We start from the raw sequence: 57,671 nt of genomic DNA on the forward strand, positions 1-57,671 counted from the left end.
GCTCCTGGGGGCTCGTTGCCCTGCAGGAAGAACATTAGCAGGCCCCAGAGGCAACAAGGACAACTTGCCAACCATCCCCGAGGGTCGTGCGTCCCAAACGTGAGCGGCAGGACGCGGGCAGACGCAAGCGGGCGTCAAGCCGTCCGCAATCACCGCTCGATATGACATAGGGACGAGGGTCAGGATCCTGACTCCACCATGGAGGTGAGCAGCATGGCCCGTTCGGAGTTCGACGACATCCGCGCGCACATCGACGCGGAGGCCGATCACCCCGAGGACCTCCTCATGGTCGCCAGATCCCTGTTGAGCGACCTTGAGGAGGTGCGAATGCGTGAGGCGTTGCTCCGGTCCCACTACCTGCGTCTGCTGACCGCGGCCCGGGCGACGGTGGCCGCCGAGGCGGCCGGCCACCCGCAACCGCTCACGTTTCTCCGGGACGAGCTCGCCAAGAGGGGTCAGCTTCCCGCCACCGACGAGGAGGTGACTCAGATCCTGGCCGACGCGCACGCGGCGGCCGTGCTGCTGGCGGAGCTGGAGAAGTCCGCGCCGGAGCGGACCGGGAGTGGCGGGCCCCGTCTTCGCGCGTGCATGGGCGTGAGCCGTACCCTCCGCCGCTGAGGCGCTCCCCGGCCGAGAGGACCGGGCGCCGCGCAGACCTCAGTGGCCGCTTCGCAGGGTGCACAGCCGGTCGGCGACCTCCTGGCAGGGCGCTCCCAGGTCGAACCGGCTCAGCAGGAAGATCCCGTCGCCGGTGTCGATCTCAAGGAACTCCGTACGTGAGGTGAGGCGGGTCCGTGTGTCCACCCGGATCCGCTCGACCGCGCTCCACGGCACCCGTTCGGAACCGGCGAACCCCCTCACCACGACGAGTCCGTGGCCGTCGGCGCTGAGCCGTACCGGGGCCAGGACGTCGCGCAGGGCGAGACCCGCGGCCACCAGGGTCGCGACGCCCGCCAGGATCATGCCGCGCGGATCCCCGAGGCTCAGCACGGTGAGCAGCGCGAAGCCGAGGGCCGCGACGGTTTTCAGGACCGCGAGCTCCCTGCGTACCCGCCAGCGCAGGATCGGTCCGGACATGTCATCCACACCGGCACGCTAGCCGCTCATCCCCGAGGTGTGTACGGCGGCGCCACGCCCCACCCCCAGTGGGGCACCGGAGCCTTGGCGACCGGAGTGGCGCCCGGCTGGGAGTTGGCGAACGCCAGACGGGTCCCCCACTCGATGTAGCCGAGGAACGCCGCCCGGAACTCCGGATCCCCGGGAAGACCGACCTCGTCGGCGGCGTCCAGGAGGAGGTTCACCCAGCGGCGGCGTTGCCGCTCGGTGATGCCCTTGCCGATGTGCTGGGAGAGCATGTGGGCATACCCCCCGCGTTCCCGCGTGTAGCGGTCGGGGCCGCCGAAGACCTCGCCCAGCCAGATGGCGACGTACGTGGGGTGCCGCGGGTCCATGCCGGCGAACAGCGGGCCGATGAGCTCGTCCTTCAGCACGTGCCCGTAGAACACCTCGGTGAGCCGCTCGAACGCCTCGGCCCCGCCGGCCCAGTCGTACAGGGTCGGCACCGAGGCCCCCTGCCCGTGGACACCGGTCGGCTCGTAGTGGCGCATCTCCTCGATGTCGGAGACGTACGGCCGGATCTCGGTGAAGAAGGCCGCGAAGTTCGGGCCGTTCCGGAAGCCTTCGAGGTGGTCCTCGGCGGAGGTCCAGGTGATCCGGAGGATGTAGCGGCCGGCTTCCTCCGCGCAACGGGTGAGTTCGTAGTCGACGCACTCGGGAGCGCTGCCGAGGGATGCCGCGGCACGCCGGTAGGCGGCCTCGAAGTCTGCCGACCGCTCCTCGGGGACGCGGTAACGGATGTATTCGACGATCAATGGCCTGCCCTTCATCGAAAACCCTTGATCGCATGTAATCATGTAAGCAACGGGCGCACAACAGAAGTGCGGAAACGCGAAAGGCCCGGATCTCAGTGAGATCCGGGCCCTTGCTCGTGGTAGCGGGGACAGGATTTGAACCTGCGACCTCTGGGTTATGAGCCCAGCGAGCTACCGAACTGCTCCACCCCGCGTCGGTGTGTTGCATCTGAAGATTACCCGGCATCCCGGGGACAAGGCAAATCGGCGGCACGACACCCTGGGGACGCGGCTTCGGAGAGTGGACCCCGGACAACGCGAAAGGCCCGGATCTCAGTGAGATCCGGGCCCTTGCTCGTGGTAGCGGGGACAGGATTTGAACCTGCGACCTCTGGGTTATGAGCCCAGCGAGCTACCGAACTGCTCCACCCCGCGTCGGTGTGTGTCTAAAGACTACCCGGCTTCGGCGGTGGAAGCGAATCGTTCGGCCCGCGGGGCTCCTCCCGGCTAGGGACTCGGTGACGACGTGGGGGTCGGCGACGGTGTGGCCGACCCCGACGGCACCGGCGTCGCCGTCGGTGCGGGGGTCGAGGTCGGCGTGGGAGTCGCCGTCGGCGCCGCGGCCGACTCCAGCTTCTTCAGCGCGTCCGAGAGCGCCTTCTGGGCCGCGCCGTACTCCGTCCAGTTGGGCGGGTTGGCGTTCAGGGCCTTCTGCGCCCTGTCGTACGCCTGCTGGGCCTCGCCGATCGCCTGGTTCAGCGCGGTGTTCGGCTGAACCGGCGTGTTCGGCTTGTTCACCTCCTGCTGGGGCAGCTGGGCGCCGTCCCCGAAGACCTGCTTCAGTGCGGCGTCCAGCGTGTCGGCGAAGCCGACCCTGTCGCCGTAGGAGACGAGCACCCGGCGGAGGATCGGGTACGGCTCCTGCCCGGAGGAGGCGGCGGTCTCCACGTAGACCGGCTCGATGTAGACCAGGCCGCCGGCGAACGGCAGGGTCAGGAGGTTGCCGTAGCGGACCTTCGCCCCTCCGATGCCGAGGAGGTTGAGCTCGCCGGAGAACTTGTTCTGGAAGTTGTTCTGCACCTGTCCCGGGCCGGGGATGGTGGTGTTGGAGGGCATCCGCAGGATGCGGAGCTTGCCGTAGTCGGGCCCGGGGTTGGCGTCCACGGACATGAACGCCGCGAGGTTCGGGCCCTGGCGCGGCACGAACGTGGTGGTCAGGGAGAACGTCGGCTCGTCCGTGTTCGGCATCTTGACCGACAGGTAGTACGGCGGCTGCTTGACGTCACGCTCGCCCGACGACGGGTCGTTGGGGACGTTCCAGAAGTCCTGGCCGCTGTAGAAGGCGTTCGGGTCCTTGATGTGGTAGCGGGACAGCACGTCGCGCTGGACCTTGAACAGCGCCTCGGGGTAGCGCAGGTGCTGCTGGAGACCCGTGGAGATCTCGCTCTTCGGCTTGACGATGCCGGGGAACGCCTTGCGCCAGGTCTGCAGGATCGGGTCCTTCTCGTCCCAGGCGTAGAGCGTGACGGTGCCGTCGTAGGCGTCCACCGTGGCCTTGACCGAGTTGCGCATGTAGTTGATCTGGTCGCGCGGCTGCTGCACCACCAGGCGGGGATCGGTGACGGTGTCCCGCGTCATCGACTCCAGGCTCCGGCTGTCGGAGTAGGGGTAGGCGTTGGACGTGGTGTAGGCGTCGACGATCCAGACCACCCTGCCGTCGACGATGGCGGGGTAGGAGTTGTCGTCCAGGCTCAGGAACGGCGCGACCTTGGCGATGCGCTCCTGCGGGTTGCGCACATAGAGGATCTTGGACTTGTCGTTCACGTCACTCGACAGCAGCAGGTTCATCTCGCCGTACTTGGCGGCGTAGAGGACCCTGTTGATGAACGAGCCGACCGGGACGCCGCCCTTGCCGTCGTAGGTGGTGTCCTTCTGGCCGGTGCCGCTGCTCAGCGGGTAGTCCAGCTCCTGGTTGCGGTCGCCGCCCACGACGACGTACTCGGGCGCGCTCGGGGACTCGCCGAAGTAGACCCGCGCCTCCTTCAGGCCGGTCCGCTCGGCCAGGGGGCCGGTCACCGGCATGTCCTTGGCGTCGAAGGCCGGCAGGCCCTCGGCGTCGACCTTGTTGCCCGGCGCGGCCACGAAGCCGTAGCCGTGGGTGTAGACGAGGTGCCGGTTGATCCAGTTGTCCTGCTCGGCGGGCGGGCCGGTGAGCTCGCGCACCGCCACCACGGTGTCGCGCGGCTTGCCCGACTCGTCCGGGTAGCGGTCGACGTCGAGCGGGTCGTGGAAGTCGTAGAAGCCGCGGATGCGCTGCTTCTGCTGGTAGGTCTTGGACACCAGGTTGGGGTCGAGCAGGCGCACGCCGGAGATCGAGCTGTCGGCGGTGACGTTGACCTTCGAGGCGTCACCCTGCGCGGCGTAGTCGATGACCTCCGTCTGATCGACGCCGTACGCCTTTCTGGTGGCCTCGATGTTGCGTCTGATGAACTCCTGCTCCTTGCCCTGCTGGTTGGGCTTGACCTGGAACTGCTCGACCAGGGCCGGGTAGACCATGCCGATCAGGATGGCCGACAGCACCAGCAGGCCGAAGGCGACGCCGGGCAGCATGGCCCCGGGACGGACCACCCCGGCGAAGAACAGCGCCGCGCAGATCAGGGCGATGATCGCCAGGATCGTCTTGGCGGGGTACACCGCGTTGACGTCGGTGTAGGAGGCGCCGTACACGAAGCCCCGGTCGGAGAAGACGAGTTCGTACCGGTCGACCCAGTAGGCGACCGCCTTGAGCAGCACGAAGACGCCGAGCAGCACCGACAGGTGGACGCGGGCGGCGCGGGTGGCGTGCACTCCGGGCGACTGGAGCCGGAAGCCTCCGTAGAGGTAGTGCACGACGGCCGCCATGACGGCCGACAGCACCACGGCGGTGAACAGGAAGTTCAGCACCATCCGCAGGAACGGGAAGGTGAACATGAAGAACGACACGTCGTAGTGGAACAGCGCGTCGGTCTCACCGAACGGGGTGGCGTTGACGAACTCCAGCCAGGTCTTCCACTGCCCGGCGAACGAGGACCCCGTGAAGAGGGCCAGGACCGCGGCGCCGATGATGAAGATCATCTTTCGGTGCGGGTCGAGGGCCATCCGGTAGCGGTCCGCGCCGCTGGCACCGCCGAACATTCCGGGGCCGAACATCGGCCGCGCCCGGTAGGCGAGGAGCATGTTGCCTCCCACCAGACCGACCATCAGGACGGCGCCCACGACGAACAGCACGATCTGGGTGACGATCACACCGGAGAAGATCGAGGTGTAGCCGACCGAGTCGTACCAGAGGTAGTCGGTGAAGACGCCGACGAACAGGAAGAACAACGCGACGAGCGCGACGATGGCGATCGCCGTGGGAATCAAGAGTCGCGGCCGGCGGGGCAAGCGCATCGCCCTACCGGCTCCGGGGGTCCGGAAGCTCAAGGCCAACCCCTTGTCGTGAGAGCACGGTCCGTGTTTGGAAACCTACACCGGCGGGGGTTCGGCCGTGCTCAGCCCTTGGGCACGGTCCGGCCACAACGCCCGCGGATCCCGGGTTCACCGATGCCAACGTGCGGGGCGGCGGAACAGTGCCCGGAAAATCGGATGGAACCCGGAGAATTCGGACGGTCACCACGCGTCACCGCCGGCCGGTCCGCCTCGCGCGGGCGCGGGACGCCGGCCGTCGCGCCTCGCGCGGGTGCCGGGCGGCCCCTCGCCACCACCCGGCCGGTCCGTCCCACGCGTACGTCCGGCACGGCCGCCACCGTCCCATGCGCGCGCCGGTACGGCCGTCAGCCCGCCGGGCAGCTCTCCGTCGGACCGCCGGTGCGGATCGCGTCGACCGCCTGCACCGCGCCGTGGAGCGTGTCCACCTTGACCAGCTTGAGCCCGTCGGGGACCGCCTTGACGGCCTCGGCGCAGTTGCCGGCCGGGGTGAGGAAGAACACCGCCCCGTCCTCGCGGGCGCCGACCATCTTCTGCTGGATGCCGCCGATGGGGCCGACCTGGCCGTCCGGGGTGATGGTGCCGGTGCCGGCGATGGCCTTGCCCCCGGTCATCTCGCCGGGGGTGAGCTTGTCCACGATGCCGAGGGAGAACATCATCCCGGCGCTCGGCCCGCCGACGTCACCGACGTTGATCTCCACCTTGAACGGGAACTTGTAGCCGATCCGCATGGTGACGCCCACGACGGGCGTGCCGTCCTGGGCGGCGATGGTGGGGGCGGCCACGGTGGTGCTCTGGCCGGCGCGGTTGACGGTGAAGTCGACCCGCTGGCCCGGCTTGTGCTTGCGGACGGCGGCGGCGACGCTCTCACGGTCGGTCACCGTGACGCCGTCCACCGCGGTGATCTCGTCTCCGCGCTTGAACTTCCCGTCGGCCGGCAGGCCCTTCTGGACGGAGGCCACGGTCACGACCGAGGTGAAGGGGATCTTCAGCTCGGTCAGCGCCGCCGCGGTGGCGTCGTCCTGGGAGCTGGTCATCTCCTCGGTGTTCTGCTGATCGACCTGCTCGGCGGTGCTCGTCGGCGGGAAGATCGTCTCCTCCGGCACGACGGCGATGGTCGGGTCGAGCCAGCCCCGCAGCGCGCTGAGCAGGTCGATCCTGCTGCCGGGACCGCCCTGGTAGGCCACGGTGACGAGCCTGAGGGTGCCGGAGGTCGGGTAGGTCTGGCGGCCCTCGATGCTGATCACGGGCTTGCCCTTGACGTCTCCGATGGTGTTCTCGGTCGGTCCGGGGCTCAGCACCACGTACGGCACGGGCAGCAGGGCGCCGACGATGCCCAGCAGGAGTGTGAGGATGCCGGCCACCGTCAGTGTCAGCGCTCGTCGTGACATGACAGGAAGCCTATGCCGTATCACCGGTGGGACGACCGCGCCCCCACCCCCCGGCCCGCCGCGGCGGCGCGGCCGGCGCCGGACGTCAGTCGCAGGCCCCGACCCACTCGGTCGTGCCGTCGGTGAAGAGCTGGTGCTTCCAGATCGGCACGGTGCTCTTGAGGTCGTCGATCAGCCTGCGGGCTGCGGTGAACGCCTCGCCGCGGTGGGGGCAGGCGACCGCCACGATGACCGCGATGTCCCCCAGCGCGAGGTCGCCGGTCCGGTGCACCGCGGCCAGCGCGGTCACCGGGAAGTCCGCGGCGATCTTCTCGGCCACCCTGCGCAGCTCGGCCTCGGCGCTCGGATGGGCCGAGTAGGACAGCCGGGTGACCGGTCTGTCGTGGTCATGGTCACGGACCGTGCCGACGAAGAGCGCCGTGCCGCCGGCCGTGTGGTCGCCGACGGCGGAGAACACCTCGTCGAGGGACAGGGGGGTGTCGCGAATGCCCAGCAACCGGATGACGTCCACGCCGAAAGCCTACATCGCCGGAGCCCGGCGGCCCCGGCTCCGGCTCCGGAGCGATCGACCGGATGCGGCGGGTCTCCGGGATCCCGGGACTCCGGGTGATCCGGCGCCCCGGCGCGGCGATCCCTCGTGCGGCGCGGGCCCCGGTCTCACGGGCGGCGCTTCTTGCGGGCCACGCGGACGATGGCGGCGGTGCCCAGGACCGCGACGGTGGCCCCGGCGGCGGTGAGGGTGGCCTCCTTGCCGGACAGGCGGCGGCCGACGACGGTGTGCCTGCCCTCGCGCAGCTCCAGCAGCTCGGTGAACGCGGCCTCGTTCGTCCACGCCGGCTTCCACCCGGCCTCGCGCAGCGACGCGCAGTCGACGACCCAGGGGTAGACCACGTAATGGAGGTCGGTGGCGGGCGCCGGGGTGACGCCCAGCCGGTGCAGGCGCTGGGCGGTGCCGAAGGTCAGCCCGGCGGGCAGCTCGAACCTGCGCAGCCCGGAGAGCTCCTCGACCTGCTCGTGCTCCAGCCAGCCGTCGCAGCCCACGGCCACCGTCCCGGAGACCGTGCCGAGCGCGGCCAGCTCAAGGGCCGAGACCAGGTCGTCGACGTGACAGAACTGCCAGCGGGGTTCGCAGCCCTTGACGCTGAGCAGCCGGGGCGACTCGAAGTGACGGGTGACGACGCTGTCCACGCCGGGGCCCACCACGGCGGCGGGCCGTACCACGGTGACCTCCAGGCCGGGGTGGCTGCGCAGGGAGCGCCGGACCAGCGCCTCGATCTCCAGGTGGTCGCCGACCATGCCGGTGTCGGGCTCGGCGGCCACGGGGGCGTCCTCCGGCAGCGGGACGGGGTTGTCGGGTGTCGCGCCGTACACCATGGCGCTGGTGACGAGCACGACGCGGCGCACTCGGGCGGCCGCGCTGGCGGTGAGGACCGTCTGCGCGGCGCGCAGGTTGTAGGCCCGGCGCTCGGTGGCGTCGGCGTCGAGGGCGAAGTCTCCCGCCAGGTGGACGAGCACGTCGATGTCGGAGATCCGGTTCGCCAGAAGCGGATCCCTGACGTCGATGACCCGCCAGGTGACGCCGGGGACGTCACCGCGCTGCTCGTCGATGGCCACGACCCTGCGGAAATCCGCAGAAGAGGCGACCTTCGCGAGGAACGCGCGGCCGACTCCGGAGGCGGCGCCGGTGACGGCGACGACCGGGGACCGCGGGCGTTTCGAGGTAGGCACCATGTACTCGCTTTGCACTGACCCGCCGTGCGACGGATAACGTGGCGGATGTGGACTCCTCCATCCTGCACGAGGTAGAGCGGTGACTGACTTGCCAGGTCGGGAAAACGACCCCAACGAGAACCCGTTCGCCATGTTCGGCGACCCTGAGCAGATCGCGGCGGCCATGCGCCAGTTCGCGGACATGCTCTCCGCGCCATCGGGCTCCGGCCCGGTCAACTGGGACATGGCGAAGAACATCGCGCGTCACGTGGTCGTCGCCGAGGGCGATCCGAGCGTCATGGAGGGCGAGCGGCGCCAGATCGTCGACGCCCTCAACCTCGCCGACCTGTGGCTCAACGAGGTCACGGCGCTGCCGGGCGGTACGGGCAGCCCGCAGGCGTGGAGCCGGTCGGAGTGGATCGAGAAGACCGTCCCGGTCTGGCGGCAGCTCTGCGACCCGATCGCCGCGCGCATGGTGGAGACCATGAGCGGCACGCTCGGCGCCGCCGGTCTGCCTCCCGAGGCGCAGGCGATGGCCGGTCCGCTGATGGGCATGATGAAGCAGATGGGCGGCATGATGGTCGGCCAGCAGATCGGCCAGGCCATCGGCTCACTCGCCCGCGAGGTGGTCGGTTCCACCGACATCGGCCTGCCCCTGTCGAGTGACCCGGCGCTGCTGCCCGGCGGCGTCGCCGCGTTCAGCCAGGGTCTGGAGACGCCCGCCGAGGAGATCCGCCTGTACCTCGCGCTCCGCGAGGCGGCGCACCATCGGCTGTTCCAGCACGTCCCGTGGCTGCGCGCCCACCTGCTCGGTGCCGTGGAGGAGTACGCCCGGGGCATCACCGTCGACGTCTCCGCCCTGGAGGAGCAGCTCCGCGGCCTCGACATCAACAACCCCGAGCAGATCCAGCAGGCCCTGTCCGGCGGCAACCTCCTCAAGCCGGAGGAGACCGAGCGGCAGAAGGCCGCCCTGGCCCGGCTGGAGACCGTCCTGGCCCTGGTGGAGGGCTGGGTCGGCGCCGTCGTCGACCGCGCCGCCGAGGGCAAGCTGCCCTCTGCCGCCGCCCTGGCCGAGACCGTACGGCGCCGCCGGGCGACCGGCGGTCCGGCCGAGCAGACCTTCGCCACGCTCGTCGGGCTGGAGCTGCGGCCGCGCCGGCTGCGCGAGGCCGCGGCGCTGTGGCAGGCGCTGGAGGCCGCCCGCGGCGTCGACGGGCGCGACGCGGTCTGGGGCCACCCCGACCTGATGCCCACCGCCGACGACCTCGACAACCCCGGCGGTTTCGTCCACGGCGAGCCGGAGTTCGACCTGTCCGGCCTGGAGGCGTCCCTCAGGGAGGCCTCCGCCGGGGACGAGGGCCGCGCGGAGGGCCGGGAAGGCCGCGAGGGCGGCGGGAGCGACGAGGACGGCACGAACGGCGACGACCGGAAGGACGGCGGCGAGGGCGATCGCGCGTGAGCCGGCCGGGTGAGCGGGCCGGCGGGCTCGGCGAACCGGCCGGCGCTGTCGGCGCGGTCGGCGCTGCCGGCCCGGCGGCTCCGGCGGTTTCGACGGCGCCGGTCGGCGCGGGAGATCCCGGGAGCCTGCGGGCGGACGCGGCGGCCGTGCTGCGGGGCTGGACCGCCCCGACCGCGGAGGAGGAGCTCCTGCGCGAGGAGTTCCTGGAGCACCTGCGCGCCCACGAGGACGCGATGTGGCGCGAGTGCGTGCCGGGCCACCTGACGGCCACGACCGCGGTGCTGTCGCACGACGGCCTCCGGGTGCTGCTCACGCTGCACCCGAAGGCGGGGATGTGGCTGCCCATGGGGGGCCACTGCGAGCGCGGCGACGCGACGCTCGCGGCGGTGGCGCTGCGGGAGGCGACCGAGGAGTCCGGCATCCCGGGCCTGCGGCTGCTTCCCGGCCCGCTCGCCCTCGACCGGCACCGGGTCTGGTGCCACCCGCCCCACAGCCACCACCTGGACGTGGAGTACGGCGCGGTCGCCCCGGCGGACGTCGAGGCGGTGATCAGCGAGGAGTCGCTCGACCTTCGCTGGTTCCCGATCGAGGAGATCCCCGAGTTGTCGGACGAGGCGACCCGGCGGCTGGCGCGCCGGGCCCGCGAGGTTCTCCGCGCCGGATAGCCGGGTGTTTTATGCTCGTCTCACACCCCCCTGACTACCGTCTTGGTCCATTGGCGTGACGAGCGAATCGGGGCAGTGTGAGCGCGAGAACGACGGCCGGCGGAGACGTGGGCGGCGCGATCGTGACGCCCACCCGCCGGCGCCGGCGCGTCCCCGAGGCCCTCGCCTGGGCGGCGGTCGTGCCGTTCACCGCCTGGGCCGTGGCCAGGGTGGCCGGGCTGGAGCGCGGGTCGCTGGCCACGCAGCTCATGACCGGTACGCCGTACGTCGCGGCCGGGTCGCTGGTGCCCCTTCTGCTGACGGCGCTGTCCCGCAGGCGCGCGGCCACGGCGGTGGCGCTGGCCGCCACCGCGGCGCTGGGCCTCAGCGTGCTGCCGCGGGCGGTCGGCTCGGCGCAGGCGGCCTCCGGGCCGGCGCTGCGGGTGCTGACCCTCAACATGCTCTTCGGCAAGGCCGACGCGGGCGCCGTGGTCGACCTGGTCCGGCGGCTGAGACCCGACGTGCTGAGCACCCAGGAGCTGACCCCCGAGCTGGCCGGGAAGCTGGACGCGGCCGGGTTGAAGGAGCTCATGCCGTACCGGGTCCTGGAGACGGAGTGGAGCGCCCGGGGCAGCGGCCTGTACGCCCGGAACCCGATGACCCAGCTGGACGACCTGTTCCGCCCGGTCGGGCACAACATGCCGGCCGCGCTGATCACCGTGCCGGGCGCCAAGCCCGTCGAGTTCGTCGACGTCCACCCCTACCCGCCGCTGGGCGCCCAGGTCCACGAGTGGTCGCAGGCCCTCGCGGGCCTTCCCCCGGCCGTCCCCGACAGGATCCGCGTCCTGGCCGGCGACTTCAACGCCAGCCTCGACCACGCGGCCCTGCGCGGGCTGCTGGGCCGGGGCTACGCGGACGCGGCCGACCGGGCCGGCGCGGGGCTCATCCCCACCTGGCCGGCCAACAAGCGCGTCCCGCCGATCATCACCATCGACCACGTCATGGTGGACGAGCGGGTGGGCGTGAACGCGGTGAGCGTCCACACCGTCCCCGGTACCGACCACCGGGCCGTCTTCGCCGACCTGCGCCTGCCGCCGTCCTGACGGCGTTCCCGTCCGGCGCTCAGGCCGACAGCAGCGCCCGCGTGTTGTCCCAGCCCTCCAGGCCGGGGTCCAGCCGCGCGACGTCGCCCGGGGTGCGCAGACGGTGCCAGCCGGGGCCGGTGGCGACCGTCCGGGGGCCGGGAGCCGAGGCGCGCAACGCCCGGACCGGGTCGGGATCGTCGAAGCCCACGCCGGCCCAGGCGGGATAGGGCAGGTGGGCGGCTATCGCCACGGCGCCGCCGCCCACGGCCGGGCAGACCGCGATCCGGGCACGGCCGAGCCGGCGGAAGAGCTTGCCGACCAGCAGGCCGGGCAGGTCCGGTGCGTCACCGCTCAGCAGCACCGCCTGCTCGCCGTACGGCAGGGCACGCTCGCCGTACGGCGGGGCGCCGGGGGCGGGCGACGGGGCCCGCTCTCCGCGCGGCGAAGCCGCGGAGGCGGACGGCGGGGTCTCGGAAACGGACGACAGGGCCTCGAAGGCGGCGCGGACCAGGGCGGGGCCCGACAGGTCGGGGATCTCCACGACGGGTGTCCCCGGCCAGACGATCTCCTCCATGCCCGGAACACTGGTGATCAGGACGGGCGAGACGAAGTCGAGCGCGGCGGCGAGCTCGTAGGTGTCCTCGGCCGCGGCCCGCAGGAACTCCCCGGCGTCCACCCCGGGCGGCGCCGCGTCCGCGATCGAGGGCGTGACGAGGACCGCCACCGTGCGCCGCGGTGGCTCCGGCTCCCGGGGCGTCTCCTCCCGGGTCTCCTGTGACGTCACCACTCCTCCGTGGGGCTGTTGGCCGCCATGGAGAAACCCTCCAGGAACCCTCTGGCTCGTTCGGCCCTCGGGTAGTGCTCCACCAGCGCCCAGAACCGGGGGCCGTGGCTGGGCACGAGCAGGTGCACGAGCTCATGGATGATCACGTAGTCGACCACCCAGGACGGCATGCCGCGCAGTCGCGTGGAGATCCTGATGGTGCCGTTGTCGGGGGTGCACGAGCCCCAGCGGTGCTGCTGGTTGTCCACCCAGCGCACGCTCGACGGGGTGGCCCGGCCGTCGAGGTAACGGACCGACAGGTCACAGGCCCGTTCCATCAGATCGTCGTCGGAGGGCCGCCGCCGCTGCTCCTTTGCCGCCAGCCGGTCGAGCATCCGCCGTACCCATTGCTCCTCGTCGTTGCTGCTCAATCCGGCGGGCAACAGCACGATCGTTTTCTCGCCGTCACGGTACGCGGAAACCGTCCGCCGACGACGAGAACTTCGACGGACCTCGACTGTCTCGGGGGGCACATATGAACGGTAGCCGAGAAAGATGAATTAACACCAGAGGGCGAGTGACGTTCCTGCTGGTCAATCCGTGTTCGTTGATTGTTCGGCGATGCCGGGAGGTTATGGCGGCGCCTTATCGAATTAACCTGGATAACACCTGTCTCAGGAGTCGCCGAATCGCGCGGGCCGGCGTTCTCGCTGCGCCGCCAGACCTTCGCGCATGTCATCGGAGACCATGGTGACCGGCTGGGCGAGGGATTCCCAGCGCAGCGCCGCGTCGAGGTCGGCGTGCCCGCCGCCCGCGAGCGCGACCTTGGTGAGCCTGGTGGCGGCGGGCGCGTTGGCGGCGGTCCTGCGGGCGATCTCGAACACCTCCCCCAGCAGGGACGTGCCGGGGAAGGCCCTGGTGACCAGCCCGGCCGCGGCCGCCTCGGCACCCGTCATGGTCCGCCCGGTCAGCAGCAGCTCCCGGGCCACGCCCACGCCGGCGACCCGGGGGAGCAGGTAGGTCGCGGCCATCCCGGGGTGCAGGCCGAGCGAGGTGAAGGGGGCGAGCAGCTTGGCCTCCTCGGAGGCGTAGACCAGGTCGCAGGCCAGGGCGAGGCACAGCCCCGCCCCGACGGCGGCGCCGTTGACCGCGGCGATGGTCGGCACCTCCAGGTCGGCGATCGACAGCCAGGTCCGGTAGAAGTCCAGCATCCGGTCGCGCAGGCCGGTCACCCCCTCGGCCGCGCGTTCGGCGAGCCAGGACAGGTCTCCCCCCGAGCAGAAGGCGCTCCCCGCGCCGGTGACCACCACGCACCGCACCTCGCGGTCCCGCCGCAGGGCCGCGACGGCCCGGCGCCACTCCTCGGTCATCCCGTCGGTCATCGGGTTGCGCCGTTCGGGGCGGTTGAGGGTGAGGACCGCGACTCCGCCGTCGCGCCGGTCGATCAGGAGCTCGTTCATGCGGGGAGCGTAGTGCACGCCGTCCGGGCGCCGGGGGCGCCGGGAACCCCGTGGGTGACCGGCGGTGACCGGCGGTGACCAGCGGAGATCGGCGGGTCGGCGGGAGATCGGGAAGGGGTGGAGGGCCGCAGGGGCGACGGGTTTTCCACAGGTCGCCGACCACGGGACCGGTTGTCCACAGGCCGGGGGAAACACGGACGGGATCTTCCGCTCGCGTGGCACGCTTCCGGCACGTCGCCGTGCGGCCGTGAGGACACGGTGACGTCCCTGCCGGTGCGGCGTCCGCGGGCGCGACGTCTTCGGGACGCACACCGCGTCTCCGGAGGCACACCGCCGATACGGCGTCGTTCCACGGGCGGCCCGGGGAGGCGTCGCGGCAGGGTGGCCGTCCCCTCGTGCCGGAAGGAGACCCCGTTGTCCCCGTCGAGATCGCCGGAAGCGCCCATCCCGATGCGACCGCGGCTGAAGCCCGCGTTGCGCCGGGTCGCCCGTGACGAACGCACGCTGCAGTTCGGCCTGCATCCCCGGCACGCCGTGGTGCTGGCCGACCTGGAGCCGGAGGTCCGCCGCTGGCTGGAGGGCCTGGACGGTGTGCGCGACCTCCCCGGGGTGCTGGCGGACGCGGCCGACGCCGGGATCGGCGAGGAGGGCGGCCGGGCACTGCTCGGCATGCTGGCCGGCCGGGGCCTGGTGGACGACGCGGCGGCCGGCCCCGGCCCGCTGCGCGCGCTTCCGCTCGCCGAGCGGGACCGGCTCCAGCCGGACCTGGAGATGCTGTCCCTGTCCCCCGGCGTCACGGACGGCGGCGTGGGCGCGCTGACGCGCAGGCGCGAGGCCCTGGTGCGCGTCCACGGCGCCGGCCGGGTGGGGGTGCAGGTGGCCGCGCTGCTCGCCGCCTCGGGCGTCGGTAACGTCTGCGTCGTCGATCCCGGGCCGGTACGGCCGTGCGACGTCGTGCCCGGCGGGCTGACCTGGGCGCAGGTGGGGATGAGCAGGCAGGACGGCGCGGTCGCCGTGGTCACGGCCCTGGCGCCGGGGGTGAACGCCTGGACCGGCGAGCGCGCGGCCCGGCTCGCCGACGGCGCCAGGCCGCCCGATCTGGTGGTGCTCGCCCCGGTGGGGCCGCTCGATGTCCTGCTGGTGCGGGACCTCCTCGACCGGCGGGTCCCCCACCTGCTGGTGACCGCCTTCGAGGGGTTCGGTTCGGTCGGCCCCATGGTGCTGCCTGGACGAAGCACCTGTCTGCAGTGCCTAGATTTGACGAGACGCGACCGTGATCCCGGCTGGCCGGTCGTCAGTGCCCGCCTGGGTGGCTTCCCCGCGGGCGAGATCGCCTGCGGCACCGTGCTGTCGGCACTGGTGGCGGCCACCGCGGCAGGTCAGGCGCTTGCCCTGCTCGACGACCGTGAGCCTATTGTGACCAACAGCACATTAGATGTATTGCCTGATTGGAGATGGAAGCAGCGATCCTGGAGTGTTCATCCTCAATGTCGTTGCTTCCGAAACGACTTTGGTTCACCAACAATGGTCGCGTCGGCTACCTGCCGCTGATAGACACCACACCGAAGGGAGGGAGCGGCGTCTCGCTGTACGGGGACCGGCCGCGAAGCCAAGGTGAGTGACCTTCCGCGCCGCGCCGTCGCGCGCTCCGCCAAACTGGCGTCCCTTCCGATCGGTTTCGCCGGGCGCACCGCTCTCGGCCTGGGAAAACGGATCGGGGGCAAGCCCGCGGAGATCGTCTCCCAGGAGATCCAGCAACGCACCGCCGAGCAGATCTTCAAGGTTCTGGGAGAGCTCAAGGGCGGGGCGATGAAGCTGGGCCAGGCCCTGTCCATCTTCGAGGCCGCACTGCCCCAGGAGATCGCCGGGCCCTATCGCGCGACCCTGACCAGGCTCCAGGACGCCGCTCCGCCGCTTCCGGCGGCGACCGTGCACAAGGTCCTCGTCGAGCAGCTCGGGGACGACTGGCGGGACAACTTCCTGTCGTTCGAGGACAGGCCGGCCGCGGCCGCCTCGATCGGGCAGGTGCACAAGGCGGTCTGGCACGACGGCCGGACGGTCGCGGTCAAGATCCAGTATCCGGGCGCCGGCAAGGCGCTGCTCTCCGACTTCGCCCAGCTCGCCCGGCTGGGAAAGCTCTTCGGCGCGCTGCTGCCCGGGCTCGACGTCAAGAGCGTGCTCACCGAGCTGCGCGAGCGGGTCGCCGAGGAGCTGGACTACCTCAACGAGGCCCAGGCCCAGCACGCCTTCGCCCTGGAGTTCAGGGACGACCCCGACTTCGTGATCCCAGACGTCATCGCCGCCAACGAACAGGTGCTGGTCTCGGAGTGGGTGGACGGCACGCCCCTGTCGCGGATCATCACCGACGGCACCAAGGAGGAGCGTGACCGCGCCGGGCTCCTGCTGGTCCGGTTCCTGTTCTGCTCCCCCGCGCGGGTGGGCATGCTCCACGCCGACCCGCACCCGGGAAACTTCCGGATCACCGGCGACGGACGGCTGTGCGCCCTCGACTTCGGCGCGGTCAACCGGCTGCCGCAGGGTTACCCGCCCGCCTTCGGGCAGCTCACCCGCATCTTCAACAGCGGCGACATGGACAGCGTGGTGCGGGGACTGCGGGACGAGGGTTTCATCCTCCCCCACATCGAGATCGAGCCCGAGGCCCTGCGGGCGTTCCTCGCCCCCTACGTCGAGCCGACCACGGTCGAGGAGTTCACCTTCAGCCGCGAATGGCTTCAGGAGCAGGCCGCGACGGTCACCGACCTGCGGCCGGGCAACGTCACGCGCCAGCTGAACCTGCCGCCCTCCTACGTGCTCATCCACCGTGTCCACGCGGCCGGGATCGGCGTGCTCTGCCAGCTCGGCACCACCGCCCGTTTCCGTGACGAGGTGGTCCGCTGGGTTCCCGGTTTCGACGAGGACGACCCCTGGGAGCAGGCCGCCGCGGGCTGAGACACCGCGAACGGGAGCAGGCCGCACCGGGTTCTGGGACACCGCGGATCGGAGCACCGGGGGCGGGAACACCAGGACTGCGGCGGCACGGGGAGACACCGCCTACCGCGATGCCGCGGTGAGCCGCCGCAGGAGGGGGCGGGAGACGAGGAAGGGGCCCGCCGTGGCGGGCCCCTGTGGCTCATCTCGTGTGCGGCCGCGTGGCCGTCCGGCCCCCGTGCGTACGGCCGCGTGACCGTCCGGCCCCTGTGTGCCCGACCGGATGGCCGTCCGGTCTCACGGGCCGAGTGTCCTTCACGAAGCCGGGTGGCCGGTCGCCCGTCCGGTGGACGGCCGGCCATCCCGTCTCTTCGATCAGCCCAGGCGTAGCAGCGCCCGATGGAGACGCGAGGTGGCGCGCTCGGCGTCACGGCGCGCGCGCTGGAGGCGCAGGACGCCGATGGCCAGGCGCTGCTCCTCGGCCTCGCGGTGAAGGGTTCGTATTCGGTCCCTGACCAGTTCTTCTTGCATAGAGGAGACGGCCTGGCCCTGGGTGGTGAAGTAGGTCATCGGAAGTGATCCTTTCGGAAGGTTCTGGGTTCTCGGTCGATCAGTTCTCGGTCTACCGGGTCTCGGTCTACCGGGGTTCGGTCTACCGGGGTTCGGTCTACCGGGGTTCGGTCTACCGGGGTTCGGTCTGCCGGGTCTCGGTCAGGCGGCGAGGGGGGTCTTGCGAGGACGCCCGCGAGGACGCTTCCTCGGAACGATGACTCCCCGCAGGATGAGCTCGCCGCCCCACACGCCCCACGGCTCCTCGCGCTCGAGCGCGCGGGCCAGGCAGGCCTGCCGGATGGGGCAGCCTCCGCAGAGCGCCTTGGCGAACTCCACATCCTCAGGAGACTCGGCGAACCAGAGGTCCGGGTCGGTACGACAGGGGATTTCGGCTTCGTCGATCAGGTCCATGATCGTCTGGGCCCCCATCTTGTTCACCTCTCTGTATGGGTGTTGATCTTTGGTTACCTCTGGGTGGGGGTCAGGAATGACGCGGACAAACAAGAAGGCCGCGGATCCTGATTGCGGATCCGCGGCCTGGAGGCTTTTTACCCCGGTCAGGTGATGACCGGAGGTTTCCTCCAGGGATGCGGACCACGCAGTCCACCGATTCGGACGTGCTTGGTCGGGGCGTAGCTGCCGCCCGCGAGAGCCGGAGCGCCCGCGAGAGCCGGAGCGCTCACGAAAGCCGGAGCGCCTGCGACGCCGGCCGCCACCTCGGCGGCGGCAGCGGCGAACAGACGACCGGTCTGGGTCTGGGCAGACTTCTCCTGCCGACGCCGGGAGAACAGATCAGCCGCGAGGATGGCCCGGCCGCCACAAGGCAGGACGGTGTCACCGCAGGCGAAAGCGAGCCCGGTCTGGGGCAGCATCATCATGTTGATCTTCACAGCGGACTCACCTCCGTTAACGGATCGTCGGGCTATGACACCCGACTTGCTTGACCATGACCCTAAACCCGCCCCCGGGGGGCGGGCAACATATTTTCTACCTGCAGTTTCGTAACTAACTGACTCGGATCATGGCCTCCTGGACCACCGACACGGCCAGTTCCCCGGAACGGGTGAACATCTCGCCCCGGGCCAGTCCCCGCGCGCCCCCGGACCACGGGGACTCCTGGGCGTACAGCATCCAGTCGTCGACGCGGAAGGGCCGGTGGAACCACATCGCGTGGTCGAGCGACGCGCCGGAGATGTTGGAGGCCCCCCAGGCCAGCCCGTGGGTCAGCAGGACCGTGTCCACGAGGGTGAAGTCGGAGGTGTAGGCGGCGAGCACGACGTGCAGCAGCGGGTCGTCGGGAAGCTCGGCGTCGTAGCGGAACCACACGTTCGTGTTCGAGCCGCGCAGCTCGGGGTCGCGGTGTGCCTCCCAGGTCAGGGGGGTGACGTAGCGCAGGTCCACCGGGCGCGGCCTGGCCAGCCAGTCCCGGTAGGGGGAGTCCTCCGCGACGAGCTGGCGCATCCGGTCCTGGAACGAGGGCAGCTCCTCCGGCGCCGTCACCGCCGGCATGACGGCGGCCTGGTGCTCGACGCCGGACTCCATGATCTGGAAGGAGGCGGACAGGGTGAAGATCGCCTTGCCGTGCTGGATGGCCACGACCCGGCGGGTGGTGAAGGACCGGCCGTCGCGGACCCGCTCGACGTTGTAGACGATCGGGACCGCCGGGTCGCCCGGCCGGATGAAGTAGGCGTGCAGCGAATGGACGTAGCGGTCCGCCGGGAGCGTCCGTCCCGCGGCCACCAGGGCCTGCGCGGCCACCTGGCCGCCGAACACCCGCTGGATGCGCTCCTCCGGGCTGCGGCCCCGGAAGATGTCGAGCTCGATCTGCTCCAGATCGAGCAGGTCCAGCAGCTCCTTGAGCGCCTCGTTCACAGGTCCTCCGTCTGGTTTCCGGCAGCGCGGCACAGGCGGAGCACCGCCTCGCCGTACCGGTCAAGTTTGACGCGTCCGATTCCCGGTATCGCCATCAGGTCCCGTTCGGACAGGGGTGCCCGTTCCGCGATGGCCTGCAGGGTGACGTCGGTGAAGACCACGTACGTCGGGACCTTGGCCTCCTTGGCGGCGCCCGCGCGCCAGGACCGCAGGGCCTCCAGGAGCCCCTCGTCGTAGTCGGCGGGACAGGTGGCGCACCGGCCGAGCTTCTGCTCGGCCGCGGCCATCAGGGTCTTGGCGCAGACCCGGCAGCTCACCGGCGCGGCGACCGTACGGCGTTCACGGCGTTCGCGGTGCTCCCCGCGTCCGCCGTCCCCGCCGCGCCCGCCGCGTTCCGGTGACGGGACGCGGGCGGCGGCCCGGCCCATGAGACCGTCGAGGAACCGGGACGGCCTGCGCGAGCGGCGTCCCCCGGGCGAGCGCGCCAGCGCCCACGACACGCCCAGGTGGACGCGGGCCCGGGTGATGCCGACGTACAGCAGGCGGCGCTCCTCCTCGATCTGCTCGGGCGTCTCCGCGTAGACGATCGGCAGCATCCCGTCGGTGACGCCGGCCAGGAAGACCGCGTCCCACTCCAGGCCCTTGGCGGCGTGCAGCGAGGCGAGCGTCACCCCCTCGACCGCGGGCGCGTGCTGCTCGGCGGCCCGCCGCTCCAGCTCCGCCACGAAGCCCGGCAGGTCGGCGCCGCCCGTGGCGAGCTCCTCGGCGAGGTCGGCCAGCGCCTTCAGCGACTCCCACTTCTCCCGCGCCCTGCCCCCGCCCGGGGGCTGGGCGGTGAGGCCGATCCCGGACAGGACGCCGTGGGCGGTGGAGACCAGGTCGTCGCCGGCCGAGGCGGAGCGGGCCGCTCCGCGCAGCAGCACGACCGCCTGCCGTACCTCGGGGCGCTCGAAGAACCGGTCGGCGCCGCGCAGCAGGTAGGGGATGCCGGCCTCGGTGAACGCCTGCTCGTAGACCTCCGACTGGGCGTTTACGCGGAACAGCACGGCGATCTCGCGGCTCGGCACGCCGCTCCGGATGAGCCCGGCGGCGGCCCTGGCGACCCCCTGGGCCTCGGCGACCTCGTCGTCGTACTCGGTGAAGACGGGTTCGGGGCCGTCGGGGCGCTGGGCGACCAGGGTCATCTTGTGGGGGGTCCGGGCCCGGTCGAGCACCCGGTTGGCCAGCGAGACGACCTGGGGGGTGGAGCGGTAGTCGCGGACCAGCCTGATCAGGGCGGTGTCGGGGTGCTCCACCGGGAAGTTGGTGAGGTAGCGGGGGGTCGCGCCGGTGAACGAGTAGATCGTCTGGTTGGGGTCGCCCACCACGCACAGGTCGTCGCGCCCGCCGAGCCAGGTGTCGAGCAGCAGCTTCTGCAGGGGGTTGACGTCCTGGTACTCGTCGACGACGAAGTAGCGGTACTGCCGGCGGATCTCGGCGGCCACCTCGCGGTGCTCGGTCATCACCGCGGCCGTGAGCTCCAGGATGGTCTCGAAGTCGACCAGGTGCCGCTCCCGGCGGAGCCGCTCGTAGGCGTCGTAGAGCCGGAAGACCTCCTCGGCCGGGATCGGCGGGGTGCGGCCCGCCTTGGCCGCGGCCTGGGCGTAGTCCTCGGGGCCGATCTGGGTGGCCTTGGCCCACTCGATCTCGGAGGCGACGTCGCGCAGCTCCGAGCGGTCGAGGTTCCTGCGGAGGGAGCGGCCGGCGTCGGCCAGCAGCGGCAGCTTCGACTCGATCACGCTGGGCGGGTCGCCGCCGATGACGCGCGGCCAGAAGTAGGTGAGCTGGCGCAGCGCGGCGGCGTGGAAGGTCCGGGCCTGCACGCCCGGCGTGCCCAGCCGCCGCAGGCGCTGCCGGAGCTCCCCGGCCGCGCGTGTGGTGAACGTCACCGCCAGCACGCTCTGCGCCTCGACCACCCCGCTGCGCACGGCGTACGCGATGCGATGGGTGATGGCCCTCGTCTTGCCGGTCCCGGCCCCCGCCAGCACGCAGACCGGCCCGCGCACGGCCTCGGCCACCGCGCGCTGCTCGGGGTCCAGGCCCGCCAGGACGTCATCGAGGTCCACGTCGAGCTCCACGAACGCCCCCACAGACTGTCGAACGGGTCGGACGAAAACATCTTCCCAGCCGGTGCCCACGACCCGGTAAGCCCGAGTCCGTGCCGCGGCCAACCTATGTCGCCTCCCAAGATGCATAAACCACTGCCTTTCCTCCACAATGTGAGCGAAGTGGACTTCGGGGAAGGACGAGACTCGTGCGAGCAGCGGTGACGGTGAGTGCGCTGGCCCTGGCGGCGTTGGCGTCCGGGCCCGCGATGGCGCACGCCTCCTCCATGTCCCTGGCCGTCCACGTGTCCGCGGCGTCGCCGGCCGCGCCCGTCGCGGCGGGATCCGCGTCCGCCGCGACGGCGAAGGGCGATCCGACCCCGACCCCCACCCCGACCCCGACGCCCTCCTCCACCTCCTCGGCGCCCGCCACCGGCGACTCCGACCCGCTGACCGGAGGCACCGTCGTCGACACGGTCGCGTACGGCCGGCACACCCTGCAGCGGATGGACGTCTGGTACCAGCCCGACGAGCTCAAGCGGCCGGGCGTCTTCCTGATCCACGGCGGCTGGTGGTCGAGCGGCGACAAGAAGCAGATGTCGGAGATCGCCCGGAGCTACGCCGAGCTGGGCTACACGGTCTTCAACCTCAACTACCGCCTCTCCGGCAACGCGGCCTGGCCCGCGCCCCGCGCCGACACCTTCGACGCCATCGCCACCGCGCGCAAGCACGCGGCCCTGTGGTCCTTCGACCCGAACAACTACGTGGTGGTCGGGTTCTCCGCCGGGGGCCACCTGGCCACCGCCGTCGGCACCTACGGCGAGCGGAGGCTGCCGGGGCTGCGCGGCGTGGTCGGCGTCTCCCCCGTGATCTCGCCGATCACGGCCTACAACGACGGCGCCGACACCACCGACGGCTACCGGCTCAAGCTGCGCGAGTCCACCATCCGCCTCGCCGGGGGCTGCGAGCCCGTCGAGTGCCCGAAGGTCTGGAACAGCATGGAGGTGCCGCTGCACGCGAGCCGCGGCGACGCCCCCACGCTGACGCTGCACTCGGAGGAGGAGTTCGTGCCGGTCCAGCACAGCCTCCGGCTCCAGGAGCGCCTGAAGCGGTTCGGGGTGCCGATGACGGTGCTGACCCAGCCGGGCGCCGACCACAGCTCGCCGATGTACCGGCAGCCCGGGGTGGCCGAGACGGTGCAGGAGTGGATCGCGACCCGGCTCCGCTGACGGCCCCGGCCGCCTCCCGGGAAGGAGCCGGGGACCAGGCGGGCAGGCTCCGCGAAACCGGGTGATCAGGCTTCGGAAACCGGGCGGGCGGACTCCGCGAAACCCGGCGGGCAGGCTCCGGAAACCGGGTCGGCGGACTCCGGAAACCGGGCGGGAAGATGAACGGCCTTCGCTTTGTTGCCATGAGCGCGAACATCACATGAGGGGATGATCAAGACATGGCGCTCACCGTTTACACGACCACCTGGTGCGGTCCCTGCCGGCGGCTGAAGACCCAGCTCACCCGCGAGGGCATCGCCTACCGGGAGGTCGACATCGAGCGGAACCCCGAGGCCGCGGAGTTCGTCATGAGCGTCAACAACGGCAACCAGACCGTGCCGACCGTCGTCTTCGAGGACGGCACCGCGGTGACCAACCCCTCGGTGATCGAGGTCAAGGCCCGGCTGCAGGCCGCGGCCGTCGTCGGCGAGTAGCCGCCGCACCGGCGGGGACACGGCGGTCCCGGCGGGGGGCGGGTCCTCCCCCCGCCGCGATCACCGCTCCCCGGACGGCGGAACCCGGCGGGGCGGCGGCGCGGATCACCAGTCTCCGGACAGCGGCTCGCCGTACCAGGTCTCGATCAGCCTCCGGGCGATCGACAGCCCGGACGGCAGCCGCACCTCGCCGCTCTCCAGCGCGGCCAGCAGCTCCGCGCGGCCGAACCAGCGCGCCTCGACGATCTCCTCCTGGTCGAGGACGAGTTCGGTGGAGGTCGCCCGCGCGAAGAAGCCCATCATCAGGCTGCGCGGGAACGGCCACGGCTGGCTGCCGAGGTAGCGGGCGCCGGTGACGCTCACGCCGACCTCCTCGGCCACCTCGCGGGCCACCGCGTGCTCCAGCGACTCGCCCGGCTCCACGAACCCGGCCAGCACCGACATCCGGCCCTCGGGCCACTGCGGGCCCCTGGCCAGCAGGCAGCGGTCCTGTTCGTCGTGGACCAGCATGATCACCGCGGGATCGACCCGGGGGAAGTGCTGGCCGCCGTCGCGAGGGCAGACGCGGACGTGCCCGCCCGACCGCACCTCCGTACGGCTGCCGCAGCGCGGGCAGAACTCGTGGGTGGAGTGCCAGGCCTCCAGCGCGACCGCGTAGACCAGCAGCCCGGCGTCCAGGTCCCCGAGCAGCGAGCCGACCTGGCGGAGCCCCGCGGCGACGACCTGCCCGTCCGGGACGGCGGAGGCGGCGACCGGGGAGACGATCCGTCCGTGCGAGGCGCCCAGGGCCGGTTCCGGGAGCGGCGCGGAGACCGCGAAGTAGGCGACGCCCCCGGCGTCCACGCCGAGGAGGTAGCGCTCGCCCGCGGGCGCGTCCGCCGGAGCCGAGAAGACCAGCGAGAACTCCTCACCCGACCGCCTGGCCAGGGCGTTGCCGTCGTCGACGACCACGACCCGGGTGGCGGGATCGGCCCACGCCTTCTCCAGCCACGCGGCGTCGCCCCGGAGCGCCGCCGAGCGGTCGACGGCGCTGCGCGCGAGGAGCAGCGGCCCCAGTAGTCCGTCCTGTGCTGTGATGTCCACGATCTCCACGCCGTTCGCCTCCCAAGCCGACTGGTCATCCTACGCCGCGCCTCCGGGTTTCCCCCGCCGCGGCTCCGGGACCGGCCCAGGGGACTGGCATCCTCATCTCAGGCCGGACATGTACCGTGTTTACGCCGAGACGCCAGCGCGATGATCTCCAGCCGGTTAGGATGCACCTAGTTAGGTTAGCCTTACCTGCCATTCGGGGGCCCTGCATTGCGCCTGTACCTCACCGCGCTCAAGCCGACCGACTCGGTCACGGACGGGTTCCTCCCCGCGGCACGCGCGCTGGCCTGCGACGTCACGATCCTGACCGACCGCCCCGAGCAGTACGCGGCCTCCGGGGCCGAGGTGCTGCGATGCGACGTCCGCGACGCCCGCGCGGTGATCGACCTCATCGCCCACCACCGCGCACCCGACGCGATCTTCTCCAACTCCGACCACATCCAGGCGGAGACCGCCCTCGCCGCCGCGTACTTCGGCCTGCCCGGCAAGGACTGGCGGGCCTGCCTCGCCGCCAAGAACAAGGCGCTCACCCGGCGGCGGCTGGCCGAGGCCGGGATCGAGACCGTCCGCTCGGTACGGCTGGCACCGGACGACCCGGTCCCTCCCGACCCGCCGTTCCCCGCGGTCGTCAAGCCGCGCGAGGGCGTGGCCAGCGAGGACGTCGTGCTGGTGGCCGACGCGGGCGAGCTCGCCGCGGCCGTGCGGGCGATCCGCGACCGGCGGCCGGGCGAGGCGCTGGTGGTGGAGGAGTATCTCGACGGGCCGCTGCACACGCTGGAGACCCTCGGGGACGGCACGGACCCGCGGGTGCTCGGCGGCTTCCGCACCACGCTGGGCCCGCCGCCGCACTTCGTGGAGGAGCGGCTCGACTGGGCGGACCCGCCCGGAAGGGAGCACGTGCTGCGGGCCCTCGCCGCACTGGGCGTGGGCTTCGGGGCCTGCCACACCGAGTACGCGATGACCCCGGCCGGGCCGCGGATCATCGAGGTCAACTACCGGGTCATCGGCGACCACTGCGACTTCCTCCTCGCGGACCTGCTGGGCGTCCCGCTGTTCGAGCGCGTCCTCGCCGTCCACCTGGGCGAACGGGCCGGCGCCGGACCGGGGGCTCCCACGGGAGCGACCCCGGACGGTCACGCGGGGACGGAGGGGACCGGACGGGGTCCGGGACCGGGAACCCCCGCGGACGGCGACGGCCTCGCGGGCCTTCCCGGCCGGCCCGCCGGGCACGGGACCGTACTGAGCCTGGTGGCCGGCCGCCCGGGGACCGTGACGGCGGCCCCCGGCGCGGTGGACCCCGCCCCCGGTGACCGGGTGCGGCTCTGGCACCGGCCGCTGCGCGCCGTCGGCGACCGGATCGAACCGTCCAACACCAACCGCGACTACCTGGGCATCGTCCGCGCCATCGGCCCCGACCGGGCGAGCGTGGACGACGCCCTCGCGGCCTTCACCGCCACCGAACGATGGGAGGTCGCATGAGCCACGCGAACGGCGGGCGCGGCACGGACGGCAGGCGCCCCGCGAACGGCGGGCGTCGTGTGAGCGGCGGGCGCCCCGTGAGCGGTGCGCGCCCGGTGAAAGGGGGGCACGGCATGGACGGCGAGCACCGGACGGGCGGGGCCGGCGGGCGGGAGCCGTACCTGGCGGCCCGGGTCCTGAACGCGCTGCTGCGCGAGGACTACGGCGGCCTGGCCGGGCGGGTCACGCGGAGCAGGGACGGCGTCGTGCTTCTGCTGCCCACCGGCCGGCAGGTACGGCTGACGGCGGGGTCGCCGTTCCAGGACTTCGTGGTCGCCCCGCAGGAGGCGCTGCGCCTGGCGGAGGTCCTGCACGCGCTGCGGGAGGTCTCCGCACCCGCTGACGCCGCCGGGGTGGAGGCGTTCGCCCGGGAGTGCCGGGAGGCGCTGCGCGCCCTGGAACTCCACGACGCCCACCGCGAGGAGGTGCTGGCCCGCCTCGCGCACCGCACCCCGGCGGACCGGCGGACCGGCGGCGGTTCCGGCGGGCGGCTTCCGGACGCTCCCGGCCCCGGTCCCGGTCCCGAGGCCGGGGCCGGGGCCGGGCCCCGCGGTGGAACCGGAGCCGGAGCCGGAGCCCGGGCCGGGACCGGAGCCGGGAACGGTCCCGAGGCCGACGCCGGGCGGCTCGACGCGGTGCGCTACGAGGCGCTGGCCGCCTTCGTGGACCACCCGGTGTACCCGACGGCGCGCTGCCGGACCGGGCTGACCGACGAGGAGCTGGTGGCGTACGCGCCGGAGTTCGCGCCCGTCTTCGAGCTGCGCTGGGCGGCCGTGCCCCGGGAACGGGTCACCGGGGCGGCCCTGCCGTGCGCGCCGGAGTTCCCCGCGGTCGGGCTGCCCGGTGAGCTCGCCGGGACGCACGTGCTGTTCCCGGTCCACCCGCTGACCGCCCACGCGGTCGAGGAGATCCCGTGGGCGGTCCTGGCGCCGGAGCCGTACCTCGAGGTCCGGCCGACGCTCTCGACGCGCACGGTCGCGCTCGACCGGCGCACGCACCTGAAGCTGCCGCTGACCATCAGCACGCTGGGGCTGCGCAACCGGCGGTCGATCAAGCCGGAGACGCTGGCCGACGGGGCGCGGGGCGAGCTGCTGCTGCGCGGCATGCCCGACCCGCGGGTGCTGCTGGCCGACGAGCAGACCTACGCCCACGCCGGGCACGAGTACCTCGGCTGGATGTTCCGCCGCCACCCGACCGGGGAGATCGTCCCGGTGGCCGCGCTGCCCGCTCCCCTGCCGGGCGGCGGGCTGGTCGCCGAGGAGCTCGCCGGGCGGTGGTACCGGGGGGACATGGCGGAGATGCTCCAGGACTACCTGCGGCTGCTGTTCTCCTACAACGTGCGGCTCTTCGTCCGGTACGGCACCGCGCTGGAGGCCCACCAGCAGAACCTGTCGCTGGTGTTCGGCGACGGCCCGGCCAGGCTGCTGGTCAAGGACTACGACGGCCTGCTGACCTCCCCGGGGCGGCTGCGGGCGGCCGGGATCGAGGTGCCGGACTTCGCCGACGAGCGGATGCTGACCGACGATCCGCACGCCCTCGCCGACGTGTTCGTGACCATCACCCTGCACCTGGCCGCGACCGCGGTGACGTCCGTGGTGCTGCCGCCGCCGCAGGCGTTCCGGCTGGTCCGCGATGCCCTGGCCGAGGCGCTGGACGGGCACGGTTACGACCCCATGGCGCGGCTGCTGCGGGCCAGGACCCTCGACGCCGCCCGGCTGGTCGGCAAGTCGATGGTCACCGCCGGGACCCTGGTGGACAAGGCCCGCACCGGGGCACGCGACGTGAACAAGTTCTACGGCACCAGCGGCCCCAACTACCTGCGCCAGCTCCCCGCCGGGCCCCCGGCCCCCCGCGACGGCTCCGCCCGCGGCGCGGCCGGGAGAAGGGCGTCCTGTTGACCGGCCTCGCGCTCGACTCCCCGGCCGCCGCCGCCGAGGAGGCGTCGCTGGCCGCGCTGCTGCGCTGCTGCGTCCGGGAGGTGGCCGGGCCCCGCGGGCTGGTGTGGCACGCCGAGCCGTACGTGCTGCTGCGGGTGGCGGGCATCCTGCTGCGGGCCCGGGTGTACGGCGGGCTGGCGCTGCGGTTCGACGGACCGCCGGAGTGGCTGGAGGACGGCCGCTGGCGGCCTCTGTCGGTTGACCTGCTCGTCCGGCTCGTCGAACGGGAGCTGGGCGAGGCCGCGGACGCGGCGAACGAGGAGTTCGCGACCCAGGTGGGGGCGAGCCGGGAGGCCATGGCGGCGCTGGTCGCCGCCCGCCGGGACGTCCCGCCCCCGGCCGACCCGTGGCTCGCCTCGGAGCAGGGGCTGGTCTTCGGCCACCCGTTCCACCCCAGCCCGAAGGCGCGCGGCGACGCCGGCTGGCTGCGGCACGCCCCGGAGGCGCACGCGAGCTTCCCGCTGCGGCTGCTCGGGGTGCGCGACGACGTGCTGGCCGAGGCGGGCGACACCGGCCCGCTCGACGGGCTGGGCGCCGCGCCGCCGGGCTACACCCTCCTGCCGGCGCATCCGTGGCAGCTCGACCTGCTCGCCGCGGAGCTGGCCGCCCCGCTGGCCGACGGGAGGCTGGCGGACCTGGGAAGCGCCTCCCGGGCGTCGGTCCCCACCTCGTCGGTCCGCACGGTCTACGAGCCGGGGATCGACCGCTGCCTGAAGTTCAGCCTGGACGTGCGGATCACCAACTGCGTCCGGAAGAACTCCTGGTACGAGCTGGCGGGCGCGGTCGAACTGACCCGGCGCCTCGCGCCGGTGTTCGCCGGGCTGGCCGAGCGGTTCCCGGGCACCCGGTGGCTGCCCGAGCCCGGCTACCGCTCCGCCGCCCTGGGCACCCGTCTCCTGGAGGGGCTGAGCGTGATCGTCCGGGCGAGCCCGTGGTCGGTCTGCCCGCCGGGGGTGACCCCGCTGCTGAGCGGCACGCTGGCCGCCACCGGTGACCGGCCCGCCGACCCCGCGCGGTGGTGGCGGGCCTACGTGGAACGCGTCGCGCCGCCGGTGCTCGACGCCTACCTGACCCACGGCGTGGTGCTGGAGGCCCACCTGCAGAACGTGCTCGTCGGCGTGGACGCGGCCGGGCTGCCGGTGGAGGCCGTCTTCCGCGACCTGGAGGGCGCCAAGCTCGTCGCCGGCCGGCACGACCTCGCCGGGCTGCCGGACGAGGTCGCCGCGGCGCTCACCTACGACGAGGAGGGGGGCTGGAACCGGGTGGTCTACTGCCTGATGGTCAACCACCTGCCGGAGATCGCCGCCCGGCTGGCCGGTCCCGACCCCGGCGCGGCACGGGAGCTGTGGGCGGTGGCCGGGGAGGTGCTGGCCGGGTACGCCGGGTCGCGCGGACGGCCGCGCCGGCTGTCGGACCTGCTGGCGGGCGCCCCGCTGCCCGCCAAGGCCAACCTCTCGGTCCGGTGGGCCCGCGCCGCCGACCGCCGCGCCGGGTACGTGCCGGTCGCCAACCCGCTGGCGATGATCTCGTGACGGCCGTCGTCCCGCCGTACGGCCCGGCGCCCGCCGATCCGGATCCGGGCGGTGCGGGAGCGACCCCGGAACCGGGCCGTGGCACCCCGCCGTACGGCCTGGCGCCCGCGGACCTGCCCGCCTACGTCTACGACCTCGCCGCGCTCGACGGGCACGCCGCCGCGGTGCGGGCCACGCTGCCGGGCATCGAGCTGTACTACGCGGTCAAGGCCAACCCCGACCCCGAGCTGCTGCGGGTGCTGGCCCGGCACGTGGACGGCTTCGAGGTCTCCTCGGCGGGTGAGCTGGCGCACGTGCGGGGGCTGCTGCCCGATGTCCCGACGGCCCTCGGCGGGCCGGGCAAGACCGAGGCGGAGCTGACCGCGGACGTCACCCGGCTGCACGTGGAGAGCCCCGGTGAGCTGCGGCGGCTCCTGGCCTCGGGCCGCCGTGCCGACGTGCTGCTGCGGGTCAACCTCGACGTGCCGGTGGGCGGGGCGTCGCTCGCCATGGGAGGCGGCGCGACGCCGTTCGGCATGGACCCCGCCGACGTCGCCCGGTGCGCGGCGGCGCTGGAGGGGCAGGACAGGGTACGGCTGCGCGGCGTCCACGCCCACCTGGCCAGCGGGCTCGCCGCCGCCGAACTGCTGCGGCTGGCCGGGGCCGTGCTGGAGTACGCCCGCGCGCTCGGGGTGACGGAGGTCAACCTCGGCGGCGGCATGGCGGTGTCCTACGCCGACCCGGACGACCGGTTCGACTGGCGCTCCTACGGCGAGGGCCTGGCGCGGCTGCGCCGTCCGGGCGAGGTGCTGCGGATCGAGCCGGGGCGGTCCCTGACCGCCTACTGCGGGCGGTACGTGACGCGGGTGCTCGACGTCAAGCGGGTCCACGGCGAGCTGTTCGCCGTGGTCGCCGGGGGCACCCACCACCTGCGCACGCCCGCCGCCAAGGGGCACTCCCAGCCGATGGCCCCGCTGCCGCCGGGCGGGCCGGTCACGATCGCCGGGCAGTTGTGCACGCCCAAGGACGTCCTCGCCCGCCGGGCGCCGGTCGCGCTGGCCCCCGGCGACGTCGTGGAGTTCACCATGGCCGGCGCCTACGCCTGGAACATCTCCCACCACGGCTTCCTGATGCACCCGCCGCCGTCGTTCCGCTACCTGGGGCGGCCGTCGGCCTGAGACGGAAGCGAGCGGGAATCCGGCACGGCGGTCCGAGACGGAAGCGGACGGGAATCCGGCACGGCGATCTGGGGCGGCAGCGGACGGGAGTGCAGCACGTCGAGCCGGGAGACCGCGCGGGTGAGCGCCACGTAGAGCCGGTTGAGCCCGCGCTCCTCGGCCTCGGCGATGGCCGCGGGCTCGGCCACCACCACGTGGTCGTACTCCAACCCCTTGGCCATCGTCACGGGCACGACGGTCACCCGGGCCGGGCCGCCGCCGACGTCGGGCGCTGCGTCCCCATCGGTGTTCCCTTCGGCGTCGGCGGGCGCGGTGCCGGCGGATTCGGCGTTCCCCTCGGCGTCGGCGGTGACGGCCGAGGCCGAGACGCCGCCGTCCCGCAACGCCGCGGCCAGCGTCCCGGCGTCCGCGTCGGCGGCGATCACGCCGATGGAGCCCTCGTGTCGCAGGGCGTCGCGCACCGCCTCGACGACGGCGCTTCGCAGGTCCGGCGTCTGCCGCACGCGGAGGCGCCCGTCGGACCGGAAGGACCGCGTCGGCGGGACGTCGGCCTCCAGCGCGCCGAGCAGGCGGTTGGCGAGCTCGACGACGGCCGCCGGGACGCGGAAGCCGGTCGTCAGCGCGATCACCCGGGCCTCGGGCTTGCCGAGGTGGGCCAGGTGCTCCGGCCAGACGCGGGCGGCCCACGGCGTCGTGCCCTGGGCGAGGTCGCCCAGCACGGTGACCGAGCCGTACTCGCTCCTGCGGGCGACGGCCCGGCACTGCATCGCCGACAGGTCCTGCGCCTCGTCGACGATGACGTGGCCGTAGCCATCGGGCCGCTCCAGCAGGCCGGCGACCTCGTCGAGGAGGACGGCGTCGGCCGCGGACCAGCGGGCGCTCCGGAACGTGCGGGGCGGTCGCGTCCACAGGATCGCCGCCTGCTCCTCGGCGGTCAGGATCCCGTCGGCCGCCGCGGCCAGGGCCGCGGGGTCGCCGAGCAGCCCGGCCACCACCTCCTCCGGCCGGACGGCGGGCCACACCTCGTCGACGAAGGGCCGCACGGCCCGGGTCACCGTACGGGTCCAGGCGGTGCCGGTGGTCCGCCCGCGGGCCTCCGCCTGCCGCCGCACCGCGTCGACCACGCGTGACGTCACCCGCTCGCGCCCGACCCCGTACGGCGGCGACTCGCGCCGGGTGTCGTCCACGATCCGGCGGAACCCCTCCTCGGGGATCCGCCAGCGGTAGGACCCGTCGGGCACGGCGATCGGCCCGGTGGGCCTGCGCACCCGCCCGTACAGCGCCCGGCGCAGCACCTCGGCCATGCGGGCGTCATGCTTGACGCGCGCCGCGGCCTCACCGTCGCGGCCGGACACCGGGACCCGGGCCAGCAGCCGCTCCACGGTGGTCTGCTCGACGTCGACCTCGCCCAGCGCGGGCAGCACCGCGGAGATGTAGCCGAGGAACGCGCGGTTGGGGCCGAGCACCAGCACGCCCCCGCGCTCCAGCCGCCGCCGGTGGGCGTACAGCAGGTAGGCGGCGCGGTGCAGCCCGACGGCGGTCTTGCCGGTGCCGGGAGCGCCCTGGACGCAGATCGACTCGGCGAGGTCGGCGCGGACCAGGTCGTCCTGCTCCGGCTGGATGGTGGCGACGATGTCGCGCATCGGGCCGACGCGGGGACGCTCGATCTCGGCCGCCATGATGCGGCTCGCGGCCCCGAGCTCCTCGCCCCGGTCGAGACGTTCGTCCTCGAAGCCGGTCAGCGTGCCCTCCGCCCAGCCGAAGCGTCTCCGTACGGCGACGCCCCGCGGATCGCGGGCGCCGGCGCGGTAGAACGCCCGGGAGACGGGGGCCCGCCAGTCGATCACCAGCGGCGGCCCTCCGCCCTCGCCGGAGATGTGGCGCCGGCCGATGTGGTAGCGCCGGCCGCAGTGCTCCCCGGCGGCGGCGCCGGAGCCGAAGTCGAGGCGGCCGAAGAAGGGCGGCCCGCCGGTGTCCTCCTGGAGCTCCTTGACGAGGCTCTTCAGGTGGCGCCCGAGCCGTTCGGCGCTGTAGCGGTCGCCCGCGACGTGCTCGCCGACGACGACGTTGAACCGCGCGCCGTCGATCATCGCGCGCAACGCGGCCTCGCACCGCGCGACGTGGACCCGCTCCTCGTCCAGTTCCGTCATCGGCACTCCAATAAATTAACTCGGTTAAGATATTGACCAAGTTACACCTTGCTAGGCTGAGCGGGTGACAGGACTGCGGCACCTCAAGAAGCAGCGGACCCACGAGGCCGTCTCCGCGGCTGCGATCTCCCTGTTCCTGGAGCGTGGGTTCGACGCCGTCTCGGTCGCCGAGGTCGCGGCGGCGGCCGAGGTCTCCAAGCCGACCCTGTTCAAGTACTTCCCGACCAAGGAGGACCTCGTCCTCCACCGCATCACCGACCACCGGGGAGAGGCCGCGCGCGTGGTGCGGGGGCGCGGGCCGGACACGGACCCGCTGACCGCGCTGCACCGGCACTTCCTGGACGGGCTGGCCCGCCGCGACCCCGTCACCGGCCTGAACGACGACCCGGAGGTGCTCGCCTACCATCGCATGATCTTCTCCACCCCCAGCCTGGCGGCCAGGTTGATGCACCACATGACGGCCGACGAGGAGGCGCTCGCCGGCGCGCTCACCGAGACCCCCGCGGGTCCCGGGGGCGTCGGCGGCCCGGAGGGCGCGGAGGGACCCGACGGCTCCGGTGGTTCCGATGGTTCCGGTGGCTCCGGCTCCGGCTCCGGCTCCGGAGCCATGGACGACCTCGTCGCGCGTCTCGTCGCCGGTCAGGTATTGGCCGTCCAGCGGGTGCTGGCCCGCCGCAACTGGGCCGAACTGGTCGGCGGGCGGACGGCCTCGGAGGTCCACCCGGAGGCGGTGGCCGCCGCCGACCGCGCGTTCGCCCTGCTGCGCGACGGACTCGGCTCCTCCTGACGCGCCCGTCGCCGGGTTCGGTCTCCCGGCGTGCCCTCACCGAGCCGGCTTCCCCGGCGCGCCCGTCACCGGACTCGGCGGATCTCCCACCACGTGGCCCCGCAACCCGCCCGAGCGCCGATCCGCCGTTTTGAAGGTTTCGCCTCGCGAGGTCGCCGCCATCGTGGAAAAGTCTCAACCGGCCGTTCAAAGATAGCGTCGAAGGCATGGTCACCGACATGAAAGACGCCGTCCATGCCGCCGACGCGGCCACCGTCATGAGCCTGCTCCCCGCCCGGCCGCGGGTGGTCGCCCTGGGCGAGCCCACCCACGGCGAGGACATCCTCCTCGACGTGCGGAACGAGCTCTTCCGGCAGCTCGTCGAGCGGGAGGGCTACCGGACGATCGGGATCGAGAGCGACTGCCTGATGGGCCTGGTCGTGGACGACTACGTCACCTCGGGCACGGGCACCCTCGACGAGGTCATGGAACGCGGCTTCAGCCACGGGTGGGGAGCCTTCGCGGGAAACCGCGAGCTCGTGCGCTGGATGCGCGAGCACAACGACGGCAGGCCGCCGTCCGAGCGGGTGCGCTTCGCCGGTCTCGACGGACCGCTGGAGATCAGCCACGGCGCGAGCCCCCGCCAGGCCCTCACCGCGCTGCACGGCCACCTCGCGGCCCGGCTGGACGCGGACCTGCTCCCCTGCGACGCGGAGACGCTCGACCGCCTGCTCGGCGCCGACGAGCGGTGGGCGAATCCCGCCACGATGATGGACCCGTCCCAGTCCGTGGGGCGGTCGGCCGAGGCCGGGGAGCTGCGGCTGCTCGCCGACGACATGGTGGCGCTGCTCGACGCTGAGACGCCGCGCCTCGTCACGACGTCCTCGCGGGAGGAGCGGGAGCGGGCCCGCCTGTACGGGCGCGCCGGCGTCGGCCTGCTGCGCTACCACCACTGGATGGCCGACACGTCGCCCGGCCGCATGCCGAGACTGCTGGGCCTGCGGAGTTCGATGATCGCCGCCAACCTCCTCGCCGTCGCCGAGCGGGGCCCGGTGCTGGCCCACGCCCACAACGTCCACCTCCAACGGGGCAAGAGCACGATGCGGATGGGCGACACGCCGTTCGAGTGGTGGAGCTCCGGCGCGATCGTGAGCGCCCATCTGGGCGAGGAGTACGCCTTCCTGGCCACGGCCCTCGGCACGATCCGGCACCGGGGAGTGGACGCCCCGCCCCCGGACACCGCCGAGGGGCTCCTGTACGCGCTCCCCGAGGACCGCTTCCTCCTCGACCCCCGCCGGCTGGCCGCCGCCCTCGGCGACACGCCGCCCGCCCCGCGCGTCTCCCCCTGGTTCGGCTACATCCCAATGGACCCGGCCTACCTGACCGGGGCCGACGGGATCGTGTTCGTCAAGGATCTCCCGCCGAACTAGCCTCCCCGGACCCGGCGCGGCGGTCACCGCCGGAACGGCGTGTCAGCCGATGACGGGGACCGACTCGATGAGCGCGACCAGGCCGCGCTCATCGAGGAGGTCGGCCGGACGGACGGTCTCGTTGGACCGGACGTAGTGGAACGCGGCGCTCACCGCCGGCAGGGGAACGCCGGCCAGGTGGGACCAGGCCAGGCGGTAGGCGGCGAGCTGCACCGACGCGGCCGACTCCGCCTTGCGGCCCTCGGGGCGGCGGCCGGTCTTCCAGTCGACGACCTCGTAACGGCCGTCCGGGGTCTGGAACACCGCGTCCATCCGGCCCCTGACCAGCCGGTCGGCGATCATCGTCTCGAACGGCACCTCGACCTCGATCGGCTCCCGGGAGGCCCACTCGCTCTCCTCGAACCGGGCGCGCAGCTCCTCCAGCCGGGCGTCGGCCTCCTCGAAGCCGTCGTCGAAGGCACCGGGCAGGTCGAGCTCGTCGATCAGCCGCTGCTGGCCCCAGCGCGACTCCAGCCAGCTGTGGAAGGAGGTGCCCCGGCGGGCCAGGGGCGCGGGCTTCCGCGGGACGGGACGGCGGATCCGCCGGGCCAGGGCCTTGGGATCGGAGGCCAGCGTGACGAGCGAGGAGACGGTCAGGTGGGTGGGCAGCTCCACCCGGCCGGTGCCGCGCCGCCGGTTGGTCTCCCGCTCCCTGAGCAGCAGTTCGGTGTCGCGCGCCCACGCCCTGGCCCGCTCACGGTCCCAGCCGCGCAGCTCGGCGAGGGTCCTGGCGTGCCGGTTGCCCGGATCGTCCCCGAACCCGGCGAGATGGGCGGCCTGGTCGGCGATGGTCACCGCCACGTCCTCCCGCCCGTCCGGGCCGGCGACGGTCTCGGCGACGGTTCCGGGAACGGACTCGGAAAGCGCGGGCTCGGAAACGGCGGGCTCGGAAGCAGGTCCGGAGAGCGCGGACCCGGGGAGCACGGCCTCGACGCCGTCCCGGCCGCCCCCTTCCGCGGGTACGGCCCGCCCGCCGGACGAGCCCTCGACCGCGAAGGCGCCCCGCGCGTCCGGAGAGGGTGCCGGAAGCCGGCCGGCGGAGCCCTCGGGACGCTCCGGAGCGTCCGCTGAGGGATCCCAGGCGTCCTCCGGAACGTCCCAGGGGTCGTCCGGGAAGGGGACCTCCTCGTCCTCCGGCGGGAGCTGCGGGAGGGGTATGTCGCCGAGCGGCTCGTGCGGGCCCGCCGTACCGGCTCCGGGTCCGCCGGCCGGGTCCGCGGGGGCGTCGCCGCCGGTGAGGGCGGCGAGGGCGGCCTCGACCAGGGTGGCGCCGTCGAGGACGGCCGCGTAGCGCGCGTCATCGGGGCTGACCGGCCAGGCCGACTCGGCGGGTTCGGCGAGCAGCGGGTTGACGGCGTCCTCGGCCGCCTCGGGCGCCCAGGCCGCCACCCGGCCGCAGGTGTCGCGGATCTCCAGCAGGAACTCGGACGGCAGGAGCGGCTTGGACCCGGTGCCCCAGCGGTAGCCGGAGGCGATCAGCAGGTAGTGGGCGCGGGTGACCGCGACGTAGGCCAGGCGGCGCTCCTCCAGCAGGTCGCGGTCGCGGCAGCGCTCGTCGAAGCCGGCCAGCTCCTCCTTCGACAGCCCGGTCAGCCGGGGCAGGTCGGAGGCGTCGCCGCGCAGCTGGTAGGGCAGCTTGCGGGGGTTCTCCGTCCACCTGGGGCTGGTCGTCGGGCGGGCCGGGAAGATCGTGCCCACGGTGAGCGTCCCGGCCTTGGACAGCGCCTGCGACATGCCGGGCACCACGACGACCGGCCACTCCAGGCCCTTGGAGGCGTGGACGGTCATCAGCTTCACGCTGTTGCTCTCGCCCACCCGGCCGGCGTCCAGGCCGTTCTCCTCCTCGTCGGCCGCCTTCAGGAACGCCAGGAACGCCCCCAGCGTCGGGTCCTCGGAGTCCCCGGCGAACCGGGCGGCGGCGTCGAGGAACGCGTCGAGGTCGGCGCGGGCGGCGAACGGGCCGACGGCCGCCCCCCGGGCCGCCACCTCGATGTCCAGGCCGAGCCTGCGCTCGATCTCGGCGATCAGGTCGGGCAGCGGCTGTCCGGTGTGGGCGCGCAGGGTCCGCAGCTCCTGCGACATGGCCAGCAGCCGCACCCGGGCCAGCGGCGAGAACGCCTCCTGCCACTCGGGGCGGTCGGGCAGCTCGTCGAGGGCGTCGACCAGGCTGCCGCGTTCCTCGGCGAGGTCGGCCACGACCTGGTCCAGCGGGTCGGACCCGGGGGACGGGGCCTCGGACTCCTCCCGGTGCTCGCGGTTCAGCTCGCGCGCCCGGTCGCCCAGCTCCTTGAGGTCGGCCGGGCCGATGCGCCAGCGCGGGCCCGACAGCAGGCGCACCAGGGCGTCACCCGCCGACGGGTCGTAGACCACCCGCAGCGTGGCCACCACGTCGGCGACCTCCGGTACGGCGAGCAGCCCGCCCAGGCCGACCACCTCGACCGGGATGCCGCGGGCCTCCAGCGCCCGGCGCAGCGCGGGGAACTGGGACCGTTTGCGGGCCAGGATCGCCACGTCGTGGGGTTGCAGGCACTGCGGGCCGCCCCAGGCGCTCTGCTTGGCCTTCTTGCGCTCGCCGTCACCCCACGGCAGGCCGTCGGGCGCGCTCTCGCCGCCCAGCAGCCGCGAGATCTCGGCGGCGACCCACTCGGCCTCGTCGTCGGCGGTCTCGTGGAAGGCGCACACCACCCGGCCCCGCTGGACGCGGTTGCCGCCCGGCACCAGCACCGGCACGTCCCGCGACTCCATCCGGAGCGGGAGCTGCACCCGGGCCGCGACGTCCAGCACGGCGTCGCCGTTGCGGAAGCTGACCGACAGGAACCGGACCGGGGCCGGCTCCCCGGAGGGGGTACGGAAGTCACGAGGGAAGCGGCTGAGGTTGCCCGACGACGCGCCGCGCCAACCGTAGATCGACTGGCAGGGGTCGCCCACGGCGGTCACCGGGTGGCCGCCGCCGAACAGCGAGCGCAGCAGGACGAGCTGGGCGTGGCTGGTGTCCTGGTACTCGTCCAGCAGGACGACGGCGAACCGGCCCCGCTCGATCTCGCCGACCTCGGGGTGCCCGGCGGCGATCCGGGCGGCCAGCGCCATCTGGTCACCGTGGTCGACGACCTCGCGCCGCCGCTTGAGCCTGCCGTACGCCTCCACCAGCGGCAGGAGCTGCTCGCGGGCCCGCTGGGTGACCAGCGGGCGGCGCTGGGCCAGGGTGGGCGAGCCGGGCAGCTCGCCGTAGCGGTCGGCGAGCCAGGCGCCGACCTCCCGCACGTCCGCCGGGGTGCGCAGGTGCTCGGCCAGCTCGCCGGCCAGCTCCAGCACCGCCCGGGTGACGGTGGCCGGGCCCCACTCGATCTGCTCCATCGGCCCGTCGTAGCCGCTGACCACCCGCTGGGCGAGCTGCCAGGAGACGGCCGGGCTGATCAGGCGCATGGTCGGCTCCAGCGCCTCGCGCAGGGCATGGTCGGTGACCAGCCGGGCCGCGTAGGCGTGGTACGTCGAGATGGTCGGCTCGCCCTCCAGCAGTTCGGCCGGGACCTGCGCGGCGGCGACCAGGCCGTTGAGGCGCTCGCGGACCCGGTGGGCCAGCTCGCCCGCGGCCTTGCGGGTGAAGGTCAGCCCGAGGATCTGGTCGGGGCGGACCAGGCCGTTGGCCACCAGCCAGACGACCCGCCCCGCCATGGTCTCGCTCTTGCCGGACCCGGCGCCCGCGACGACGACCATCGGCTCCAGACCGGCCTCGATCACCTCGGCCTGCTCCGGGGTCGGGGGGAGGATGCCCAGCTTCTCGGCGAGCTGGATCGGGCTCAGCACGCGGCGCCCCCGCACGGTACGGCACGGCCCGCCGGAGGGCGGCGCGGAGTGACGCGGGACGCCGGGGAACGGCGCGGCACGTCCCCGCGCCGGACGGTACGGCTCAGCACACCTGGTCTCCGTTCTTGCTGACCGGGCAGCTCGACCGCACGGCGCACGTGCGGCAGCCGTCGTTGACCTTGGCCTGGAAGAACGGCCCCGACATGCCGGTCGCGACGGTCTCGACCATGTCGCGGGCCCAGCCGGGGTCGGCGTCCTCCGACAGGGGCCGCTGGATCTGCTCCTTGGCGTCCTTCTTGCCCGCCGCGTCGCCCACCTGGACCAGGGCCGCCCCGCCGGGCTCGGTCATCCCGTGCCGCTGGAAGGCGCCCAGCAGCGCGGCGAGCTGGTACACCCCCAGCTGGGGATGGCGGTCGAGGTCGGCGTCCTTGGGGCCGTTCTTGCCCGTCTTGATGTCGATGATCACGGCCCGGCCGTCGGCGTCGCGCTCGACGCGGTCGACCCGGCCCTTGATCTGCACGCCGTCGGCGAGCGTGGCGACGAACGCCTCCTCCAGGCCGACCAGCTCGCGGGGGTTCTCCCGGTGCCAGCGCAGGAACTTGGCGACCATCTCCTCGGCCACCCGGCGCTGCTTGCGGTTGTACCAGACGCCGCCGAAGTCGAGCTCGCCCCAGACGTCGTCCAGGCGCTTGCCGAGCGTCTCCTCGCTCGGCATGCCGGTCGCGGCCAGCACGGCCAGGGCGTGCACGACCGTGCCCAGGCCCCGGGCCGCGTCGGTGCCGCCCGCGCCGACGGAGGTCTCCAGCAGCCAGCGCAGGCCGCACTTGGTGAAGTTCTCCACCGCCGAGGGCGAGATGCGCACGATGCCGTCGGGCCAGTTCAGCGGGCGGTCGTCGGAGACCGGGGTCAGGGCGTACCACTCGTCGGGGTGCGCGCCGGGCACCCCGGCCACGGCGAGCCGGGCCAGGTGCTCGGCGGCGGCCCGGCGCAGCGGGGCCGGCCGGGTCGTGTCGGTCACCGCCGAGCGGAGGTCGGCGACCAGCGCCGACATGCTCAGCCAGCGGGAGCGCTCGTCGACGCCGGCCTCCTCGTCCGAGCCGGGCACCAGCTCGGTGAGGAACCGGGAGGGGCGCTCCTCGCTGTCCTCCCCGCCGACGGCGGTGACGACGAGCCGCTTCCCGGCCCGGGTCGCCGCGACGTAGAACAGGCGGCGCTCCTCGGCCAGCACCTGGGAGGTCAGGGCGGCGGCGACGGCCGACGGGCTCTCGTGCTCGGAGCCGCGGGCCCGGGCGACCATGTCGTCGGTGCGCAGGACCGGGCCGTGCGGCCGCAGGTCGGGCCAGACGCCCTCCTGGACGCCGGCGACGACCACCACGTCCCATTCCAGGCCCTTGGAGCGGTGCGCGGTCAGGATGCGCACCGAGTCGGCGTCGGGGGCGCGCTCGGCGAGGGAGTCTCCGGGGATCTCCTGGGAGACGAGGTCCTCCACGAACACCTCGACGCCGGCGTGCGGCAGCCGGTCGACGAACTTGGCCGCGTGGTCGAACAGCGCCACCACCGCGTCGAGGTCGCGGTCGGCCATGGCACCCCGGAACCCGCCCGCGAGGCTCGTCTCGGTCCACTTCTCGGCCAGGCCGGTGGCCTTCCAGACGGTCCACAACACGTCCTCGGCGGTGCCGCCGCGCCGTACGGCCTCGGTGGCGCCGGCGATGAGCCGGGCGACCCGCTCGGCGGGCAGCGCCACGTGCGGCTCGACCCGGACCAGCTCCCGGGCGTCCTTGAGCGCGGCGACGAGGAGTTCGCCGGACGAGCGGGGCGCCGGCGCCGCGCGCTCCTCCAGCGGGACCGGGAGGTCGTCCTCCCCCGGCGCGCCGGCGTCGTCCCGCGGACCGGCCGCGCCGCCGCCGGGCACGCCGTCATCGGACGCCGGGTCGTCCCGGAGCACGTCGCCGCGCGCGTCGTCATCACCGGGCAGGTCGCCGCCGGGCACGTCGTCATCGCCGAGCGGGTCATCGCCGGGAGCGTCGTCGCCGGGCAGGTCGCCGCCGGGAACGTCGCGTTCGTCGGGGTGGAGCAGCGCCTCGTGCTCGGCGATCCGCAGCGCCCGGCGCAGGCGGCGCACGCCGATCATGTCGGTGCCGCCGAGCGCGCCGGTCAGCAACTCCTCGGCCATGCCCTCGTCGAGGTCCTCCGGGTGGAGCGCGACCTGGATCAGCCGGATCAGCGGCCGCACGCCTGGCTCCTGGAACAGCGGCACCTCACCGCCGCCGACCACCGCCGGCACCCCGGCGCTCACCAGCGCGCGGCGCAGCAGCGGGACCTGGCGGGTGGCCGAGCGGACCAGCACCGCCATCCGCGACCAGGGGACGCCGTCCAGCAGGTGCGCCCGGCGCAGCGTGTCGGCGACGACGGCGGCCTCCTGGGTCGCGCCGTCGGTCACCACGACCCGGACGTCGCCGGGGACGGCGTCCGGCAGGGCGCGCAGGTCGCGGTGGTGGGCCGCGCCGCCGAGCGGGGCGGGCAGGCGGGCGGTGACGCGGCGGGTGGCCCGGAGCAGCTCCGGGCCGCTGCGGCGGCAGACGCGCAGCGCCAGGACGGGTGCCCTGGCGCCGTCGGCGCGGCGGAACCGGTCGGGGAAGTCCATGATCCCGCGCACGTCCGCGCCGCGGAAGCCGTAGATCGACTGGTCGGGGTCGCCGACCGCGACGAGGTCGCGGCCCTCCCCGGCGAGCTGCTGGAGCAGCAGCTCCTGGGCCGGGTCGACGTCCTGGTACTCGTCGACGAAGACGACGTCGTAGGCGGACCGCTCACGCAGCCGCGCCTCGGGCTCGGTGAGCAGGGCGGCGGCGGCGCGGACCAGGTCGGCGTAGTCGAGCACCGGCTCGGCGTCGAGGTCGAACCGGGCGTGGTAGCGGTCGGCGAACCGCCCGGCGGCCACCCAGGAGGGGCGGCCGTGCAGGCGGCCCAGCTCGACGAGGTCGCGTCCGCCGAGGCCGATCTCGGTGGCGCGGGCCAGGAAGTCGCGCAGCTCCTGGGCGAAGCCGCGGGTGGCGAGGGCCTCGCGCATGTCCTCGGGCCAGTGGAGGGCGCCGTCCTCCAGCTCGCCGTGGAGCAGGCGGCGGATCTCCAGCAGCTGCTCGGGGGCGGTCAGCACGCGCGGCGGCACCCGTCCGGCGAGTACGGCCTCGCGGCGCAGCAGGGCGTAGGCGTAGGAGTGGAAGGTCATCGCCAGCGGGGTGCGGGTGGTGCGGCGGACCCGGGCGGTGATGCGCTCGCGCAGCTCCTCGGCGGCCCTGCGGCTGTAGGTGAGGACCAGCACCCGTTCGGGGTCGGCGCCCCGCCGCTCGATCCGGTCGACCACGCTCTCCACGATCGTGGTGGTCTTGCCGGTGCCGGGCCCGGCGAGCACGAGCAGCGGGCCGCTCTCATGGGCCACCACCGCACGCTGGTGCTCGTCGAGCACGGGGGCAACAGCCCTCCCCGCGCCCTCACGACGTACCAGACGCCAACCCTGACCACTCACAACTCGTCATTCCACCAGATCCCGGACGATGATCGTGCCGAGTCCGTGCGAGTCGCACGGTGAAAGACGCGGCCGGCGCGGACGGACCGCCCGGGGGAACCGGCCGGACCTCGGCGGGAACGCACCCCTGGAGAAGCCGGAACCGTCGGAAATCTCACAGGATGTCCGGAGCTCTCACCGCGGCCCGGCCCCCGTGCGCGTCAGGAGCCGCCGAAGACGTGGTCCACCAGCCGGCCGGTCGCCTTGCCGTCGTCGCGGGGCGCGTAGGTGCGGCGGAACCGCTCGTAGCGGTCGGCGTGCGCGGCGGCCACCTCGTCGATCGTCCGCAGCGCCTCGATCACCTCGGCGGCGGTCGTCAGCATCGGCCCGGGGACCTCGGCCGCGAGGTCGAGGTACAGGCCCCGCTTGGCCGAGTAGCGCTGCGCGTCGTAGGTGAAGAAGAGCATGGGCCGGCCGGTCGCGGCGAAGTCGAACATGATGGCCGAGTAGTCGGTGATCAGCACGTCGGCGATCAACAACAGATCCGTCACTTCCGGATACGTCGTGACGTCCAGCGCGAGATCACGCGGCACGTTCGGGGCCGCCTGCATCGGGTGTCCCCTGACCAGGAACGTGTGGCCCGCCCCGAGGACCCGCCGCGCCTCGGCGAGGTTCAGCTTCACCGAGGCGTTCCTGCGGTCGTAGTCGCGGAAGGTCGGCGCGTAGAGCACCACGGTGGAGCCCTCGGCGACGCCCAGCTCGCGCCGCACCCGCGCGGCGATCTCGTCCCGGTCGGGGGACGACAGCACGTCGTTGCGCGGGTAACCGCTCTCCAGGACCTCCCCGCGGTAGCCGAACGCCTTGCGCAGGATCGGGGTGGCCCACGGGCTCTGGGAGACCAGCAGGTCCCAGCCGCGCACCTCGGCCGCCTGGCGGTGCCAGGCCGGCGGCTTCGGGTCGCGCGACATGTGCGGCAGGTCGTTGCCCAGGCGCTTGAGCGGGCTGCCGTGCCAGGTCTGCACGACCGTCTGGTCCTCGCGGGCCCGGAACCACGGCGGCAGGAAGCCGTTGGCCACGATGTACCGCGAGCGGGCGAGCGCCGCGTAGTGCTCGCGGCTGCCGGAGCGGACCACCGTCGGGCGGATGTCCGGGCCGAAGCCCAGCTCGGCCGACCCCGGCGGGACGAACGCGCCGTCCTTGACCACCCAGATGTGCTCGCGGTCGTCGCCGCGCCGTACGCGCTCCTCGTAGACCGCGCGGACGTTGCCCTCGTACTGGCGGCCGTCGTAGGAGACGTAGACGGTCGCGTCGGTCGTCTCCATGGCCCGCTGGGCAGGGTAGAACGTGCGCTGCAGCGCGTACAGGCCGCCGGCGCCCTTCTCGTCGTCGGGCACGTGCTCGGCGACGGTCAGCACGGGCACGTCGAACCGGGTGGAGACCAGGCGGTACTCCCGCCCGTCGCGGACCTTCGTCTCCTCGTCCAGCGAGTCGAGGAGGGCGTGGTCGACGCGGACCGGCACGATCTTCCCGCCGGGGTCGCGGACCGCCATGCTCCAGGTGCCGCTCGCCAGCGGGACGGTCCCGGCGAAGCGCGGCATCGCGGCGGGCGCGAACCGCGCCGTGAAGCGTTCGCCGTCGCGCTCCAGCGGCACGGTGTGGATGAGGCCGGTGCGGTGCTTGAGGCTCAGCTCGACCTCGCCGGGGGCGGCGGGATAGGAGCCGGCGAGGGTGAGCGTGCCGTCCGCGGCCCAGGCCGCCTCGGAGATGACGGGGCGGACGCGCTGGGCGGAGACCGACACGCGGTCGCGCCGGTCGCCCAGCACGGTGATCTCCCGCTCGCCGATCACCGAGCGGCTCTCCGCGGCGCCGCCCAGCATGACGGGGGCCGCGGGCTCGCCCTTGGGCTCGACCCAGAGCCTGCCGCCGTCGCGCTCCTGCAGCAGGGAAGGTACGGCGAGCGGCACGACGACGTCGGTGCCGCCCTCGACGGGGGTGAAGTCGGCGGCGATGCGGTGGCCGTCCAGCCGCGCGTTGCCCCTGGCGTGCTGCTTGCCGGGCAGGAAGACCCGCAGCTCCAGCCGGTCGCCGTCCAGCGTCACCCCGGTCAGCTCGGCCCGGGTGGGCTGCAGCGCGATCTGCAGGGCGCGGTCGGAGGTCCAGACCGGGCGGATCCACCGGCGATGGCCGATGTCCAGGCCCGCGGGCCGCTCGGTGCGGCCGGTGGAGGGACCGCGCAACAGGCCGACGGCGCGGGCGCCGCGGCTCCAGATCACGATCTCCGCGCGCCACGTCGTGGTGTCGCGCACGGCGGAGCGGCGGCGCAGCAGCCGCCTGCCGCCGCGCAGCACCGCCCGCGCCCCGGTGCGCCAGCGCAGCGACCAGGGACGCAGCTCGGCGACGAAGCCGGACCAGTCGTAGTTGCAGCCCGCCTCGGCGGCGCCGTGGGTCGCCGAGGGGTCGAGGACGCGGCGGGTGCGCAGCCGTACGGGCGGCAGCCAGCGGGGGCCGCGCAGCACGACGGTGGCGCGGTTGAGGCGGGGGCCGCGGACCGACAGGCCCGCGAGGTATGCGTGGCCGGTGATCCGCAGCCGCCCGTCGGACCAGGAGATGTCCTCGATCCGGGTGATCGGGACGAGGTCGGCGGCGCGCAACCGGAACATGCTCTCCGGGAGCTCGTCCTGGAACGGCAGGTCGGCGTACCAGCGCATCTTCCTGCGGACCCGGCGGGACGGCTCGGCGGCGGCCGTGACGATCTTCTGCAGCGCGTCACCCTCGACGAGGTCGTCCGCCTCGCGGGTGTCGACCAGGTGGAAGGCGATCCTGCGCGCCACCGGCAGGTCGCGCTTGACCTTGGCGTCCACCCCGGCGAGGTACGGCTTGACGAGGGTGACGAACTCGCGCCTGCGGGCGGTGCCGCGCTTGACCGCGAGGTCCAGCCGGGTGCCGAGCGGGCCCGCCAGAACCTCGGCGTCGAACCGGCGGCGCTGGGCGGGCGTGAGCCCTTCGGCGAGCACCGCCGCCATCATCGATTCCAGGGGCTCCCCGCGGTCGCAGAGGTCCTGGACGACTTTCAGGCGGTCGGCGACGGAATCGCCGCCTGCCCGCACGGGTGTGACGCCGGTGGCCATGGGGGGGAGGCACCGCCTTTCGGACAGATCGCTGTCCTACGCCATCGTAGTGGGCCCGCGGACGTCGATTACGCCCGGTTTCTGGGTGTGCCGTCCCATCTGGCCGCGCGGATGTCGGCGCGGGAACCCCGCAGCGGGGTGTCCTCCCGGTGCCAGTGCTCCAGGCACCGCCGCTCGTGGCCCGGCGGCGGGGTGCCGTCGGCGTGCACGACGCGCCACCAGGGCACGCCGCCGCCCCACAGGGACATCACCCGGCCGACCTGCCGGGGACCGCCCTCGCCGAGGTACTCGGCGATGTCGCCGTAGGACATGACCATCCCCGGCGGGATGCGCTCGACCAGGTCGAGAACCCGCTCGGCGTACGGTGTCGGGTGGCCTACCGGCTCCATGCGGCCGGTCCGGCGGCCAGGATCTCGTCGACCTTGCCGAACTCGTACGACGCCGAGCCGTTCAGCTGTTCCAGACGGCCCTCGCGGATCGCGTAGGTCTCGCCGTCCTCGCCGACCAGGCTGGCGTTCAGCAGCGTCGAGACCCGGGCGAGCTGGGCCACGTGCCAGTCGGACCCGGGCGCGCCGGACAGGCCGCCGTTCCAGACCGCGACGGCGTGCAGACCGTCGGCGTGGCGGGCCATGACCTCGCCTGTCTCCTGTGAACCGCGGAACTCGAACCCCGCCTGCCCCAGCACAGTCGCGAGTTCCGCGAAGGCGAGAGGCGCCGGGCGCTCCACGCGCAACTCGTACCCCATGAGGGGCGACCCTAGCGAACCTTTGATCGCCTTCGTGCCGGAGATCCGAAGATCGGACCGCGCCGCACCCGAAGAGTGTCCGAACGGTGTCCAAACCGCGTTCGAATCGAGTTCGAACCGTCCCCGCGGACTCATCCCTCCGGCCCGCGCCGCGGTCCCGGCCACAGCGGCCGGCGCCGCCGCCGGAGGCCGCCCGGTTCTCCGCCGCCGCGCGGGCCGGACGGCGCGGGACGCCGGTTGAGCGCCACCGCGGCCCCGGCGAAGGCCAGCACCCCGGTCAGCAGGCCGGTGCCGTACAGCCACAGGCGCAGCGGGTCCGGGCCGGGCCGTTCCGGCGGCGGGGCCGGCGCGCCTGCCCCGAAGTGCCCGCCCGGGGGTTCCCCGGGCCCGGACCGGGCGCCCGCCAGCTCCCCGGCCTTGGCCAGCGCCGCCGCGGCGTCGACCATGCCGAACCCGACGTGGTCGTCGTATCCGGCGGCGGGCGGGGAGGTGGCGGTGGAGGTCAGGGCCCGCGACACGAGATAGGGCGGCAGATCCGGATATTTCGCTTTTATCAGCGCGGCGACCCCGGCCACCAGCGCGGTCGCCGCACTGGTCCCCTCCGACGTGCCGTACCCGCCGCCCGGGAGCGTCACCGGCACGCCCACCCCCGGCGCGGCGACCATGACCGACAGGTTGTCGCTGCTGAACGGCGCCGGCTCGCCGCGGGCGTCGACCGCGCCCACCCCGATGACCCCGGAGTATCCGGCCGGGAAGCTCCAGAAGGAGGTGCCGTGGCTCGCGGTGTAGGCCGAGCCGCCGTCGTTCCCGGCCGCCGCGACCAGCACCACGCCCCGCGACAGCGCGTAGGAGACCGCCTCGCGCTCGGCCCGGTGCGGCCCGTAGGCGCCCAGCGACATGCTGACGACCTTGGCCCCGTGGTCGGCGGCGTAGCGGATCGCGCGGGCCAGCGGGCTGTCGGCGCCCTGCCGCCGCTCCACCCTGGGCGGCGCGGCGCCGATCCCGCCTTCACCGCCCTCGTCCTCGCGCGGCACCAGCGGCAGGGAGAGGATCCCGGCCTCCGGCGCGACGCCGAGCAGGCCGCCGTCGCCCTTGCCCGCCCCGGCGATGAGCGAGGCCATCGCGGTGCCGTGCATGCCCGGCGCGGAACCGCCCGGGAGCGCGCTCTCGGCGAATCCCATGTCGGGCCCGGAGACGACCCTGCCGCGCAGCTCGGCGACCCCGGCGTCCACCGCGCTGTCCACCACGGCGACGGTGACCCCCACGCCCCGGGTGACCTTCCACGCCTGCTCGACGTCGAGCGCCCGCAGCACCCAGCGCTGGTCCTGGCGCACGTCCGCGGCGGCCGGCGGCGCGGGGACCAGCAGGAAGAGCGCGGCCAGGGCGCCCGCCGCCCGCGGCAGGCCCCGCCTCAGCACACGTTCCCCTGGGTGCACCGGGGCACGGCGCTGGGCTCGTCGCCCAGCGCCCGGGCGATGCGCCCGGCGACCGACTGCGCCACCGGCCACAGCTCGCTGTGCAGGATCTCCTCCGGCGCGACCGCCTCGCGGGTGCGCCCGTCGGCGTACCCCGCGGTGAAGAACACGATGTAGGGGCCGACCCCGATCCAGGCGTTGCGCTGACGCTGGGCCGCGCCGAACAGGGCGCTCGCCGTACCGGGGAACGCCACGGGCCGCACTCCCACCCGATCGTCGACGGCCAGCCGGGAGGTGGCCGCCATCCGCCGCTCCTCGTCGCCGAGGACGGCGATGCCGACGGTGACGACGAAGGTCGAGGTCTGGTCGGCGTAGGTGGCCCGCAGCAGCGTGCGGCAGCCCTGCTCGGCGAGGGTCGTGCCGACCGGGGTGTCGGTGCCGACCCGGCAGGGGACCTCGGGCGCCATGCCGATCCGGCGGGCGTACTGCTGCGCCCCGCCCAGGCCGACGTACTGCAGCTCGGTGGGGAAGACCAGGGTCGCGGGCCAGGTGCGCCAGCGCCCGGCGATCTCGTCCTTGACGTAGCGGTCCTGCTCGGCGGGGGTGAGGCGGCGAGACCCGCTCTCGTGGACCAGCCCGGCCGCGCCGACCAGCACGTTGGTCATGGCGATGACCAGGATCACGCCCGCCAGGAGCAGGAAGACCGCGCGGAACCGCACCCCCTGCTCCAGGGTCGCCCGTACGGCGCGCTCGGCGGCGGCGCGGTCGCGGGACGCGGCCGGCCAGGGGCGGACCCGCCGGGGGACGGCGGGGGCGGGGACCCGCCGCGCCCGCGCGGCGCCGGACGCCCGGGAACCGGGCGGCGGCCATCCGCCGCGGGCACCGGACGCCGGGGCCTTCAGGCGCCGTCGCGGCTCCTGCGAACGCCCGGGCATCGACATACTTCGATGCTACGTCGCCGGGCTCCGCCGCCCTATGCCTCCCCGCCGCCCGGGGCGGACCGCGTGTCCCCGCTGTCCGGAATCGGCCACGCGCCGCCGTTCTCCGACGCGGTACGGATGTCCGCGCCGCCGCTCTCCGGCGCGGTACGGGTGATCGCGCCGTCCGGGATCGGCCCGGCGGCCCGGCGGCGGCGTGCGGCGCGGGCGGAGACGGCGAGCACCGCCAGGGACGCCACGGCCCCCAGTCCCGCGGCCCCGGCGATCCCCCCGTACAGGTTGATCATGTCCCGGTCCCGCCGTACGACCTGCACCGGTCCGGCCGCCCGGCCGACCGGGCTCGCGGGGTCCTGGAGCGCGCCCGCCCGGGCGGTCAGGGTGTGGCGGTGGATCCTGGCGGCCTCGGCCAGCGCCCGGGAGGCGTTGACCACCCCGAACCCCAGGCCGGTGTCGTAGCCGCCGCTCGGCCGCCGGGTGGCTCCGGCGGTGAGCGCCTGCGCCACCAGCGCGGGCGACATACGCGGATATTTCGCCTTTATGAGGGCGGCTACCCCCGACACCAGCGCCGCCGCCTGCGAGGTTCCCCTGCCCACCCAGTACTCGTCGCCGGGTCCCGCGCCGAGGACGTCCACGCCGGGCGCGGCCAGCAGCACCGAAGGGTTGCGGTTGGAGAAGAACGCCCGGCGCAGCTTCCGGTCCGCCGCGGCGACCGAGACGACCCCGGGGAAGGCGGCCGGGTAGGAGTAGGGGGCGTAGCCCGTCCCCGCGGACTTCCGGGCCCCGTCGTTGCCCGCGGCGGCGACCAGCACGACCCCCTTGGAGATCGCATAGCGGATCGCCGCCCGCTCCTCCTTCGTCGCCAGTTCCTTGGAGATCGACATGTTGATCACGTCGGCGCCGTGGTCCACGGCGTACCGGACGCCCCTGGCGACCACGTTCTCGAACCGCGTGGCGGTGTTGAACCGCCGGAAGCCCGGCTCCTCGTCCTCCAGGATCATCCGCACCGACAGCACCTCGGCCTCCGGCGCGACGCCGACGACCCCGTCGGCGCCGCCCGGGCCGTGCCCGTGCCCGGCGATGAGCGAGGCCATGTAGGTGCCGTGCAGCCGCGCGGGGACGACACCCGGCGGGTTGGCGCCCCGGGCGAAGTCCCTGCCCTCCACCACCGAGCCGGCGAGGTCGCGGTGGGTCGCGTCCACCCCCGAGTCGAGCACCGCGACCGTCACGTTCTCACCCTTGGAGATCCGCCAGGCGTTCGGCAGGTCCAGCGTCCGCAGCACCGGCTCCTGGGCGGTCCGCACGTCGTCGGCGCGGGCGGCGGTGACGGAGCCCGCCGTACCGGCCACGGCCAGGAGGAACGCCGCGACGGCGCGTCCCGGCGCCGGCGTGCTCGTCCGTCTCGGCGCCACCGGAACCGCCGGGGCCGCCGGGACAGCCCGTCCCGGCGCCCCGCGCCTCAGCACCGCCACTCCGCCGAGGCGCAGTCGGGCCGCGCGGGCGTGGCGAGGTCGGCGAGGATCCGGTCGGCGATGTCGCCGGCGAAGGCGAACACGGTCGGCCGCTGGGTCCCGGCCGCGCGGGCGGGCCGGCCGTCCACCTGCCCGAACGTGGCCAGCACCAGGTACGGCCCGGCCCGCCGCACCAGGCCGCCCTGCCGCTCGTCCTGGCCGAACCGGTCGGTGACGGTGCCGGGGTAGGCCAGCGCCCGCAGGCCCGGCGCCGGACGGCCGCCCCTGGGCAGCGCCGCCTCCGCCGTGGCGGCGCCCCGCTCCGTCCCGAAGGCCGCGACGCCGACGGTGACGACGATCCCCTGGAGCCCGTCGATGTAGGTGGCGCGCAGGATCCCCCGGCATCCCGCCCGGCGCAGCGCCCCGTGGAGCCCGGCGTCCACCGCCCGGTCGCACCGGGTCTCCGGTGAGATGCCCACGCGCAGGGCGTTCTCCCGGCCGCCCTGCTCGGCGGCGTAGCCGACGGACTCGGGGAAGATCCGCCCGGCGGGCCAGGTCTGCCAGCGCCGGGCCAGCTCGCCGAGGGAGGCCCGCTCCAGCTCGGCGGGGGTCGGCCCGCGGGTGAGCTCGGCCGCCGCGGTGCGCACCGCCACTCCGGCCACGATCACGCAGGTCAGCGTGAGCAGCGAGGCGATGACCAGCGTCGGCCAGGCCCGCCCTCGCCGATCATGAATCCCGCCCACGCCTTGACCTTAGTGCGGCCGGAAGAATGCGAACCGCCACAAAAAAGTGTGAACCGCCGCGGAGGTCGGCGCGAGTCACGGTGAGAACCGGTGTGGGACTCCGCGGGCGCCGGCCGGGACCGCCGTGGAACGACGGCCGCCCGGCCGCGCGGGGTGCGCGGCCGGGCGGGCTGTACCGGGGTGGCCGCCCGTTCGGCGGCCGGTGGGCCGGGGTCGCCCGCGGTCACCGGGCCGCCGGGCGACGCCGCCCCTCGTTCGATCAGTAGGTCGGCAGGCTCGGGTCGATCGTCTTGACCCAGCTCAGCACACCGCCGCCCACGTGGACGGCGTCGGAGAAGCCGGCGTTCTTGACGATCGCCAGGCACTCGGCGGACCGGGCGCCGGACTTGCAGTGCAGGACGATCTTCTTGTCCTGCGGGAGCCGCTCCAGCGCGGAGCCGTTGAGGAACTCGCCCTTGGGGATGAGCACGGCGCCGGGGATGGAGACGATCTCGTACTCGTTCGGCTCGCGGACGTCGACGACGAAGACGTCCTCGCCGGCGTCCTGCATGGCCTTGAGGTCGGCCGCGCTGATCGTGGAGCCGGAGGCGGCCTCCTGGGCCTCGGCCGAGACCGCGCCGCAGAACGCCTCGTAGTCGTCGAGCAGCTCGGTGACCGTCGGGTTCTTGCCGCAGAGCACGCACTCGGGGTCCTTGCGGACCTTGACCGAGCGGTAGTTCATCTCCAGGGCGTCGTAGATCATCAGGCGGCCGACCAGCGGCTCGCCGATGCCGGCGATGAGCTTGATGGCCTCGTTGACCTGGATGGAGCCGACCGAGGCGCACAGCACGCCGAGCACGCCGCCCTCGGCGCAGGAGGGCACCATGCCGGGGGGCGGGGGCTCGGGGTAGAGGCAGCGGTAGCAGGGGCCGTGCTCGGCCCAGAACACGCTGGCCTGGCCGTCGAAGCGGTAGATCGAGCCCCAGACGTACGGCTTGCCGAGCAGGACCGCGGCGTCGTTCACCATGTAGCGGGTGGCGAAGTTGTCGGTGCCGTCGACGATCAGGTCGTACCCGGAGAAGATCTCCATGACGTTGTCGGTGCTCAGCGCGACGTTGTGCACGACCACGTCGATCAGCGGGTTGATCTCCCGGACGCTGGCGGCGGCGCTCTCGGCCTTGAGGCGGCCGACGTCGGACTGGCCGTGAATGACCTGGCGCTGCAGGTTGGACTCGTCGACGACGTCGAAGTCGATCACGCCCAGCGTGCCCACACCCGCGGCCGCGAGGTACAGCAGCGCGGGTGAGCCGAGGCCGCCCGCGCCCACACAGAGCACCTTGGCGTTCTTCAGGCGCTTCTGACCGGCCATCCCGACGTCGGGAATGATCAGATGGCGCGAGTAACGACGCACCTCGTCGACGGACAGCTCGGCTGCCGGCTCTACCAGCGGTGGCAACGACACAGTTCTGCTCCCGTTTCAGGGGTCTTCAAGAGGCGGCCGGGCACAGGGCGAGCACGGCGCGCACCACTGACAACCCGGGGGACGCCCCGGTCATTCCCCGATCCGCGACCGGGCACTCCCGGCACTTCCGGCGCTCCGGGCGCTCCCGGTGCTCTCGGTGATGAGCTGTCTGGCCTCCCTGGCCACCCGCTCCGGGACCTCCATCTGGGCCACGTGCCCGGCGTCGGGCAGCAGCACCAGCCGCACGCGCGGGAACGTCCGCCAGGCACGGGCCGCCATCCGGGGGTTGACCAGCCGGTCGTAGCGGCCGTGGACGACCAGCGTGGGCGCGGTCACCCTGGCCGCCTGCCGCCACAGGTTGTCCTCGCCGCGCCGGAAGTACTCGGCGACGAGCCCGCGCGCCGAGCCGATCATCGACGCCCCGGCGTACGGCAGGCCGTCCCGGCGGCGCAGCTCCTCGGCGGCCTCGCGCAGCCGGTCGGGGTGGACGCGGCCGAGGTCGGCGTAGCACATGGCCATCGTGGCGTTGATCCTGCGCTCCGGCGGCAGCATGCTGAGCCGGTTCGCGGCCCAGTCGCCCAGCCTCGGCACCGTCGACAGGGCCACCCGCGCCGGGCCGTACCGGGGGGTCAGGTCGGGCAGCGCCGGGGAGACGAGCGTGAGTGAGCGGACCAGGTCCGGTCGGGTCGCGGCGATCCGCACCGAGACCGCGCCGCCCAGGGAGTTGCCGAACAGGTGGACGGGCCCGGCCGAGATCCGCTCGACCAGCGCGGCCACCGAGCGGGCGTGGGCGTCGACCGAGTAGTCGCCACCGGGCGGCTCCGGGGAGTGCCCGGCTCCCGGGAGATCGACGGCGTGCCCGGTGACCAGGTCCGACAGGTGGCCCATCAGGTCGGTCCAGTTCGTCGCGGAACCGGCCAGCCCGTGCACGTAGACGGCGGTCTCCGCCGGTCCCGGCGGGGTGGCCCGCACGTGGAGGCGCTGCCCTCCGATGTCGACCATCTCGCCCGGCCAGACCGGAATCGGCTCCATGACCCCTCGTCCTCTCGTGTCGCACCCGTGACGGCCTCTGGCTCGACGATAGCCGGTCACCTCCCCACCTCGGTACAAAAGCGACATTAAAGACATTTCACAGCAAAACAATTAATAAGAGTCTAACCGCGTCGATAAATAGATAAGGCAGAAGTAAAAGCGGCCAATCTCTGTTTGTTGCCCAAGGCGGACGGAAATCAAGTCTGCGAGAGATCGGCCCTTAAGGGCCATCTCGGACATTTTCCGAGGAATCGCGGAAATGTCAGAGCGGGGCAACCGATCCTTTCAAGGGGGAAACGCAATGCCCAAGTTCAAGAGCGTCTTCGCCGGGCTCGCGGTCAGCACGGCGCTGGCCGGCGGCATCGTCAGCCTGGGCGCGGCCACCACCGCGACCGCGGCCAACGCCGCCGTGGCCCAGACCACCGTCGCCGGCTTCCAGACCTGTGGCGGCGGCGGCTGCGGCTGGCGCCGCTGCGGTTGTGGCGGCGGCTGTGGTCGCCGTTGCAGCCACCACCGCTTCCGGCTGAGGGTCATCACCGTCAACAACAACCACAACAACGTCCGGGGCGACAACCTGCAGGCTCAGCGTCAGCGCCAGTTCCAGGAGGACCGGGACTTCGAGTTCAACCGGTTCGACCCGTTCGTGGAGGGCGACCGCGACTGACCGGTCGCCCGGCCGGGACGCGGCACGCGGCCCTAGCAGGTGACCGCGCGCGATCCGGCTCGTGACCGTGACGAGTTCCAACCCGCCCGGGGGGTGAGGCCCGGGCCCGCACGGGGCGCCGTTCTCCGCGAAAGACGGTGACCGCCCGGCGGGCCCGGGTGCCCGGGGAGACGAATACGACCCCGCACGGCACCCGCCGGCCGGCACGGGGAATTCCCGTACGGCATTGCCCGAATGGGGCCGGGCGGCCGGCGCCGCCGGAAATCCCATTCCACGGCCGCCGCCCGCAACGGCGCGCCATCCGGCGGACGGCACGTGATTTTTCGAGAAGCGCAGAGAAACGAGCGGGGAACCGCTCACACAAAGGGGAAATACAAATGTTCAAGACTGTTCTCGCGGGTCTCGCGGTCAGCACCGCGCTGACCGGCGGCATCATCAGCCTGGGCGCGGCCACCACGGCCGCCGGCGCCACCGTGGCTCCGACCACCATCACCGGCTTCCAGACCGGCTGCGGCTGCGGTGGCTGCGGCGGCGGCTGCGGCCGCCGCAACTTCAGCCACCGGCGCTTCAGGCTGAGGGTCATCACCGCCAACAACAACCGCAACGACGTGCGCGGCGACAACGCCCAGGCCCAGCGTGAGCGCCAGGCCCAGACCCGCCGTGACTTCGAGTTCGAGCGCTTCAACCCGGTGATCGGCGAGCCGGAGCGCCGCCGGGGCGAGGGTGGCGGCGGCGGCGACGCGGCCGCCGCGCCGACCAGCTGACGCTCCACCGATCGCGGGCGGATCTCACTCCGCGCGCATCACGACGGGGGCCTCACCGGCGTCGAGCCGGCGGGGCCCCCGTCCCCGCGTTTCCGGGAACGGAACGACCGCCGCCGTACGGTGGCCTCCGCCGTACCGGGGACGGCCCCGCCCCGGACGGCGGCGTCACGACGCGTCAGGCGGGGCGGCGCGCCTTCCCCTTGCGCGGCGCCTTCTCCGCCCCCTGCTCCCCGGTCTTCTCTCCCTGCTCCCCCTGTTCCCCGGTCCGTCCCCGGGCCCCGCCCTCTCCGGCGGCGCGGGCGGACCCGCGCGCGGCGGCCGGCGCCCCGCCGGACGGCTGCCGGCGCTTGGCCGCCTCGACGCTGGCGCGGAGCGCGGCCATCAGGTCGGGTGCGGGACCGGGTTCGGGCACCGTGGCCGGCACGACGACCTCGCGTCCCGCGACCTTGGCCTCGATGACCTCCTGGAGCGCCTCCCGGTAGGCGTCCTTGTACAGCGCGGGGTCGAAGTCGGCGACCATGCTGTCGATCAGCGACTCGGCCATCCTCAGCTCCTGGGGCCGGACCTCGACCTCCTCCTCCAGGAACCCGAAGTCGGCCTGACGCACCTCGTCGGGCCAGAGCATCGTCTCCAGCACGAACACCCCCTCCCTGACCCGGAGCACCGCCAGCGACTCGCGCTGCCGCAGCGCGACCTTGACGATCGCCACCCGCCCGGAGCGTTCGAGCGCGTCGCGCAGCAGCACGTAGGGACGCACGCCCTCGGAGTCGGGCTCCAGGTAGTAGGACTTGTTCAGCAGGATGGGGTCGATCTGGGCGGCCGGGGAGAACTGGAGCACCTCGATCCGCCGCGAGGTCGAGAGCGGCAGGTCCTCGAAGTCCTCGCTCTCCAGGACGACCATCTCGCCGGTCGGCAGCTCGTAGCCCTTGGCGACGTCGGCGTAGGGCACCTCCTCCTCGCAGACCTCGCAGATCCTCCGGAACCTGACCCGGCCCGCGTCCTCCTTGTGCACGAGGTTGAAGGTGACGTTGCGCTGCTCGGTCGCGGTGTGCACCCCGACCGGGATCGTGACCAGCCCGAACGCGATCGCGCCTTTCCAGATGCTCCGCATGGTCTCTCCCTGTCTCGGGACCGCCCCGCCGATCTTCGCACGTACGTTCGGAATGTGAACAAGGTGGATGTAAACACTCACCAACAGGGCAGTTACCCGCCATGGGGGTTCCGATGCCCCGCCTTTCACGGCGGGCGGGACCCGAAGTCGTACGCTGGGCGATGTCCGATGTTCGCCCGGTCACACGGAAGAACGGAAGAGAGCGGATGGCTGAGATGAACGTGCAGGGTCATGGTCCGGCGGACCTGGACGACGAGACGCTCACGGACCTTCCCGAGGAGGAGGAGATCGGGATCGAGACGACCGACGCCGACGCCGCCGAGCAGGCCCGTCCGGAGCGTGACGACACCCCCGGCCGGGTCTCCGGGGCCTCGCCCGAGACCCCCGAGGCCGACGCCGTCGAGCAGACCCGTCCGGTGCTGGAGGACGGCCCCGACTGGCCGGATCACATCCCGTTCGACGCCGACCCCGCCGACGCCACCGAGCAGACGCGCGTCGTGGAGCTCGACGAGGACGACTATCGCTGACCTGGTTACCCACGCGTAGGATGTCGCAGGACAGCAGGAGCACCCGCAAGGAGAACGCCGTGACCGCTACCCCGGATGCCAAGCCCCGGGGCACCCGGCTGCCCCGGATGGCCCGCCGTCGCCAGTTGCTCAGCGCCGCCCAGGAAGTCTTCGTGGAGAACGGCTACCACGCGGCGGCGATGGACGAGATCGCCGAACGGGCCGGCGTCAGCAAGCCGGTTCTCTACCAGCACTTCCCCGGCAAGCAGGAGCTCTATCTCGCCCTGCTGGACGTGCACGTGGACGACATGATCGCCCGCTGCCGCGACGCCCTGGCCTCCACCACCGACAACAAGCAGCGCGTCCAGGCGGCGATCGGGGCGTTCTTCGACTTCGTCTCCACCCAGGGCGAGGCGTTCCGGCTGGTCTTCGAATCCGACCTGCGCAACGTCGCCCCGGTCCGCCAGCGCATCGAGCGCAACCTCCGCGAGAGCGCCGAGATGATCAGCCAGGTCATCCAGGAGGACACCGGCTGCTCCAGCGACGAGGCCCGGCTGCTCGGCGTCGGCCTGGTCGGCATGGCCGAGGTCAGCGCCCGCTACTGGATCAGCAGCGGCGGCTCCATTCCCAAGGACGCCGCCACCCAGCTCATCGCCCGCCTGTCGTGGCGCGGCATATCCGGCTTCCCCCGCACCACCGCCGAGCACTGACGGAGCGGCACGGCCGAGCGCCGGCGAGGCGGACGCGCCTGTTCGCTTGACGCGATCAACCGGCGCGTCGCGTCCCCGATGGGGCGACCATGGGACGAGCAACCCTCGTCGAAAGGGAGCAGGATGGAAATCAAGATCGGCGTGCGCTCCGTGCACCGCGAGCTCATAGTCGAAACCGACCTGACGGCCGAGCAGATCGAGGAGGAGCTGCACAGGGCCCTCGCTCCCGAGCGCGGCGTCTTCGGCATCACCGACACCGGCGGCCGCAAGGTGCTGGTCCCCATCTCCTCGCTCGGCTTCATCGAGATCGGTGAGGAGGAGAGCCGGCCGGTCGGTTTCGGCGGCACCCTCTGACGGACGCCACCCCGGCCGTGCTCCTGACGCCTCGGCGGTCCCCGGGAAACGACCTCTCACCGGGGAAGAGCCCGCCCTGAGACGGCCACGCGGCCCGCGTCCGGCCCGCACGGGCCGAGCCGGCGCGGGTCGTCGGCGCGTCCGCGGGCGGGTCGTCCCGGCCGTCCCGGCCGTCTCCACGCGATGGGCGGCCGGCCTCCCGGTCAGTCTCCCGGGCAGTGCCCCGGCCGGTCCCCCCGCCCCGCGAGGCGGCAGCCCGGCGGGCGCCTGCCCCGGTGGACCGGGTGGCGTCCCAGGCTGACGGCGGGGCAGTCCGCGTCTCCCCGGCGCAGCACGGCGCGGAGCGCCCAGCGGTTCGGTCCACATCTGGTCGAAGGAGTGCCGTAGCGGCGCGGGACCCTCATGTCTCGCACCGTACAACCGTCCGGCGGCTTCACGCTCCCCGATCAGCCGACGGATCCCGGACGGTTCCGTGCTCCCGGCCGCTCCCGGACGCTCCCGGGAGCGATCCGCGCCGCGGCCCGGACGGGCTCCGGGGAGCGGTCCCGTGGCCCGGACGGCCTCTCAGGGCCCCGGGGTCAGCCCCAGGGCGGACATCCGCTCGCCGTGGGCCTCCGTCAGCCGGCCGAACATCCGGGTGATGTCCTCCCCCGCCGCCTCCACCAGCAGCGCCGCCAGCTCCGGCCGGGCCTCGACCACCCGCCGGCCCTGGCTGAGCGACTCCCCGACGAGCCGCCGGGCCCACAGCGCCAGCCGCCCGCACACCACGTGGTCGTTCTCGAT

At 73.5% G+C, this 57,671-nt stretch carries 48 protein-coding genes and 2 tRNA genes (1 of these 50 only partly in view); 19 read left to right on the plus strand and 31 right to left on the minus strand.

The features are described 5' to 3' along the window. Positions 1–213: 213 nt before the first annotated feature. Entirely contained in the window at positions 214–618 is a 405-nt protein-coding gene (locus HDA43_RS23590; protein WP_179825237.1) for a hypothetical protein, read from the plus strand. A 39-nt stretch (positions 619–657) separates the two neighbouring features. On the opposite strand, the gene HDA43_RS23595 is transcribed toward HDA43_RS23590, so the two are convergent. The 8 genes from HDA43_RS23595 to HDA43_RS23630 all read right to left on the minus strand — a co-directional run bounded on the left by HDA43_RS23595 (position 658) and on the right by HDA43_RS23630 (position 8,437). Then, complete coding sequence (locus HDA43_RS23595) at positions 658–1,077, minus strand: PH domain-containing protein (protein ID WP_179826395.1); 420 nt, start codon at positions 1,075–1,077, stop codon at positions 658–660. A gap of 26 nt (positions 1,078–1,103) precedes the next feature. Further along, positions 1,104–1,886, minus strand: a complete 783-nt coding sequence (locus HDA43_RS23600) for a group II truncated hemoglobin (protein ID WP_246424494.1) — start codon at positions 1,884–1,886, stop codon at positions 1,104–1,106. Positions 1,887–1,988: 102 nt separating this feature from the next. Continuing rightward, positions 1,989–2,065, minus strand: a tRNA-Met gene (locus HDA43_RS23605). Between the two features lie 143 nt (positions 2,066–2,208). Beyond that, positions 2,209–2,285, minus strand: a tRNA-Met gene (locus HDA43_RS23610). Between the two features lie 72 nt (positions 2,286–2,357). Continuing rightward, positions 2,358–5,279 (minus strand): UPF0182 family membrane protein, encoded by a 2,922-nt coding sequence (locus tag HDA43_RS23615; protein ID WP_246424495.1) that lies wholly within the window; start codon positions 5,277–5,279, stop codon positions 2,358–2,360. A gap of 383 nt (positions 5,280–5,662) precedes the next feature. After that, the gene (locus tag HDA43_RS23620) at positions 5,663–6,706 is read right to left on the minus strand and encodes a YlbL family protein (RefSeq protein ID WP_179825242.1); all 1,044 of its coding nucleotides are present in this window, start codon (positions 6,704–6,706) and stop codon (positions 5,663–5,665) included. Positions 6,707–6,791: 85 nt separating this feature from the next. Next, on the minus strand, positions 6,792–7,217 hold the full coding sequence (locus HDA43_RS23625) for a molybdenum cofactor biosynthesis protein MoaE (RefSeq protein ID WP_179825244.1): 426 nt from the start codon (positions 7,215–7,217) through the stop codon (positions 6,792–6,794). Between the two features lie 146 nt (positions 7,218–7,363). Then, positions 7,364–8,437 carry an NAD-dependent epimerase/dehydratase family protein gene (locus HDA43_RS23630; protein ID WP_179825246.1) on the minus strand — a complete coding sequence of 358 codons (1,074 nt, stop codon included), beginning with the start codon at positions 8,435–8,437 and terminating at the stop codon, positions 7,364–7,366. 79 nt (positions 8,438–8,516) lie between these two features. Here HDA43_RS23630 and HDA43_RS23635 point away from each other — a divergent pair, with 79 nt between their 5' ends. The 3 genes from HDA43_RS23635 (at position 8,517) to HDA43_RS36490 (ending at position 11,622) form a co-directional block, all read left to right on the plus strand. After that, positions 8,517–9,875 (plus strand): zinc-dependent metalloprotease, encoded by a 1,359-nt coding sequence (locus HDA43_RS23635; RefSeq protein ID WP_312873503.1) that lies wholly within the window; start codon positions 8,517–8,519, stop codon positions 9,873–9,875. Positions 9,876–10,000: 125 nt separating this feature from the next. Beyond that, complete coding sequence (locus HDA43_RS23640) at positions 10,001–10,540, plus strand: NUDIX hydrolase (RefSeq protein WP_179826401.1); 540 nt, start codon at positions 10,001–10,003, stop codon at positions 10,538–10,540. 77 nt (positions 10,541–10,617) lie between these two features. Next, positions 10,618–11,622: an endonuclease/exonuclease/phosphatase family protein gene (locus tag HDA43_RS36490; RefSeq protein ID WP_312873504.1), complete on the plus strand. Its 1,005-nt coding sequence runs from the start codon at positions 10,618–10,620 to the stop codon at positions 11,620–11,622. A gap of 19 nt (positions 11,623–11,641) precedes the next feature. Here the strand turns inward: HDA43_RS36490 and HDA43_RS23650 are convergent, their stop codons facing one another. The 3 genes from HDA43_RS23650 to HDA43_RS23660 all read right to left on the minus strand — a co-directional run bounded on the left by HDA43_RS23650 (position 11,642) and on the right by HDA43_RS23660 (position 13,827). After that, a complete protein-coding gene (locus HDA43_RS23650) occupies positions 11,642–12,388 on the minus strand; it encodes a hypothetical protein (protein WP_179825247.1) in 747 nt (248 codons plus the stop codon). Then, on the minus strand, positions 12,385–12,900 hold the full coding sequence (locus tag HDA43_RS23655; RefSeq protein WP_179825250.1) for a M48 metallopeptidase family protein: 516 nt from the start codon (positions 12,898–12,900) through the stop codon (positions 12,385–12,387). Before HDA43_RS23655 ends, HDA43_RS23650 begins: the two co-directional genes overlap by 4 nt. Before the next feature lie 141 nt (positions 12,901–13,041). Next, positions 13,042–13,827 carry an enoyl-CoA hydratase/isomerase family protein gene (locus HDA43_RS23660; protein ID WP_179825252.1) on the minus strand — a complete coding sequence of 262 codons (786 nt, stop codon included), beginning with the start codon at positions 13,825–13,827 and terminating at the stop codon, positions 13,042–13,044. Positions 13,828–14,277: 450 nt separating this feature from the next. On the opposite strand from HDA43_RS23660, the gene HDA43_RS23665 reads away from it, so the two are divergent. Both HDA43_RS23665 and HDA43_RS23670 read left to right on the plus strand, forming a co-directional pair. Further along, positions 14,278–15,378 (plus strand): ThiF family adenylyltransferase, encoded by a 1,101-nt coding sequence (locus tag HDA43_RS23665; protein WP_179825254.1) that lies wholly within the window; start codon positions 14,278–14,280, stop codon positions 15,376–15,378. A gap of 63 nt (positions 15,379–15,441) precedes the next feature. Further along, positions 15,442–16,776, plus strand: coding sequence for an ABC1 kinase family protein (locus tag HDA43_RS23670; protein ID WP_179825256.1), 1,335 nt, complete (start codon positions 15,442–15,444; stop codon positions 16,774–16,776). A gap of 354 nt (positions 16,777–17,130) precedes the next feature. Here HDA43_RS23670 and HDA43_RS23675 read toward each other — a convergent pair whose 3' ends face one another. The 5 genes from HDA43_RS23675 to HDA43_RS23695 form a co-directional block, all read right to left on the minus strand. Next, positions 17,131–17,325, minus strand: a complete 195-nt coding sequence (locus HDA43_RS23675; protein WP_179825259.1) for a hypothetical protein — start codon at positions 17,323–17,325, stop codon at positions 17,131–17,133. Between the two features lie 141 nt (positions 17,326–17,466). Then, positions 17,467–17,736 (minus strand): WhiB family transcriptional regulator, encoded by a 270-nt coding sequence (locus HDA43_RS23680; protein WP_179826406.1) that lies wholly within the window; start codon positions 17,734–17,736, stop codon positions 17,467–17,469. 128 nt (positions 17,737–17,864) lie between these two features. Further along, positions 17,865–18,197 carry a hypothetical protein gene (locus HDA43_RS23685; protein ID WP_179825261.1) on the minus strand — a complete coding sequence of 111 codons (333 nt, stop codon included), beginning with the start codon at positions 18,195–18,197 and terminating at the stop codon, positions 17,865–17,867. Positions 18,198–18,312: 115 nt separating this feature from the next. Next, positions 18,313–19,179 carry an acyl-CoA thioesterase gene (locus HDA43_RS23690; RefSeq protein WP_179825262.1) on the minus strand — a complete coding sequence of 289 codons (867 nt, stop codon included), beginning with the start codon at positions 19,177–19,179 and terminating at the stop codon, positions 18,313–18,315. Continuing rightward, positions 19,176–21,284 (minus strand): ATP-dependent DNA helicase UvrD2, encoded by a 2,109-nt coding sequence (locus tag HDA43_RS23695; RefSeq protein WP_312873556.1) that lies wholly within the window; start codon positions 21,282–21,284, stop codon positions 19,176–19,178. The genes HDA43_RS23690 and HDA43_RS23695 overlap by 4 nt, the downstream gene beginning before the upstream one ends. A gap of 188 nt (positions 21,285–21,472) precedes the next feature. Between HDA43_RS23695 and HDA43_RS23700 the strand changes: the two genes are divergently transcribed. Then, positions 21,473–22,492 carry an alpha/beta hydrolase gene (locus HDA43_RS23700; RefSeq protein ID WP_312873505.1) on the plus strand — a complete coding sequence of 340 codons (1,020 nt, stop codon included), beginning with the start codon at positions 21,473–21,475 and terminating at the stop codon, positions 22,490–22,492. Between the two features lie 218 nt (positions 22,493–22,710). Then, complete coding sequence (locus HDA43_RS23705) at positions 22,711–22,965, plus strand: mycoredoxin (protein ID WP_179825264.1); 255 nt, start codon at positions 22,711–22,713, stop codon at positions 22,963–22,965. Between the two features lie 105 nt (positions 22,966–23,070). Here HDA43_RS23705 and nudC read toward each other — a convergent pair whose 3' ends face one another. Next, a complete protein-coding gene (nudC, locus tag HDA43_RS23710) occupies positions 23,071–24,048 on the minus strand; it encodes an NAD(+) diphosphatase (protein WP_179826412.1) in 978 nt (325 codons plus the stop codon). Positions 24,049–24,264: 216 nt separating this feature from the next. On the opposite strand from nudC, the gene HDA43_RS23715 reads away from it, so the two are divergent. The 4 genes from HDA43_RS23715 (at position 24,265) to HDA43_RS23730 (ending at position 30,198) form a co-directional block, all read left to right on the plus strand. Further along, complete coding sequence (locus tag HDA43_RS23715) at positions 24,265–25,533, plus strand: ATP-grasp domain-containing protein (RefSeq protein ID WP_179825265.1); 1,269 nt, start codon at positions 24,265–24,267, stop codon at positions 25,531–25,533. A gap of 113 nt (positions 25,534–25,646) precedes the next feature. Continuing rightward, the gene (locus HDA43_RS23720; protein WP_281395464.1) at positions 25,647–27,470 is read left to right on the plus strand and encodes an IucA/IucC family protein; all 1,824 of its coding nucleotides are present in this window, start codon (positions 25,647–25,649) and stop codon (positions 27,468–27,470) included. Next, on the plus strand, positions 27,467–29,041 hold the full coding sequence (locus HDA43_RS23725) for an IucA/IucC family protein (RefSeq protein WP_179825266.1): 1,575 nt from the start codon (positions 27,467–27,469) through the stop codon (positions 29,039–29,041). The genes HDA43_RS23720 and HDA43_RS23725 overlap by 4 nt, the downstream gene beginning before the upstream one ends. Next, a complete protein-coding gene (locus HDA43_RS23730; protein ID WP_312873506.1) occupies positions 29,038–30,198 on the plus strand; it encodes an alanine racemase in 1,161 nt (386 codons plus the stop codon). Before HDA43_RS23725 ends, HDA43_RS23730 begins: the two co-directional genes overlap by 4 nt. Here the strand turns inward: HDA43_RS23730 and HDA43_RS23735 are convergent. Further along, positions 30,174–32,348, minus strand: a complete 2,175-nt coding sequence (locus HDA43_RS23735) for a HelD family protein (RefSeq protein ID WP_179825267.1) — start codon at positions 32,346–32,348, stop codon at positions 30,174–30,176. The genes HDA43_RS23730 and HDA43_RS23735 overlap by 25 nt on opposite strands. A 64-nt stretch (positions 32,349–32,412) precedes the next feature. Here HDA43_RS23735 and HDA43_RS23740 point away from each other — a divergent pair, with 64 nt between their 5' ends. Together HDA43_RS23740 and HDA43_RS23745 are read left to right on the plus strand one after the other, a co-directional pair. Next, a complete protein-coding gene (locus HDA43_RS23740) occupies positions 32,413–33,135 on the plus strand; it encodes a TetR family transcriptional regulator (RefSeq protein ID WP_179825268.1) in 723 nt (240 codons plus the stop codon). Between the two features lie 206 nt (positions 33,136–33,341). Then, entirely contained in the window at positions 33,342–34,544 is a 1,203-nt protein-coding gene (locus HDA43_RS23745; protein WP_179825269.1) for an erythromycin esterase family protein, read from the plus strand. A 42-nt stretch (positions 34,545–34,586) separates the two neighbouring features. Here HDA43_RS23745 and HDA43_RS23750 read toward each other — a convergent pair whose 3' ends face one another. The 11 genes from HDA43_RS23750 to HDA43_RS23795 form a co-directional block, all read right to left on the minus strand. After that, positions 34,587–38,387, minus strand: a complete 3,801-nt coding sequence (locus HDA43_RS23750) for an ATP-dependent helicase (RefSeq protein ID WP_179825270.1) — start codon at positions 38,385–38,387, stop codon at positions 34,587–34,589. A gap of 103 nt (positions 38,388–38,490) precedes the next feature. Continuing rightward, entirely contained in the window at positions 38,491–41,850 is a 3,360-nt protein-coding gene (locus HDA43_RS23755) for an ATP-dependent helicase (RefSeq protein ID WP_179825271.1), read from the minus strand. Between the two features lie 260 nt (positions 41,851–42,110). Further along, positions 42,111–45,017 (minus strand): CDP-glycerol glycerophosphotransferase family protein, encoded by a 2,907-nt coding sequence (locus tag HDA43_RS23760; RefSeq protein ID WP_246424496.1) that lies wholly within the window; start codon positions 45,015–45,017, stop codon positions 42,111–42,113. Positions 45,018–45,085: 68 nt separating this feature from the next. Then, positions 45,086–45,406 (minus strand): MGMT family protein, encoded by a 321-nt coding sequence (locus tag HDA43_RS23765; RefSeq protein ID WP_179825273.1) that lies wholly within the window; start codon positions 45,404–45,406, stop codon positions 45,086–45,088. Then, entirely contained in the window at positions 45,394–45,762 is a 369-nt protein-coding gene (locus tag HDA43_RS23770; protein WP_179825274.1) for a hypothetical protein, read from the minus strand. The genes HDA43_RS23765 and HDA43_RS23770 overlap by 13 nt, the downstream gene beginning before the upstream one ends. 131 nt (positions 45,763–45,893) lie before the next feature. Continuing rightward, complete coding sequence (locus HDA43_RS35305) at positions 45,894–47,180, minus strand: S8 family peptidase (RefSeq protein ID WP_179825275.1); 1,287 nt, start codon at positions 47,178–47,180, stop codon at positions 45,894–45,896. Then, complete coding sequence (locus tag HDA43_RS35310) at positions 47,174–48,118, minus strand: hypothetical protein (RefSeq protein WP_179825276.1); 945 nt, start codon at positions 48,116–48,118, stop codon at positions 47,174–47,176. The genes HDA43_RS35305 and HDA43_RS35310 overlap by 7 nt, the downstream gene beginning before the upstream one ends. A gap of 32 nt (positions 48,119–48,150) precedes the next feature. Continuing rightward, complete coding sequence (locus HDA43_RS23785) at positions 48,151–49,524, minus strand: S8 family serine peptidase (protein ID WP_312873507.1); 1,374 nt, start codon at positions 49,522–49,524, stop codon at positions 48,151–48,153. Positions 49,525–49,571: 47 nt separating this feature from the next. Continuing rightward, the gene (locus HDA43_RS34475) at positions 49,572–50,306 is read right to left on the minus strand and encodes a hypothetical protein (RefSeq protein WP_312873508.1); all 735 of its coding nucleotides are present in this window, start codon (positions 50,304–50,306) and stop codon (positions 49,572–49,574) included. A 259-nt stretch (positions 50,307–50,565) separates the two neighbouring features. Continuing rightward, the gene (moeZ, locus tag HDA43_RS23790; RefSeq protein ID WP_179825278.1) at positions 50,566–51,747 is read right to left on the minus strand and encodes an adenylyltransferase/sulfurtransferase MoeZ; all 1,182 of its coding nucleotides are present in this window, start codon (positions 51,745–51,747) and stop codon (positions 50,566–50,568) included. 90 nt (positions 51,748–51,837) lie between these two features. Further along, on the minus strand, positions 51,838–52,779 hold the full coding sequence (locus HDA43_RS23795; RefSeq protein WP_179825279.1) for an alpha/beta fold hydrolase: 942 nt from the start codon (positions 52,777–52,779) through the stop codon (positions 51,838–51,840). A 301-nt stretch (positions 52,780–53,080) separates the two neighbouring features. On the opposite strand from HDA43_RS23795, the gene HDA43_RS23800 reads away from it, so the two are divergent. Continuing rightward, the gene (locus tag HDA43_RS23800; RefSeq protein ID WP_179825280.1) at positions 53,081–53,443 is read left to right on the plus strand and encodes a hypothetical protein; all 363 of its coding nucleotides are present in this window, start codon (positions 53,081–53,083) and stop codon (positions 53,441–53,443) included. Between the two features lie 377 nt (positions 53,444–53,820). After that, positions 53,821–54,207, plus strand: a complete 387-nt coding sequence (locus HDA43_RS23805) for a hypothetical protein (RefSeq protein WP_179825281.1) — start codon at positions 53,821–53,823, stop codon at positions 54,205–54,207. Positions 54,208–54,382: 175 nt separating this feature from the next. Here HDA43_RS23805 and ku read toward each other — a convergent pair whose 3' ends face one another. After that, positions 54,383–55,318, minus strand: coding sequence for a non-homologous end joining protein Ku (gene ku / locus HDA43_RS23810; protein ID WP_179825283.1), 936 nt, complete (start codon positions 55,316–55,318; stop codon positions 54,383–54,385). Between the two features lie 206 nt (positions 55,319–55,524). Here ku and HDA43_RS23815 point away from each other — a divergent pair, with 206 nt between their 5' ends. The 3 genes from HDA43_RS23815 to HDA43_RS23825 all read left to right on the plus strand — a co-directional run bounded on the left by HDA43_RS23815 (position 55,525) and on the right by HDA43_RS23825 (position 56,888). Beyond that, complete coding sequence (locus tag HDA43_RS23815; protein ID WP_218912387.1) at positions 55,525–55,845, plus strand: Rv3202a family protein; 321 nt, start codon at positions 55,525–55,527, stop codon at positions 55,843–55,845. 59 nt (positions 55,846–55,904) lie between these two features. After that, a complete protein-coding gene (locus HDA43_RS23820) occupies positions 55,905–56,534 on the plus strand; it encodes a TetR/AcrR family transcriptional regulator (RefSeq protein ID WP_179825285.1) in 630 nt (209 codons plus the stop codon). Positions 56,535–56,657: 123 nt separating this feature from the next. Continuing rightward, a complete protein-coding gene (locus HDA43_RS23825; protein ID WP_179825286.1) occupies positions 56,658–56,888 on the plus strand; it encodes a DUF3107 domain-containing protein in 231 nt (76 codons plus the stop codon). Between the two features lie 564 nt (positions 56,889–57,452). Here the strand turns inward: HDA43_RS23825 and HDA43_RS23830 are convergent. Beyond that, positions 57,453–57,671, minus strand: the end of a protein-coding gene (locus HDA43_RS23830; protein WP_179825287.1) for a ferritin-like fold-containing protein. 432 nt of this gene lie beyond the right edge of the window; only the last 219 of its 651 coding nucleotides appear in the window; its start codon lies beyond the right edge, outside the window — the gene reads right to left on this strand; the stop codon is at positions 57,453–57,455.

Origin of the sequence: Streptosporangium sandarakinum (assembly GCF_013409935.1) — a bacterium.
GTDB lineage: Bacteria > Actinomycetota > Actinomycetes > Streptosporangiales > Streptosporangiaceae > Streptosporangium > Streptosporangium nondiastaticum.

Coding starts and splice junctions, on each gene's coding strand:
- HDA43_RS23590 (WP_179825237.1), top strand. CDS start 214: ATGGCCCGTTCGGAGTTCGACGACATCCGCGCGCACATCGACGCGGAG.
- HDA43_RS23595 (WP_179826395.1), bottom strand. CDS start 1,077: ATGTCCGGACCGATCCTGCGCTGGCGGGTACGCAGGGAGCTCGCGGTC.
- HDA43_RS23600 (WP_246424494.1), bottom strand. CDS start 1,886: ATGAAGGGCAGGCCATTGATCGTCGAATACATCCGTTACCGCGTCCCC.
- HDA43_RS23615 (WP_246424495.1), bottom strand. CDS start 5,279: ATGCGCTTGCCCCGCCGGCCGCGACTCTTGATTCCCACGGCGATCGCC.
- HDA43_RS23620 (WP_179825242.1), bottom strand. CDS start 6,706: ATGTCACGACGAGCGCTGACACTGACGGTGGCCGGCATCCTCACACTC.
- HDA43_RS23630 (WP_179825246.1), bottom strand. CDS start 8,437: ATGGTGCCTACCTCGAAACGCCCGCGGTCCCCGGTCGTCGCCGTCACC.
- HDA43_RS23660 (WP_179825252.1), bottom strand. CDS start 13,827: ATGAACGAGCTCCTGATCGACCGGCGCGACGGCGGAGTCGCGGTCCTC.
- HDA43_RS23665 (WP_179825254.1), top strand. CDS start 14,278: ATGCGACCGCGGCTGAAGCCCGCGTTGCGCCGGGTCGCCCGTGACGAA.
- HDA43_RS23675 (WP_179825259.1), bottom strand. CDS start 17,325: ATGACCTACTTCACCACCCAGGGCCAGGCCGTCTCCTCTATGCAAGAA.
- HDA43_RS23680 (WP_179826406.1), bottom strand. CDS start 17,736: ATGGGGGCCCAGACGATCATGGACCTGATCGACGAAGCCGAAATCCCC.
- HDA43_RS23705 (WP_179825264.1), top strand. CDS start 22,711: ATGGCGCTCACCGTTTACACGACCACCTGGTGCGGTCCCTGCCGGCGG.
- HDA43_RS23720 (WP_281395464.1), top strand. CDS start 25,647: ATGGACGGCGAGCACCGGACGGGCGGGGCCGGCGGGCGGGAGCCGTAC.
- HDA43_RS23735 (WP_179825267.1), bottom strand. CDS start 32,348: ATGACGGAACTGGACGAGGAGCGGGTCCACGTCGCGCGGTGCGAGGCC.
- HDA43_RS23745 (WP_179825269.1), top strand. CDS start 33,342: ATGGTCACCGACATGAAAGACGCCGTCCATGCCGCCGACGCGGCCACC.
- HDA43_RS23760 (WP_246424496.1), bottom strand. CDS start 45,017: ATGGCCACCGGCGTCACACCCGTGCGGGCAGGCGGCGATTCCGTCGCC.
- HDA43_RS23765 (WP_179825273.1), bottom strand. CDS start 45,406: ATGGAGCCGGTAGGCCACCCGACACCGTACGCCGAGCGGGTTCTCGAC.
- HDA43_RS23770 (WP_179825274.1), bottom strand. CDS start 45,762: ATGGGGTACGAGTTGCGCGTGGAGCGCCCGGCGCCTCTCGCCTTCGCG.
- HDA43_RS35310 (WP_179825276.1), bottom strand. CDS start 48,118: ATGTCGATGCCCGGGCGTTCGCAGGAGCCGCGACGGCGCCTGAAGGCC.
- HDA43_RS23795 (WP_179825279.1), bottom strand. CDS start 52,779: ATGGAGCCGATTCCGGTCTGGCCGGGCGAGATGGTCGACATCGGAGGG.
- HDA43_RS23800 (WP_179825280.1), top strand. CDS start 53,081: ATGCCCAAGTTCAAGAGCGTCTTCGCCGGGCTCGCGGTCAGCACGGCG.
- HDA43_RS23805 (WP_179825281.1), top strand. CDS start 53,821: ATGTTCAAGACTGTTCTCGCGGGTCTCGCGGTCAGCACCGCGCTGACC.
- ku (WP_179825283.1), bottom strand. CDS start 55,318: ATGCGGAGCATCTGGAAAGGCGCGATCGCGTTCGGGCTGGTCACGATC.
- HDA43_RS23815 (WP_218912387.1), top strand. CDS start 55,525: ATGGCTGAGATGAACGTGCAGGGTCATGGTCCGGCGGACCTGGACGAC.
- HDA43_RS23825 (WP_179825286.1), top strand. CDS start 56,658: ATGGAAATCAAGATCGGCGTGCGCTCCGTGCACCGCGAGCTCATAGTC.